This window comes from Pseudomonas sp. (assembly GCF_048269965.1).
GTDB lineage: Bacteria > Pseudomonadota > Gammaproteobacteria > Pseudomonadales > Pseudomonadaceae > Aquipseudomonas.
The window spans coordinates 1-56710 of record NZ_JBLWTV010000009.1 but is presented as its reverse complement, the minus strand read 5'-3'; the positions used below and the strand labels follow the sequence as shown (position 1 = coordinate 56710).

The window sequence follows — 56710 nt, the reverse complement described above, 5'->3', positions numbered from 1 at the left end:
GCTGCCGGTGATGACCTTCGCCAGCTGGACGCGTCCGCTGAGCGATGGCGAACTGGCGGCCTATGGCGGTCAGCTCGACTGGGGGCTGACCCCTGCCGATCACGCCGGCACCACGGTGCGCATGACCCAGGATCGCCGCCTGATCATCCGCAACACCTACAAGCACGTGCCGAAGTACGGCAAGAGCACCAGCGACGCCATGCGCGAGTCGGTGCGCGCCGACCATCGCAAGGCCTTCCTGGCGCGCTTCCCGCAGCTGGCCGATGTGCCGTTCAGCCACACCTGGGGCGGTGTTTACGCGATCTCGCGCAACTTCACCAACTTCTTCGGCGAACTGGAACCGGGCGTGTTCGCCTCGGCCTGCGACAATGGTGTTGGCGCGGCCTGGGGCACCATCTCCGGCACGCTGCTGGCGGAAATGGCGGTCGGCAGCGACTCGGCGCAGTTGCGCGATATCCAGGCCGTCACCGGCATGCCGTCGCTCAATCCGCCTGAGCCATTTCTCGGCCTGGGCGTGCGTTCGCGCATTCGCCTGGCGGCCTGGAACAGCCGGAGCGAGCTATGAGTCAGGTCGTTTCCGGGAAAGGCCCGGTGCTGTTGGTCGATCACCATGACCTGGATTTCACCCCACGCGGCGGGCCGCCCGGCGCCGCCTTCGTGGCGCGGGCGATCAGCAACGAGATCTCGCCGAACATCGGTATCGGTTTCGCCCGCTGGGAAGGCGCCGAGGTGGCCTGGACCCTGCTGTACGACGAGGTGATCTTCGTCATCGAAGGCTGCTTCGAGCTCCAGGCCAATGGTCAGCTGTATCGTGTTCAGCCGGGGCAGTTGCTGTGGATTCCCGAAGGCACCGAGCTGGTCTACGGCGGCCATGCGCTGTTCGGTTACGTGGTCCATCCGGGGGACTGGAAACAACGGCATGGTCTGGATTAGGCGGGGCGGCCTATGGTCCCGCTTTGCTGGCCGGCGCGCAGATGGAGCACTTCGGCTCCGGCGGCGTCCACTTTCATCCCTCAGGAAGTCTAGCCATGTTCGAAAACAAGAATAAGTATCTGGCCGACGAGGTCGCCACGCAGCCACTGCGCAATCCGGTCAGCGTCGAGACCCATAGGGCTGCTCGCGCCTATCGTTTGCAGCGAGTGCGTCAGCAACTCAAGGCCGCCGATTGCGCGGCCATACTGCTGTATGACCCGGTGAACATCCGCTACGCCACCGACACCTCCAACATGCAGGTGTGGACGCTGCATAACTACGCCCGCTATGCGCTGGTGTTCGCCGATGGGCCTGTGGTGCTGTTCGAGTTCCACAACTGCGAACACCTGCACCAAGGCAACGAACTGCTCGACGAGATACGTCCAGCGATCAACTGGAGCTATTTCGGTGCCGGCTCGCGCATCGGCGAGAAGGCTCTGGACTGGGCCGACGATATCCAGGCGGTGATTCGCCAGCATGCTGGAGACAAGGTTCGCCTGGCAGTGGACAAGGCCGACCTGGAAGGCTTCGACCTGCTGCGCGAGGCTGGCCTGACTCTGATAGAAGGGCACAGCCTGACGGAGCAGGCACGGCGGATCAAATCCCCCGAGGAGTTGGAATTGATGCGCTGGACCATCGCCGTGTGCGAGCGCGGCATCCAGCGTATGCACGATGCACTGCGCCCCGGCATGACCGAGAACGAGCTCTGGGCCTGGCTGCACTACGAGAACGTTCGCCACGGTGGTGAATGGATCGAAACCCGCCTGCTGGCCTCAGGGCCGCGTACCAATCCCTGGATGCAGGAGTCCAGTGACCGCGTGATGCAGGAAGGTGAGATCGTCTGCTTCGACACCGACCTGATCGGCCCGTACGGTTACTGCGCCGACATCTCTCGAGCCTGGACTGTCGGCCACGTTTCCCCCAGCGCCGAGCAGCGCAAGCTCTATCGTCTGGCCCATGAACAGGTACAGCACAACATGGCGTTGTTGCGTCCGGGCTTGAGTCACCGCGAGTTCGTCGAGCAGTCCTGGGAAATTCCGCCGGCCTATTGGCACAACCGTTATTGCTGTGTCGTGCACGGCGTCGGCCTGGTCGACGAGTACCCGGCTCTGGCGCACAAGGGGGCCGATTGGACCAGCAGCGGCTACGACGGGGAATTCGAGGAAAACATGGTGCTTTGCGTGGAGAGCTATATCGGCGAGCAGGGCGGCAAGGAGGGCATCAAGCTGGAGCAGCAGGTACTGATCACCGCCAATGGCTGCGAAGCCCTGTCGCGCTACCCGTGGCAAACGGACTGGCTGTGATTGGGGTGGGCCACAGGAAGGGGGCACCACAGTGCGCATGATTCAGGATCGCCGTCGGATCATCCATAACACCTGCAAGCACGTGCCCGCGTACGGAAAGAGCCGCAGCGGCGCCATGCGCGATTCGGTATGCACCGACCATCGCAAGGCCTTCCTGGCGCGCTGCCCGCAGTGGGCCAATGTGCCGCTCAGCTATTTCTTCGGCGAGCTGAAGCCGAGCTTGCTTGCCTCTGTCTGCGACAAGGGTGTCGGCGCGCCCTGGAACAGTCGGAGCGAGCGATGAGCCAAGTCGTTTCCGGGAAAGGCCCGGTGCAACTGGTCGATCACCATCGATCTGGCGTTCCTCCCGCACGGCGGTCCACCCGGCGCCGCTTTCGTGGCGCAGGCGATCAGCAACGAGAGCTCGCCGAACATCGGCATCGGGTTCGCCCGCTGAGAGGGTTGCCTATGGTCCCGTTTTGCTGCGCGCCCGGCTCAGGCGTGGTGGTTATTCGTGAGAAAGGGGTGAGCAATTGCTCGGACTGACCCAGGCGTTCGCTGCACTCTATCTAGCCAGTCTGCTGATGCAACTCGGCTCGACCCTGCTGATGACCTATCTGGCGCTGCGCCTGACCGCTGGCGGCGTCGCCGAATTCTGGGGCGGCGCGCTGATGGCAGCCAATGCCCTGGGCATGGTGGTTGGCGGCAAGGTCGGCCAGGTACTGATCGGCCGTGTCGGTCATATCCGTACCTACGTGGCCTGCTCCGGCATCATCTGCGCGGCGGTGCTGACGCATGCCTTCAGTGAGGCATTGCCGCTCTGGCTGTTGCTGCGATTTGTGGTCGGGGTGGCGATGATGTGCCAGCTGATGGTGGTGGAGAGCTGGCTCAACGACTGCGCGCAGAGCGACCAGCGCGGCAAGGTGCTGGGCATCTACATGGTCGCGGCCTACGTCGGCATGATGCTCGGCCAGCTGGCGTTGAGTATCGACGGCAATCTCGGCCTGCATGCGCTGCTTGGCGTGGTCATTGCCTTCGCCCTGAGCCAGGTGCCGGTGGCGCTGACCCGCAGTACCCATCCCGCCATACCGGGCTCCGAGCCGGTCGACCTGCGCCTGTTTTTGCAGCGAGTGCCGCAGTCGCTGATCACCGTGCTGATATCGGGGATGATCAACGGCGGCTTCTATGGGCTGTCGTCGATCTATGCCAGCCGACAGGGCCTGAGCACGGTCGAAGTGGGTCAGTTCATGGCCCTGGCGATCGCTGCCGGCTTGCTCGCACAACTGCCGCTTGGCTGGCTGTCGGATCGCCTGCCACGCGCCAGCCTGATACGCGGCGTGGCGGCGCTGCTGATTCTGACGTGCCTGCCGCTGGCGTTCTATCAGGAGCTGTCGTTCGCTGTGCTGCTGCTGTTCAGCGCCTGTATCGGCTTCCTGCAGTTCTGCCTGTATCCGCTGGGCGTTGCCCTGGCCAACGACAACATGGAGCCGCGCCTGCGCGTGTCACTGGCGGGCTTGTTGCTCGCCACCTTCGGTGTGGGCGCCTGTATCGGGCCGCTGCTGGCCGGTGCGCTGATGGGGTATTTCGGCGCCTCCAGTCTCTATCTGTTCTTCGCCATCAGCGCGGCCGTGCTGGCGGTTGCCGTGGGGCAGGGGCGCGTGACCGGCGAGCACCTGCAGGACGATGCGCCGCTGCAGCATCAGGCCACACCCAATGCCCTTGCCTGCACGACCCTGGCTGCGGTCATCGAGCCAGCGGTCAGCGTAGAGGCGCACGCCGAGGAAGCACCCAGCCAGAGGCTCTGAACGGTCCATCCCGATCAGCGAATGGATGCGCAAAGCTCAGCCAGAACGACGAGCCGGCAGGTGCCTGCCTGGCGGCTCGCCAGCGCCCGTTAAATATGGCTTTGACGCTTTTTAACGGTGCCCTGAATGAGCGTGCAGATTAATGATTAAAAGTCATAAGTCGCGCAGATTAAATGGTTTGTCGGTGGATTCTGGCCTGTTCGACTATTGATCATCCGCAGCGTTTACCGAGCCGCCAACTGCACCAGCAGGGCTCGGTCCGAATGCGGAGAAAACTATTACAAGAACAAAATCGAGGTGCGTGCATGAAGCCTATGGTGGCGCAAGACATGGTCGGTCGAGACTTCAATATCCGAGTGCTCGGCTTGAACTTCCATCGAGTCATATTCCCCGTTTCCTTCTCCATCATCCTGCTGCTGGTTCTCCTGGCACTTAGCAATCCCGTGGTCTTCGGCGAGACGCTGGAAGGCATCAAGGGCTGGATCCTGAAGAATTTCGACTGGTTCATCATCATCATGGGCAACCTGTCGGTGCTGTTCTGCGCCGGCCTTGCCCTGTCACCGCTGGGCAAGGTGCGCCTTGGTGGCCGTGATGCCAAACCCGAATTCAGCACCCTGTCGTGGTTCTCCATGATGTTCGCCGCCGGCATGGGCGTCGGTCTGCTGTACTGGGGCGTCGCCGAGCCGGTGGCGCAGTACACCGCGTGGTGGAAAACGCCGCTGAATGTGGCTGCCAGCACCCCGGAGGCTGCCCATGCGGCAATGGGCGCGACGCTGTATCACTGGGGCTTTCACCCCTGGGCGATCTACCTGACCAGCGCGCTGGTAGTGGGGTATTTCTCCTACAACAAGGGCCTGCCATTGTCGCTCAGCTCTGGTCTGCAGCCGCTGTTGGGACGCGGGCATCGTGGTTTGCCGGGGCAGATGGTCGACGTGTTCACTGTGGTGCTTAGCATCTTTGGCCTGGCCACTTCCCTCGGCCTGGGCGCGATGCAGGCCACGGCCGGTATTGCCCACGTGCTGGGCACACCGAACACCTTCGCCTTTCAATTGATGTTCATCGTCGCGGTCACGTGCCTTGCCGCATTCTCGCTGTGGCGCGGGCTGGATGCCGGGGTCAAGGTCCTCAGCAACATCAACATGCTGCTGGCGCTGGCGCTGTTCCTGCTGGTTGCGGTCGGTATTGGCGGCATGGCGTTCTTCTCCAACACCCTGAACGCAGCGGTCGACTACGGCCAGATGTTCCTGCCGCTGAGCAACTGGATCGATCGCCCCGATCAGGACTGGTTCCAGGGTTGGACGGTGTTCTACTGGGCCTGGTGGTGCACCTGGGGGCCGCTGGTGGGGATTTTCGTCGCTCGCGTTTCCAAGGGCCGCACCCTGCGCCAGATGGTGGGCATGGTGATGCTGGCACCGACGGTGGTGACGCTGCTGTGGTTCTCGGCCTTCGGTGGCGGCGCCATCGCCCAGGTGATCGATGGCAGCGGTGCCCTGGCGGCCGGCCTCGGCGACGTCAACATGGCCATCTTCCAGTTCCTGGAAATGCTGCCGCTGGCCAGCATCGGCTCGCTGCTGGTAGTTGCCCTGCTGGTGTTCTTCATGGTGACGTCGGTGGACTCCGGCGCGCTGGTGGTCGACAACCTGTCGGCCGGTGGCGATCCCGACACCCTGCCAGGGCAACGTGTGCTGTGGCTGGTGATGATCGCGCTGGTGACCGTCACGCTGTTCGTGATTGGCGGTGATACTGCGCTCAAGGGCATTCAGGCCGGTGCGGTTGCCATGGGGCTGCCGTTCATGGCGCTGATGCTGTTGCTGATGATTGGCCTGGTCAAAGGCCTTATCGAAGACTGCCGCAGCTAACCTCTGCCAGTTGATGCCCCGGCACCGGCCACAAGGCGGGTGTCGGGGCATTCGCGTTTCCGGGGGCACGGCTTCTTGCGACCAAAGGCGCGGTTTAACCAGCCCAAAGCAGCATTGCCTGGCGCTGGTACGTTGTCGAAGCTGGAAGGTACGCTACCCAGAGAACCCTCGATGAGCCTGCACGCTGCACCTTGTGCCCCTGTCCGGCGCCTGGCCAATGGCGCGCTGCTGTGCGCGCAGCAACAGCCCTGGGCGCAGCAGGTGGGGTTGTGTCTGCGGGTGGCCGCGGGCAGTCATGACGAGCCAGCGGTCTATCCTGGCCTGGCGCATTTTCTCGAACATTTGCTGTTTCTCGGTAGCCGCGATTACCCGAGCGACCAGGGTTTGATGGCCTTCGTTCAGCACCATGGCGGGCTGGTCAATGCCTCGACCCAGGCGCGGCATACCGATTTCGTCTGTGAGCTGCCGGGCGAGTTGCTGCAGCCGGCGCTGACGCGTCTGCTGGATATGCTCTGCCAGCCGCTGCTGGAGATCGACGCGCAACTGCGCGAGCGCGAGGTGCTGCACGCCGAATACCAGGCGCGTACTCAGGATGCCGACAGTCGCATCGATCATGCCCTGGGCCAGGCGCTCGCCGCCGGGCATCATTGCGGCGACTTTCTGGCCGGGGATCGCAGCACACTGGATGTGGAGTCGCCGCTGTTTCAGCAGGCGCTACGTGATCATCACCAGCGTCACTACCAGGCTCGGCAGATGTGCCTGACCCTGGTCGGGCCGCAACCGGCCGAGCAGTTGCTGGACATCGCCGAGGCGCTGCTCGGGGCCTTGCCGCCGGGCGAGGGCGCCGCCTGTTCCGTGCCGCCGGCCGACCTGCTGCCGCTGCGGGCGCCGTGCATGCACCTGCAACACATTCGTTCCGGGGTGTACCTGGGCGTTGCCGTTCAGCTCGATACTCGCGACCTGGACGCGTCATTGCAGTTGTTGCTGGATGCCCTGCATGATCCTGGACCCGGCGGCCTGCTGTCCGGCTTGCGTGAGCTGCAACTGTGTCGGCAGTTGCAGGCGCGGGTGCTGTATCGGCACGAGGGGCAATGCCTGCTGCGTCTGGACTTTCCGGGTGCCACAGCGGAGCAGGGCGCGACCTTGCGCGAGGTTTTACGGAGTTGGGCTGCGCAGTTGCATGGCCATGCAGACTGGCCGCTGCGGCTGCAGCACCACCAGCAGGCCGCCGCGCTCAGGTTGCTCGGGCTCAGCCCGTTGGCGCTGGCCAGGGAGCTGCAATCGCCTGCTCAGGACGATAGTCACACCTTGCGCGGCCTGAATGCCTTGCTGGCTTGCCTGGCTCGCGGTGACGGACTCATCGAATTGCAGTGCAGTGAGCAGGCGCAGCCCCAGTGGCCGGCAATCGGATTGGCGTTGCCATTGCAGGCCTTGCCGATGCAGGCAGCGGCGTCGGTACCGAAGCGCGAATGGCGGCTGCCTGGCAATGATCCGTTGCTGGCTGGTGCTGCCGTGAAGTCGGCCGTTCTGCCGCTGGCCGCGATGCGACATCATCCAGGGCAGGCCGAAGGTGGGCCGGCTTCCCTTTACTGGCGTGGCCCCTGTTCAGGCACCGGTGAGGCGGCTGTCATGGAGGCGGGTTTGCTGGCGCGCAGCGCTGATCTGCGCTGGCGCGGTGAGCGGCTTGGCATCGACAGCCAGTTGAATGTGCAAGCAACGGGCTGGACCCTTTCATTACGTGGGCCCGCGCCGCTGTTGCCAGATTTCAGCGCACGGCTGGTGGCGCTGCTGTTGGCGCCTGTCGATGAGCCGGCTGCGCCCACTTCCCAGGGCATGCTGCTACGAGCGCTGCTGCAGCGTTTGCCGCTGCTCTGCGAGCTGCCCGTGGTATCGCGGCTGGAAGGGCTGAGCATCGGGCTTGGGGCGAGTGAACAGGCGCAACTGACCGAGCTGTGCGCAGCTGTCGAGGCGCTTGCGGATCTGCCGCTCACGCCACGCATCGAGACCGGGATCGACTGGCATCAGGTCGCGCAGCCAGGCACGGATGCCGCGTTGCTGTTGTTCTGCCCGCTGCCTGCCGGCGATGCCTGTACCGAGGCCGCCTGGCGCCTGCTCGGGCAGGTACTGCAGGGGCGTTTCTACCAGCGCCTGCGTGGCGAGTTGCAATTGGGCTATGCCTTGTTCGCCGGTTTCCGCCAGGTGGAAGGCTGTCGGGGGTTGCTGTTTGCCCTGCAGTCGCCGGTGTGCGAGGCAGCTGGCATCTTCGACCATATCCGCTCTTTTCTGGGCGAGCAGCGTCAACTGCTCGCAGCGCTGGACGACGCAGCCGTGTCGCGATACCGCGATGCTCTGCAGCCCGCACTGAGCCCAGCCAAGGCTAACCTGCCGCGTGCCGAGCAGCTGTGGCAGCTGCATCTGGCCGGCTTGCCCGAGGTGCACCTGCAACGGGTGCAGCAGGCGCTGGTCGACTTGACCTCTAGCGATCTGCTGCGAGCACATGAGCAGTTGCTAAGCGCCCGCGACTGGCGTGTGCTCGCCAGCGGAGCACCGTCGCCGGCCTAACTGCACCGTTTTTCCTCCCGCTCTCCATTCCGATATGCAGGCCTGGGCGCTTTGCGTTTGCCTGCAGACGTTTGCCTATTTCCCTTTGTGCAGCGCCTTGTGTGCACGTCTACGCCCTTGGGCTGGCCCGGTACTACGACCTTTCTCCCACTACCGGTAGCAGGTCGGTCGCGAGCCGGCGGGAGCGGCCCGGTAGCGCTCGGCCAAAGCAGCAGCGAACCACTGCCAAGGCAGCGTATGGCGCGCCGGACCTGCTTTCGATAATCGCCTCCGACACGACTGCCCTGGCGGTCGCCACTCAAGCGGAGAGCGTTATGCACAACAACAAGATCGCCATCACTCGACTTCTGCCCCTGACCCTGGCCACTGCCGTCGCGCTGGCGACTGCGCAGCAGGCTGCCGCCGAGATCGTCCTGTACGACAAGGACGACACCACGTTTTCCACCGACGGCTATATCAACGCCTTCTATGTCAACAGCGACGTGGATCGTGACGGCGAGCAGTTCGACCGTCGCCAGTCGCGGGTGAAGATGGGCTTTCTGCCCAACTGGATCGGCTTCAACTTCGGCAAGCAGATCGACGATCTGAAACTGACCGGCCGCTCGTCCTTCTGGGTCACCATCAACGACAGCGAAACCAACGGCACCGATACCGCCATCGACGTACGTCAGTTCTACGGCACCGTTTCCAGCCCGGAGTGGGGCGAGGTGCTGGTGGGCAAGGACTTCGGCCTGTTCTCGCGCTCCAACATCTTCCTCGACGAGCTGCTGGCCGGTTACGGTAACGTCTCCGACACCCTGGGTCTGGTGGACGGTACCGGCGTGTCGTTCGGCAACATCGGCACCGGCTACCCGTATCCGTTCCCGACCTCGCAGATCACCTACCGCAACAACAACCTGGCCGAAGGCCTGCGCGTCGCGGTCGGCATCATGGACCCGGTCGACACCAACGACGACAGCGCCACTGGCAAGGCCTACCAGGAAAACCCGCGCTTCGAATCGGAAGTCAGCTACCAGTTCGACGTGGGTGACTCGACCATCTACACCTGGGTCAACGGCGCCTACCAGACTTCCGAGAACACCGATGACACCGTCGACAGCGTAACCTCAAAGGGCCTGGGCTATGGCGTGCAGGCCAAGCTCGGCGGCCTGTCGCTGACCGGTTCGGGCTTCCAGGCCAAGGGCATCAACCCGTTCTTCACCAACAACCTGGGCGAGCCGACCCTGCGTGATATCGACAGCGACGGTTACCTGCTGCAGGGCTCCTACACCTGGGGCAAGAACCGTGTGGCGTTGTCCTACGGCAAAACCGAGGACGACGGCAACGGCCTGGGCGTGGCGGCGGACTACGAGACCCGTGGCATCGCCTACTTCCGCACCATCAACGACAACCTCAAGCTGGTCGCCGAGTACAACCAGTACCAGATCGATGCCGCCGAAGGCAGCGGTCTGAACGAGGACACCGACACCTTCGCCGTCGGTGCGGTACTGAGCTGGTAAGCAAGGCGGCTAGCAGATGACGGGAGGCCCTGGAGCCTCCCGTTCTTTTAGGGATCGAAAGAGAAAAACCTGATGATCGGACTCTGGAGCGAATCGGCTCAAACCTACCTGCTGGTGCTGGCGATCAGCACCACATTGGTATTCGCGCTGCCCATCTTCCTCGTGCCGCTGACCTGGGCCCGCCTGATGCGTTGGCGCATTCCGCAGGACATCGACCTGGCGGTGTATTTCGGGCGTTGCCTGGGCGCCTTCATCCTCATCGTCGAGGCCCTGATGCTGCGCGCCGCGCTGACCGGCGAAGCGCTGCACACCACCTTCGAGGTGCTGGCAGCGGTGGCCCTGCTGATGGTGCTGGTGCATGTGCACGGCGCGATCAAGCGCATTCAGCCGTGGACGGAAACCCTGGAGATCGCCTTCTACGCCGGGATGTTCGTGCTGACCCTGATGTTCTGGCCGGCTCTTTAAGAACGCTGGTGATAACGAACCGGGCTGCATCAGGTGTAGGGCGGGTGCAACCCGCCATTACGTCTCTGGCGGGTTGCACCCGCCCTACCTATTGAATTGCAGCTCGCGCTCGAGCCAGGTACGGCATGATCAAGGTGGTGGCGTGCGTCGCGTACTGCTTCGCGAGTACGCCCTTCGGATCGACTACCCAGTACTCAAGTAGCATGGGGCGGCCAGCGCCGGCTTCGTAGAATTTCCCCATGATCAGCAGGTGCATTGGGGCGTGATATGGCCTTGCAACAGTCGGACGGCGTGCTCAGCGCCGTATCCAGCACGAAGGATGTGGAATTGGCCGCTCAGGAACTGGCACGCCAGCTGATCCACCCTTATCTCGGTTTCGTGTTGTTCTTCTGCTCGGCCGAGTACGACCTCGACGGCCTCGGCCAGGCGCTGGAGGCACACTTCGGTGGCGTCAGCCTGGTCGGCTGCACCAGTGCCGGCGAGATCACCCCGCAGGGCTACGGGCGTGGTTGCGTGGTGGCGCTGGGCTTCGACCTGCGCTGCTTTTCCATCGCCAGCGTGCTGATCGACGAGATGGAACGTTTCAACCTGCTCGACGCGCAGCAACTGGTCGATGGTCTGGTCAAGGCCTGTCGCAGCAACGAGCTGGCCTCGATCAAGGGTCACAGCTTCGCCCTGACCCTGCTCGACGGCCTGTCCAGCCGCGAAGAACTGGTGCTCGGCGCACTCAGTGCAGCGCTGGGCAGCATCCCGCACTTCGGCGGGTCGGCCGGCGACGACAACCACCTGACTCACACCCACGTCTACCACGGCGGCCGCTTTCACAGTGGCGCGGCGGTGGTGGTGCTGTTCAACACCTGGCTGGAGTTCGAGGTGTTCAGCACCCATCACATCCAGCCCCGAGCGGAAAAACTGGTGGTGACCCGTGCCGACAGTGCCACGCGCCGGGTGTACGAACTCAATGCCGCGCCGGCCGCGCAGGAATATGCCGACCTGATCGGCGTGCCGGTTGAGGCCCTGGATCTGCGTGCGTTCGCGGCCTATCCGCTGGCGGTGCGGATCAGCGATCACTATTACGTACGCTCGATCCAGCAGGTGCATGACGACCTCAGCCTGACCTTCTACTGCGCGGTGGAGAACGGCATCGTCCTCACCGCCATGCATCCTGGGCCGCTGCTGCCCAACCTGCAGCAGCTGTTCGCCGGGCTCGAGCAGCGCCTCGGTCCGCTGCTGCTGACCATCGGCTGCGACTGCTTCCTGCGCCGCCTGGAGATCGAGAACGATGGCGGTGTCGAGTCGGTCGCCACACTGCTGCGCCAGCAGCGGGTGATCGGCTTCAACACCTATGGAGAGCAGTTCAATGGCATGCACATCAACCAGACCTTTACCGGTGTCGCCATTGGCCGACCTGTTGGGCGTGCCGAGCGCTGAGCTGCAGGCCCACTGTGCGGCGCTGGAGCAGGAGAACGCCAAGCTCAAGCGCATCAATGCCGCGCTGATCGAACGGGTCGAGTCGATCCACTCGCGGGGCGACGATGCCTACGCGGCCTTCCGGCATTCGGTGGTGCTCTCCGAGCAGGTGCGTGAGCGCACCGACGCACTGAATCAGGCGATGGCCGAACTGAAATCCAGCAACCAGCTGCTCAGCGATGCGCGGCTGCGTGCCGAGACCGCGCACCAGCACCTGATCGACGCCATCGAGAGCATCTCCGACGCCTTCGTGCTGTTCGATGATCGGCAACGTATCGTGCTGTTCAACAGCCGCTTCAAGGCCCTGTGGGCGCGCAGCCGTGCGCGCATCGGCACCGGCACGCGGCTGGAGGAGATTCGCCGCCTGAGCCGCAGCACCGGCCTGGTGGTGGAGGCGCAACTGGGCAAGGAGGGCGAGCCGAGCCTGTTCCGCCTGCAGGACGGGCGCTGGGTGCAGGTCAGCGAACGACCGACCCGCGAAGGCGGGCTGGTGATCCTCTATACCGACATCACCGAGGTGAAGCAGAGCGAGGCGCTGCGCCGCGAGCAGGCCCTGGCGCAGAAGTCACGCCTGCTGCAGCGCGCGGTCGACAACCTGTCGCAGGGCATGGCCATGGTCAATGCCGAGGGCGCGCTGGAACTGTGGAACCACCGTTTTCTCGAACTCTGCGGCCTGGCGCCGATCAACGCCCATCGGCCGTTCGCCGAAGTCATGGCGGAAAGCGAGCTGCAGCTACTGACCCCGGACAGTCGAGATGCCGTCGGCAAACCGCTGCGCCAGGTGGAGGTGCGCCTGTTCGATGGGCGCATGCTCGAAGTGCGCACCCATCCGCTGCCTACCGGCGGCTTCGTCAACACCTTCACCGATATCACCGAGCGTCATCGCCAGGCCCAGGCGCTGAGCGATAGCGAGCGCTGGATTCGCCTGATCACCGACCACGTGCCGGCGCTGATCGCCTACCTGTCGGCCGACCTGGTCTACGAGTTCACCAACAAGGTCTACGAGCAATGGTACTGCTGGCCACGTGGCGCCATGCTCGGCCAGAGCTTGCGCGACGTGCACAGTGAGGAGCATTGCCAGCGCCTGGAGCCTTACGTCGAGCTGGCCCTGTCCGGCGAGAGCGTGACCTTCGAGTTCGCCGAAACCAACCACAACGGTCAGGAGCGCTACATGCTGCGTTCCTACGTGCCCAACCGCCAGGCCAGCGGCGAGGTGGTCGGCATCTTCGTGCTGATCCGCGACATCACCGAGCGCCGCCGCACCGCCGAGGCGCTGCACCAGGCCTACCAGCACCTGGAGCAGCGCGTGCGCGAGCGTACCGCCGAGCTGACCACAGTCAACGACCAGTTGCGCCGCGAGATCGATGAGCGCACGCAGATGGAGGCGCGCCTGCGTGAGGCCAAGGGTGAGGCCGAGCAGGCCAACCTGTCCAAGACCAAGTTCCTCGCTGCCGTCAGCCATGACCTGCTGCAGCCGCTCAATGCGGCGCGGCTGTTCACCAGTGCCTTGCTGGAGAAGAACGACCTGTCCGGCTGCGCGCCGCTGGTGCGCAACGTCAGCAACTCACTGGAAGACGTCGAGAGCCTGCTCGGCACGCTGGTGGACATTTCCAAACTCGATGCCGGGGTGATCAAGCCGGATATCGCGCCGTTTGCCGTCAGCGAGCTGCTGGAGAACCTGGCCGCCGAGTATCACCAGATCGCCGGTAGTGAGGGTTTACGTCTGGACTATCTGCCCAGCTCGGCTCTGGTGCGCAGCGATGTGCAACTGCTGGCGCGCATCCTGCGTAATTTCCTCAGCAACGCCATTCGCTACACCGCCAGCGGGCGCATCCTGCTGGGCTGCCGACGGCGCGGCAACAGCCTGTCCATCGAGGTCTGGGACACCGGCATCGGCATCGCCCAGGACAAGCTCGGCGAGATCTTCCAGGAGTTCAAACGCGGCGACAACGTGCAGCGCAAGCAGGATCGCGGCCTGGGCCTGGGTCTGGCGATCGTCGAGAAAATCGCGCGCATGCTCGGCCACCGCATCCGCGTAGCGTCGCAGCTGGGCAGAGGGTCGATGTTCGCCGTGGAAGTGCCGCTGACCCGTCGCGCCCCGCGCGCGCGTGCCGTGCAGGACAGTCCGGACCAGTTGCTCGAACGCCTCAGCGGTGCGCGGGTCTGGGTGCTGGATAACGATGCGGCGATCTGCGCGGGCATGCGCACCCTGCTCGAGGGCTGGGGCTGCCGGGTGGTCACGGCGCTGAGCGAAGAAGACCTGGCGCGCCAGGTGGACAACTACCACGCCGAGGCCGACCTGCTGATTGCCGACTACCACCTCGATGACGAGCGCAATGGCGTCGATGCCGTGGCGCAGATAAACGCCCGACGCAGCGCGCCGCTACCGGCGTTGATGATCACCGCCAACTACAGCAACGAACTCAAGCAGCAGATGCGCGAGCTCGGCCACAGCCTGCTGCACAAACCGGTGCGGCCGATGAAGCTGAAGGCGGCGATGAGTCACCTGATGGAGCGCGGAGCGGGGGCTTGAAATGGTCGTTCGCCCCGGTGCGCACGGCGCACCCTGCGATTCAGCGATACGCCAAAGATATCGACGGTTGCGATGGCCCCGTAGCCCGGATGTAATCCGGGAAGGATCAGGCCGTTCTGCCCCGGATTGCATCCGGGCTACGATACGGGCGCGCCGTCAATCATCCGCGATCAGGCGTTTGCCCAGGCTGACGGATGCATCGACCTTGTAGCCAAGCCGCTCGTAGAAGGCCAAAGCTGCCGCGTTGGTGTCGCGCACCTGCAGGCTGAGTTTGGGGCAGCCCAGGACCAGCAACTGTTCTTCGACATACGCCATCAACTGACGGGCCAGGCCCTGCTGGCGTTGCTGCGGGCACACCGCCAGGTAGTTGACCCAGCCGCGATGCCCCTCGTAACCGGCCATGGCCGAGGCCACCAGCCTGCCGTCGATCTCACCCACCAGAAACAGCTCCGGTTGCACCTGTAGCTTGCGCTGGATGTCCTTGTACGGATCGTTCCAGGGGCGGACCAGGTCGCAGCGTTGCCAGAGATCGACGACGGCGGCTTCGTCGGTGAGCCGGAAGGGGCGGATGTGCATGGTGGACTCCATCAGAACCAGTGCAAAGTCTGCTGCCTGGAATGCAGGCATTCAGGCAAAGCCGCCGTTTTAGCATGGGTTGATGACGGGCGTCAGGACAACCTCGTCCGTCACTTCCGCGAAGGTGGGAGCCCAGGCGCTTTTCGGTTTCTGGCTTGCCGCCTGCGCAGGAATCGCAGCCAAGCTATCGGGTGCTAACGCCGCAGGTAGGAGGCGAAGTCGATATCGCCGGCCGAGAGTATCGCCTGCACCCGGTTATGCACGCCGAGCTTGCGCAGAATGGCCGAGACGTGAGCTTTGACCGTGGTTTCGGCGATATCCAGGCTGTAGGCGATCTGCTTGTTCGACTCGCCCTTGGTCATGCGTTCGAGTACCAGCAGTTGCTTACGCGTCAGCGCCTGCAGCAGTTCCGGGGCGATGCTGTGGTTGTCGTGGTGCTGGCGTGAGCTGCCGCTCTTCTGCGAGCGGATGATGTCCGGCGGCAGGTAGACGTTGCCGTCGAGAATCTGCGCGATGGCGTCGGTCATCTGCGCGCGTGGCGAGGACTTGGTGATGAAGCCCACTGCGCCATAGGTGATGGCCTGCAGCACGATCTGCTTGTCCTGCTCGGCCGAGACGATCACCACCGGAATGGTCGGTGCCTCGTTGCGCAGGTTCATCAACCCGCCCAGGCCGTGCATGCCAGGCATGTTCAGGTCGAGCAGGATCAGGTCCAGGTCGTCGTGGCTCTGGGTCAGCTCCAGGGCGCTGTCCAGGTCGGCGGTTTCCATGATCTCGCTGCCGGGAAAACCGTCGGCGATGACGTTGTGGATGGCTTCACGAAACAGCGGATGATCGTCGGCAATCAGAATCTTGTACATGGCCTTGCACCTCGTTGTTGTGATTATGGGGTGGCGGTGGGCGTGAGGAAAGCGGCAGGCAATTCGGCAGGTTGGGCGGGCACCAGAGGCAGGCCGGCCTGTTCCCAGGCATCGACGCCATCACGGTACCAGTAGAGCTGGCGATAGCCCATGGCATGGGCGCGGCGCGCGGCGTTCCAGCTCAACCAGCAATCGGAGCGGCAGTAGAACACGAAGGGTTGGCGCGTATCGCCACGGCTCTGCTGGTGCAGGTAGTAGGTGAAGTAGCGATGCCATTGCGGAGCCAGGTTGCCGTCGCCGGCATTGGCCAGCCACAGACTGCCGGGCAGGTTGGCGTGGGGCGCGTCCTCGATGAAGCGTCCTTGCACCCAGGGGCGACGGTAGACATCGATCAGGCGGGTATCCGGGCGCTCGGCGAGCAGCTTCTGCAGGGCGGGAGTATCGACGATCTGCACGCCTTCCAGGCTGGCTGGCGTGGGGCTGCGGTACTGGTTGCTGCGATAGCCATCGGTATCGAACAGCTCTTCGGCACGCACGATGCAGACCAGCAGCAGGGAGGCGAGCATCAGGCCCGCTTGCACGGGCAGACGGTACTTCATGGCAAGGTCTCTACTTATTGTTGTGCCGGTATTACAGGCCATGGTCGCAGGCTTGGGAATTCTACGTTGGAGAGGAAAAGCAGTACCAAAGTAGTAGAAGGGGCTGCTGGAACATGATTGCTCCCACGCTCTGCGTGGGAGCAGATGGAATGGCGCTCTGCGCCGGTGCTGACTGACCGGCAGGTTCGACGCCGGACGCGGAGCGTCCTGGGATGCGTTCCCACGCGGAGCGTGGGAACGATCATGATCAGCCCACCTTGCGCAGCGCCGCATGCTGCGGGTTGAAGCTGGCCACGGCGAGCAGCGTCAGCAGCGCGCTGAGGCCGGCGCAGATCAGCAGCGCATCGAGGTGCAGGCGCAGGTAGAGCGCGTTGCGCACCAGCTCCACGGCGTGGGTGAAGGGGTTGACCGCGCACAGCCAGTACAGCCACTCGCTGGACTCGCGCATCTTCCACAGCGGGTACAGCGCAGACGACAGAAAGAACAGCGGGAATATGACGAAATTCATCACCCCGGCAAAGTTCTCCAGTTGTCGTATACCGTTGGACAACAGCAGCCCCAGCGCGCTGAGTAGCAGCGCCACCAGCAGCAGCGCCGGCAGCGCGGCGAGCAGGCCCCAGACCGGTGGTTGCACGCCGTAGACCCAGGCGATGGCGAGGAAGGCATAGACCTGTAGCAGCGAGATCAGCGCCGTGGCCAGTAGCTTGGCCGCCAGCAGAAAGGCCCGTGGCAGGGGGCTGGTGAGCAGCACGCGCATGCTGCCCATCTCGCGGTCGTAGACCATCGACAGCGAGCCCTGCATGCCGTTGAACAGCAGGATCATGCAGGCCAGGCCCGGCACGATGTAGGTGTCGTAAGTGATGTAGGTGTCGTAAGGCTCGATGATGGCGATGCCCAGCGCGGCACGAAAGCCTGCGGCGAACACCAGCAGCCACAATAGCGGGCGTACCAGGGCGCTGAGAAAGCGCGAGCGTTGCAGCACGAAGCGCAGCCATTCGCGCAGGACGATGCCGCGCAGGCATTCCCAGTAAGCGGTCATGGGTGCTGCTCCTTTGCGCAATCTGTGGGGGTGGCCGGGCGGCGTTCCGCTTTAGCCGCGAGTTCTTCGATATTGTGGATCTCGCGGCTGAAGCCCCTCCCACAACTGGGCCGCAGCGCCTCGCGCACATGGCCACGGCCCAGCGCTTCGTCGCCGGTCAGGCGGGCGAAGCTGATGGCCAGGTCATCGCCGAACTGGCTGGCCTTGCCCCAGGCCACGCGCTCGCCACGGTGCAGGATCAGCAGGTCGTCGCTGGACTCGATCTCGTCCAGCAGATGGGTGGTCCACAGCACGCACAGGCCCTGCTCGCGGCACAGGTTGCGCACGTGCCGGCCCAGCGCCAGGCGGCTTGCCGGGTCGAGCCCGGAGCTGGCCTCGTCGAGCAGCAGCAGGCGCGGCTGGTGGAGCAGGGCGCGGGCGATCTCCACGCGACGCCGGTGGCCGCCATTGAGCGTGCGCACCTTGTCGTGGCGACGTTCGGCGAGATCCTGGCGCAGCAACTCCTCGTCGATGCGCACCTGCGCCTCTCGGCGCGGCATGCCGTGCAGCGCGGCGTGATAGGCGAGGTTCTGCTGCACCGACAGGTCCAGATCCAGCGTGCTCTGCTGGAACACCACGCCAAGCTGGCGCAGCGCCTGGCGCGGTTCGTCGCGCAGGCTGTGGCCGAAGATGCGGATATCGCCCTGCTGCAGGTCATACAGACGGGTGAGCAGGGCGATCAGGGTGGATTTGCCGGCGCCGTTGGGCCCGAGCAGGGCGCCGAAGCGCCCCGGCGCCAGCTCGAAGGCCAGGTCGCTGAGCGCCTGGCGCGCGCCATAGGCGAAACCGACGCCGCTCACCTCCAGGGCGTTCATGGCGTTACCACCACGCCCCAGGGGTAGCGACCGACCTTGATCGACTTGGTCACCTTGAGACTGTCGACGTCGATCACCGACACATCACCGCTGACGCCGTTGGTGGTCAGCAGGCGCTTCTGATCCGGGGTGAACGCCATGTGCCAGACGCGCCGGCCCACCAGCAGGTAGTCGAGAATCTCGAAGGTCCTGGCATCCACCACCGCCACATGGTTGGCCGGGCCGAGGGCGACGAAGGCGTATTTGCCATCGTCCGAAAGCTTCACGCCCACCGGCTGCACCTTGTCCGGGTGCACGCCCTTGATGGCGAAGTTGAGCACCTTGAGCACCTGGCGCGAGTCCACATCCAGCACCGTCACCGTGCCGCCAATCTCGGCCGAGGCCCACAGGCGTTTGCCGTCCTTCTCGAACTCGACGTGACGCGGGCGCTGGTCGACCAGGGTGTTGTCCACCAGTTGCTGGGTGCGGGTGTCGATCCAGTGCAGCATGTTGGTGGTTTCGCTGGTGTTGACCGCCCACTTGCCGTCCGGGCTCACCGCCATGCCTTCGGGCTCCACGCCCACTTCGATCTGTGCCAGCACCTCGTCGCTCTGCGCGTCGACCACCGTGACAAGGGCATCGTCCTCGTTGGAGATGTACAGCCAGCGGTCGTTGGGGTGCAGGGCGAACTGCTCGGGGTCGGCGCCGGAGGGCAGCTCCTTGATGATGGTGCGCGTGGCCAGGTCCATCACCTGCACGCGGTCCGAGTCGCTGGCGCAGATGTACAAGAGCGTGTTGTCGGAAGACAGCAGCAGCCCGCGAGGGCGCATGCCGACATCGAGGGTGGCGGTGACTTCGAGGCTGTCGAGGTCGATGACGCTGATGCTGTCATCCTTCTCGTTGGACACGTAGGCAGTGGCGGCGAAGGCCGAGTGGCAGGCCAGGCCGAAGGCGACGGCGCAGGCGAGACGGGTCAGACGCATGGGGTTGATCCTCTTGTTGTTGTCTTTGGCGGCGCGTTGTGTAGGAGGTGCGCGCGGCGCACCCTAGGGTTCGGTGTAGGTAGGGTGCGCCGTGCGCACCATCAGTTGGTGGTACTCGCCAGATCGCAGCTCACTTCAGGCCGGTCGTAGCCGAGGCTGTCCATTTCGTTGTGCGGGTGCAGAAAACCGTCCTGCGGCGAGGTGCTGACCAGGGCGCGTGGATGCACCAGCGCAATGGGCTGGCGCAGCTCACCGTTCCACGGGCGGAAGCTCAGCTTGCGACCCTTGAAGCCGTCCAGCGGTAGTTGTTCGTTCAGCAGCAGGTGGCGAATGCCCTGCGGCGCGGCAGCGCGCAGCTTGGTCACGCCGGTGGCGATGCTGCGCACGGCCATCCAGGCGGCGAAGTCGCGGTCGTTCATCCAGCGCCCGGCCAGTGCCTCGAAGCGTTTCTGCAATTGCGCAGCGCCGAAGGTTTCCACCGTCTTGTGCCAGGCGGTCGGGGTCAGTCCCTGGGTGCCGGCTACCGGGCGCGGATACCAGGTGTTGTAGGGCAGGTACTCGCCGAAGTCGCCACGTTCGTCGGCCACCAGCACCACGTCGTACTCGCTGGACTGGGTAAACAGCGGCATTTCCGCCTGGGCGCTGCGCCGTTGGTCGTTGTCGAAACTCCACGGCTTTTCGGCGACGATCCTGTGGCCAAAGCGTTTGGCGGCGCGCTTGAGCGCGTCGGCATAGGCGATGTCGTCCGCGGTGGTGCCGGTCACCAGCAGCCAGCGCGTCCATTTGCGCACGGCGAGAAATTGCGCCAGGGCGTCGGCCAGCATCGCGCGGCTGGGCAGGGTGTGCAGCACGTTGCCCAGGCATTGCTCGCGGCGCAGGCCGTCGTCGGCGCTGCCGGCATTGAGCAGCAGGCTGTCCGGCAGGCGCTCGCTGAGCTGGCGCAGGGTGGCGGCGGGGGCATTGACCACGAACAGGCGGATGCCGGCCTGGTGCAAGCGTTCGGCAGCGGCGAGCACGTCACTCGTCTCCGCGCTTTCGGCGCTCTGCAACTCGAACTGCTGCTTGAGAAAACGCCCGGTGCTGTTGCTGTCGATGATCGCCAGTTCGGCGCCACGACGGCCGGCGTCGGTGGGTTCGGGAATGACGTTGGAGAGCAAAGGGCCGCGTGGCGGTAGATGCGCCAGGTAGCCGATACGTACCTGCAAGTCGTTCGCGCTGGCGCCGGCCGCCACGCCAAAGGCGGCGGCGAGGCAGAACAACAGGCGGCAACTGATGCGGTGCATGGGGCGACTCCTGCAGAGGGTGTCGCCAGCATAGGAAGCGCCATCGGCTCGGGAAATATGCCCAAGGTAGCGCCGGGCACGTACGAAGGTAGTAGTTCGCGCGGTCGCAAGGGCTGGGGTGGAGCGGCGGCGGGCTGGGAAATATGCCCAAAGTACCAGTGCGTCAGTACCAAGGTAGTACCCCGGCGCAGGCCGTTACTTCCTAGCATGGCAGGCAATGTCCAATAACAAGAACAGGTGAACGCCATGCGTATTTTCAAGGCCCTGCTATTGCCGCTGCTGTTGATCATCAGCCTGCTCGGTGTCGACCAGTTGCACGCTGCCGGTGACATGACCCGACGCCCGCTGACGTTGCCCGATCTGGTGCTGGGCAGCGACGACAGCGACTACTCCATGTCGCAGACTGAATACCAGCTGGAAACCGGCCAGGCCTATCAGCTCAAGATCATCTCCAACGGGCAAAAGGAATACGCCTTCCAGGCGCCGGAGTTCGCCACTTCCATCTACCTGCGCAAGGTCGAGGCCGGCGGCGTGGAGGTGAAGGCCGTCACCCTTACCGAACTGGAGTTCGAGGACGCCGGCGAGGCGGAGATCTTCTTCCTGCCGGTCAAGCCGGGCAAATACCGCTTCTACGCCAAGGGTCTGGAGGGCAAGGGCATGCTCGGCTACTTCGTGGTCAAGTAGCGGGGGCAAGTAGATGACTGCCCTGGGCCGCATCAACCTCGGCGTCAGCCTGCTGTTCGTGCTGGTGACCCTGGCCGGGTTGGCGCTGCTGCTGCGCCAGGCCAGTCATGATGTGCAGCGCGAGTTGCAGGCCGCCGAAGCGGTGGTGCAATACCTCGGTGAGGTGGCGCGCAGCAACCCCGGCAGCCTGCGCCCTGAGCTGACCAGGAACCTGCGGCATATCCGTGTGAGCTGGCTGCGCCCGGGCGATCAACCCAAGGCGCAGAGTGAGAGCGCCGTCGAACGCTGGATCGCCGAGCGCTTGCTGGGCTCCTCGTCGCTGGTGACTCACGTCTGGCCGCTGGCCGATGACCGCGAGCTGCACATCGCCCTCGATCCTTATGACGAGATCGAGGAAATCCAGGACTCGCTGTTGCAACTGCTGCTGCTCAGTGCCTTCGCCCTGATCCTCAGCCTGCTGACCATCCGCTTTGCCGTATGCCGTGCCCGGCGTGTGCTGGACGAGTTGCTCGCCGGCTTGCGCGAAGTCGGTGCTGGCCACTTTGACGCCCGCCTGCGCGATCACGGCCTGGCCGAGGCCAGGCATCTGGCGGCGCACTTCAACGACATGGCCGTTACCCTGCAACAGGTGCAGGCGGACAACGCTGAACTGACTCAGGCGCTGCTGGAACTGCAGGAGCGTGAGCGCAAGCGTCTCGGTCAGACCCTGCATGACGACCTGGGCCAATACCTCAGCGGCATTCGTGCCCAGGCCTGCCTGCTCAAGGTGATCGCCGATCAACCACAACAGGTACAGGACACCGCGCGCCTGCTGGACGACAACTGCGAGCGCTTGCAGCAGGGCTTTCGCAGCCTGATTCGCGATCTCTACCCGGTGGTGCTGGAACGTCTTGAATTAGGCCCGGCGCTGCAGCAACTGGCCGCCGATTGGCAGCAGGCGCAAGGCATTCGCTGCCAGCTGCAACTGGGCGAGCGATTGCCCAGTCTGCCGCTGGCGAGCAAGGCCCATCTCTATCGACTGGTGCAGGAGGCGCTGACCAACGTCGCCCGCCATGCCGATGCCAGTGAGGTACGCATTCGCCTGCAACGCCGGGGTCATGGGCTGCGCTTGCTGGTGCGTGATAACGGCCAGGGTACCGCACTGCCGCTGCGCCCCGGCATCGGCCTGCGCTCGATGCGTGAACGCAGCCGCAGCCTCGGTGGCGAGCTGCGCCTGCACAGTCGCCCGCAAGCCGGTTGGGCGCTGTGCCTGAACATTCCTCTGGAGGCGATGCGATGAAGGTTTTGTTGGTGGACGATCACGCCGTGGTGCGCCAGGGCTATGCCAGCTTGCTGCGCGCGCTGTTGCCGGATGTGCAGTTGCGTGAGGCCTGCGACGGCGAACAGGCCCTGCAGCGAGTGCAGGAAGAGATACCCAATCTGGTGGTCATGGACATCGGCCTGCCCGGCATCAGCGGCCTGGAAACCACCCGCCGCCTGCGCCAGCGCCTGCCGCAGCTGCGTATCCTGTTCTTCAGCATGCACGACGAACTGCCGTTGGTGCGTCAGGCACTGGACGTCGGCGCCATCGGCTACCTGACCAAGAACTCGTCACCGGAAGTGCTGGTGGAAGCGGTCAAACGCACCGCCGCCGGCCACGCCTATATCGAACAGCAACTGGCCACCCAGCTGGCCTGCAACCCCACCAGCAGCGACGGCCTCGACCCACGGCTGCGCGAACTGACCCAACGCGAATTCGAAATCTTCGTCATGCTCGCCCGCGGCCTGCCACCGAGGCAGATCGCCGAGAAGCTGTGCATCAGCGGCAAGACCCTGTCCAACTACCAGACTCTGGTGAAGAACAAACTGCAGATCGCTTCGCAGGCGGAGCTGGTGCACCTGGCCATCGACAGTGGGGTGGTACGGGTGGGGTTGGAGAGTGCTTGATCGGCGAGGGCAGGCTGCAATGGCCTGCTCGCAGAGCCAACGAACATGATCGAAGCGGGTGACCAATTTGATCGTTCCCACGCTCTGCGTGGGAATGCAGTTCGGACGCTCCGCGTCCGCTTGTAGGCCGCAGCGCAGCTGAGTCCGCTGGCGACGCAGAGCGTCGCGGGCTAGCTCCCACGCGGAGCGTGGGAGCCATGTCAAGGGCGAGGTTTTTGATGCTAGGCGTCCCGCCTGGTGCTCGTATGGATCGTAGGAGCGGCTTTAGCCGCGAAGCGCTCTTGAGCATCGCGGCTAAAGCCGCTCCTACGGTGGGAGTGTTGAACGCCGTAGGGCGGGTGCAACCCGCCAGAACACGGATTGGTGTTTATCGTGCTCTCTTTGGGTGGGCTGAAGCGGATCGCCGTCCGGCCCACCCTACGTGGTTTCCGGGGAATCAGTCCCAACCCTTTGGGCATTGCACGCAGCCGGGCATGTTGGCGTCCTGAAAGTTGCCGAAGCGGGTACGGGCGCCGCTGAGGTTGGCGTTTTCCAGGTTGGAGCCGCCGAGCTTGACTTCCTGCAGATTGGCGTCTTCCAGGTGCGCGCCCTTGAGGTCGGCCTTGCTCAGCCAGGTCATTTCCAGATTGGCCGCCTGCAGTTGGACGTTGTGCAGCTTGGCCCCGGAGAGGCGGGCGAACTCCAGGTTGGCGGCGCGCATGTCGGCGCCTTCGAATTGCGCAGCCTGGGCGAACAGGGCCCAGCCGCTGATGGCCACCAGGCTGGCGCCCGAGAGGTCGGCCAGGCGCAGGTTGCTCTGTTGCAGGCTGGCGCGGGTGAGGTTGGCGCCGCGCAGCTTGGCCTTTTCCAGATTGGCCAGGTCGAGATTGACGTGGCGCAGGTCGGCGCCGGAGAGATCGGCGCCGGACAGGTCCATGCGGCGCATGTCCATATTGCGCAGGTCGGCACCGCGCAGGTTGGCGTTGGGACATTTGCTGTCGGGTTCGATGCGGCAGCCATTGATCTGCAGGACGCCGTCGCTCTCGGTTTCGGCGCCGATGGCGTGGCTGCCGATTACCAGCAGCAGGACCGGGATAAGCAGGGGCAGGTAGTTCATGGCGAGTCCTCGGATGAATTGATGGGGGAGGCGGTCGCGGCTGAAGCCCCTCCCACAGGCAGCGCGTATGGCGCACCCAGGTGCGCCATGCGTTCAGCCACTAGCGTTTGGCGGTGGTCTTGTCCCAGCTCGGCAGCTTGAACACCCAGAAGGAACCACCCTGGGCGACCGGCTTGGTCAGGTCGGCCATGTCGCCGCCCCACAGCGGCACGGCGCCGCCGTAACCGGCGGTCACGCCGATGTACTGCTCACCGTCCTGTTCCCAGGTGACGGGCGGGGAGATGATCCCGGTGCCGACCTGGAACTTCCACAGCTCCTCGCCGTTCTTGGCGTCGAAGGCCTTGAAGTAGCCGTCGCCGGTGCCGGTGAACACCAGGTTGCCCTTGGTGGCGAGTACGCCGGCCCACAGCGGCAGGCGCTCCTTGTGTTCCCAGGCGACCTTGCCGGTGGTCGGGTTCATCGCGCGCAGGATGCCGACGTGGTCGTCGAACAGGCGCTTGATGCGAAAGCCCATGCCCAGGTACGCGGAGCCTTTCTTGTAGTGCGCCTCTTCGGCCCAGTAGTCCTCTTTCCAGTGGTTGGCCGGTACGTAGAACAGGCCGGTGTCCTGGCTGTAGGCCATGGGGTTCCAGTTCTTGCCGCCGAGGAAGGGTGGGGAGACCTCGACCACTTCACCCTTGCTTTCGCCTGGCTTCGGCTTCTGCGGGCGCTGGCCCTCGTTCTCGACCGGACGACCGGTTTCCAGGTCGATGTGGCTGGCCCAGGTGATCTTGTCGACGAAGGGGAAGGCGTTCTTCAATTTGCCGTTGGCGCGGTCGACCACATAGAAGAAGCCGTTGCGGTCGGCGTGGGCGGTGGCCTTGGTGACCTTGCCGTCCTTGTCCTTGTAGTCGAACAGCACCAGCTCGTTGTTGCCGGAGAAGTCCCAGGCATCGTTCGGGGTGTGCTGGTAGAACCACTTCACTTCACCGGTGGTGGGGTCGACACCGACCTGGCCGGAGGTGTACAGGCTGTCGTAGTCCTTGGGGTCGCCGCCGTCGCTGGTGCGCGCCCAGCCGTTCCAGGGTGCCGGGTTGCCAGCGCCGATGATGATGGTGTTGGTTTCGGCATCGAAACTGGCGCTTTGCCACGGCGCACCGCCGCCCTGGCTCCAGGCTTCCTTCTTGCCGGTCGGGTGGTTGGGATCATCCGGCCAGCTCGGCGCCTTGACGTCACCGGTCGGGGTGCTGTCCTTGCCGTTCAGGCGGCCCATGTGGCCTTCGACGAACGGACGCATCCAGACTTCCTCGCCGGTATCCGGGTCGCGGGCGAACAGGCGGCCGACCACGCCGAATTCGTCACCGGAGCTGCCGTGGATCAGCAGCACCTTGCCGCTCTTGCCATCTTTGACGATGGTCGGGGCGCCGGTCATGGTGTAGCCGGCAGAGTGATCACCGAACTTCTTGTTCCAGACCACCTTGCCGGTGTCCTTGTTCAGCGCCACGACGCGGGCGTCGAGGGTGCCGAAGTAGATCTTGTCGCCATAGATGGCGGCGCCACGGTTGACCACGTCGCAGCACGGGCGGATGTCGTCGGGCAGGCGATGGCTGTAGGTCCACAGGCGCTTGCCGGTCTTGGCATCCAGGGCGAAGACCCGCGAGTAGGAGCCGGTCACGTAGACCACGCCGTCGTGGATGATGGCCTGGGATTCCTGGCCGCGCTGTTTCTCGTCACCGAAGGAGTAGCTCCAGGCCGGCGTCAGCTTGAACACGTTTTCGGCGTTCACCTGAGCCAGCGGGCTCCAGCGCTGGGCATTGGTGCCCAAGCCGTACTGCAGCACGTTGCTGGTGGTGGTGTGGTCGTTGGCGATGTCGTCCCAGGTCACCGGCTTGGCGATCGCGCCCTGGCTCAGCGCCAGGCCGCCGGCCAGCATCAGGGCAAGCGCCAGGGGACGTGGGGTGCTGGGTAGGTTTCTTGTTGTCATCGTTGTGCTTCCCATTGGAGGTGGTAGGTCGCTGCAGTGGCACCGTGAGAACGCGGTGCTGGAGAGGTTCTGCAGTGGCAAGCCGATGGTGGTACCCGGCCACCTTTGCGCCTACGGAAAAACTCCCGCCCTTGCCGGGAGGATTTCCCGGCCGGCACATGACTTGGCCTTGCTGCCAAGGCATCACGCACACCCCCACCCAAGCCCTACTACCAAGGGACTAGAGCGCGACCACCAAAGCAGCATTCGGTGCGTTGCGCGGCCTTTCTAAGATGGTCGTCACGAGCTCTGAACGGGCTGTCTTACGTGTATTCGATGAGGTCCTGGCCATGAACAACAAGAAGATCAAAACCACCCTGGCGTTGCTGCTGCTCGCTGCGTCGACCACCCTCTGGGCACACGGCGACGTGGTGCCGCAGGCGGTGAACACCGATGGGCTGGAACCCCTGGGTGAAGAGTGGCTGGACGAGAACCCCTACCGCGACAACCCGCGCGCCATCGAGATCGGCTCCTCGGCGTACAACCAGAACTGCGCCGCCTGCCACGGCCTGGAGGCCAAATCCGGTGGTATCGCCCCGGACCTGCGCCTGTTGGAGCTGGGGGCCAGCGGTGACGAATGGTTCAAGGAGCGCGTGATCAATGGCGCGGTGCGCGATGGCCGCGTGTACATGCCGAAGATGGCTGACTTCCTCAGTCAGGAAGCGCTGTGGGCGGTGCGCAGCTATCTGGAGAGTGTGCACGTCGAGGAGTAAGCGCTTGATGATAAATCTGCTGCGCTCGGCATCTCGCGTTTCGGCGGTGCTCGCAATGCTCATGTATTTCAATACATTCCGCTTGCTGTGCGCAGGCCCTGCGCGACCTGCCATCGCTCGCGACGATTTCTTCATAAGCGCTCGCGCAATGCGCCGGCTGATCGCTTTTTGGGCTCTGCTGCTGTGCCTGGGCACTGCTCAGGCACAGGTGCGCGATTTTGACCGCATCACCGAGTCGGGCACCCTGCGCGTGGCGCTGTACCAGAGCTTCCCGCCTTACAGCTACGAGCAGGATGGCCAGCCGCGCGGCGTCGACTACGAGCTGGCCAAGGCACTGGCCGAAGGGCTCGGCCTGAAGCTGGAGCTCATGTGGGCGCCGCCGGGTGAAAAGCTCGACGACGACCTGCGTGACTACATCTGGCGTGGCCGGGTGACTGCGCAGGGTCAGTTGGCCGATCTGATGCTGCGCGTGCCGTACGACCGTGACTACGCGCAGATGCGCAATGAACTGGGTGAGTTGGTCAACGAGCGCGTGGTGATGTTCGGTCCCTACCAGCGCGAGCGCTGGCAGTTGGCCTTCGATCGTCGGCGTCTACCCGAAGTGCCGAGCATCGTTGCGTTGCGCCAGCATCCGGTGGGCGTCGAAGTCGAGAGTGTGCCCTCGTTCTACCTGAGTTCGGTGCAGGGCGGCATGCTCAGCCAGGAAACCCGGCATTACCCGACGCCGAGCCTGGCCTTTGCTGCCATGCGCGGCGGTGAGGTGGATGCGGTGATGGCGCTGCGTGGTGAGGTCGACTGGTTGGTGCACGAGGCCAATGACCCGCAACTGGCGCTGGCGGAAAACGCCTACCCGGACATGGGCCGGCAGGTCTGGGAAATCGGCATGGCGGTACACGAAACCAATCGCCAACTGGCCTATGCCCTGGAAGAACAGCTGGAAAACCTGATTCTCGATGGCTCGCTGGAGCGCCTGTACGCGCGCTACGGGCTGCGTTACGAGAAGCCAGAACAATACCAATAAGAGTCGAGCCGGAGGTGGGCGATGGATTGGCGTAGCCTGATGTTGCTGGCCCTGTTCGCCTGGGCCTGGGAGGCGCGGGCGGCCGCGCCAGATCCGGTCACCTCGGTGATGTGGGATTACTACCACCAGCGTCTACTGAACGGTGAGGCCTTCGTCTTCGACGACAAGGTTCGCCTCGAGGTGCCGCCATTCGCCGAGGATGCGCGCCAGGTGCCGATCCAGATCGACGCCAGCGCCTACCGCGGCAAGGTCAAGCGCATTCTCGCCTGGGCCGAGCTCAATCCTATCCCGCGTATTCTCGATTTCGCCCCTGGCGAGCACCTGGAGCCGAGCCTGGCCATTCGCATTCGGGTCGAGCAGGCCACGCCGATTCGCGCGGCGGTGCTCACCGACGATGGCGTCTGGCATATCGGCTCGGCTCGCGTCGAGGCAGCAGGCGGTGGGTGCACAGCGCCCAGCGTGGTTCGTGCGGAGGCCGGCTGGGAGGAGCGTCTGGGCCAGGTGCTGGGCAAACGCTTCGTGCGCGGTGAGGACAGCCGCCTGCGCCTGCAGGTCTCGCACCCGATGGATAACGGCCTGGTTGGCGGCATCCCCGAGTTCTACATCGAACAGGCCGAACTGCGTGATCCGAACGGCCAGGTGCTGGGACGCCTCGAACTGTTCCCGGCGGTTAGCGAGAACCCGACGCTTACCTTCGACCTGCGCGGCGATCAGCAGGCCGAACTGTGGCTGCGCGACAACAACGGCAACGAATTTCAGGCCGCGTTCTGAACGCTGCAGCCTGTAGGGTGCGCCGTGCGCACCAACCCCACCCAGGAGGCTTCCATGCGCTGGATGCTATTGATGATGTGCCTGTTTGCCAGCCTGGCCCAGGCACTCGACTACCACCTGCAACCCCGACAAATCGCCGATGGCGTCTGGCTGCTGGAAGGCAGTACCGATAATTTCGCTGTGGAAAACGGCGGCAATATCGTCAATATCGGCTTCATCGAAACTGCGGACGGGGTGGTGGTGATCGATACCGGCCCGTCGCGTCGTTTCGGTGAAGCGTTGCGCCAGAGCATCGAGAAAACCACTGGCAAGCCCGTGGTACGTGTGTTGCTGACCCATCACCACCCGGATCATGTGCTGGGCAACCAGGCTTTCGCTGACGCGCCCATCGCGGCGCTACCCGAGACCACCCGGTTGCTGGCCGAGCAGGGCGATGCGATGGCGGAGAACATGTACCGCCTGGTCGGCGACTGGATGCGTGGCACCGAGGTGGTGCTGCCCACCGAAGAGATACAGGAAGGCGTACTTGCGATCGGCGACAGGCGCCTGCAACTGCTGGCGCTGCGCGGGCATACTGGCGCCGACCTGGCGATTCTCGACGAGCGCACGGGCGTGTTGTTCGCCGGCGATGTCCTGTTCTATCAGCGCGCACTGACCACGCCGAACAGTCCGGGACTGGATGTATGGCTGGCCGACCTGGATCGGCTCGAAGCGTTGCCCTGGAAGCAGATCGTGCCCGGCCACGGGCCAGTGACCACGGATGCGGCGCCGTTCGTGCAGATGCGTGATTACCTGGACTGGCTCGATGGTTTGCTGCGTGAGGGGGCGGAGCAGGGCGCGGAGATGAACGAGCTGATCCGCGCCCCCATCCCCGAGCGCTTCGCCCAGGTCAGTCTGAGTCGTTACGAGCTGATCCGCAGCGTCAGCCATCTCTACCCGCGCTACGAGCGCAACGCCATGGCGCGGGTGGATACCAACCCGTAGGAGCCCGCTTGCGGGCGATGGTGTTTTATCGCCGGCAAGCCGGCTCCTACAGGAGCACCAGCTTCGTAGCCCGGATGAAATCCGGGAGAAATATGCTCGCTACCCCCGGATTTCATCCGGTCTACAGGCTGCTCTTGTGGGAGGGGCTTTAGCCGCGACTTGCGTATAAGGGCGTCGCCGCTGAAGCGCCTCCCACGGTATGCCGGGAGCTAAAGCTCTTCGTCGTCACGAATCAGCACGTAGTGTCGGCCGTGCTCGGTCTCTTCGTGGTCGTAGACGTAATACATCACCACGTCGCCCAGGCCGGACTGCACGGCCACGTAGTCACCGCTGTCGGGCATGAAGAATTCCCGGGTGGCGGGCTTGGCCACGCATTCGATGTGGGCCGTGACGAAGTGCGTGGGGTCTTCTTCGCCGTAGTAGTCCTCGCGCTGGTTCGCATCCCAGTCCTGCGGCGGCTCGAAGGCGCCGGTGATGAGGACTTTGGCGTCGCCCAGATCCTGCTCTTCGGCATCCGGGTCCTGCTCGTCGGGGCGATAGACCGTGCAGTCCAGTGCATCGGGATGGTTGAGGATTTCCTGGCGAGGATGGGGCACGGGCGTCTCCGGTCAGAATGTGCGGGCGGCCAAGTGTCAGGCAAAGCCGTGGCCGCCGCAATCTCCATGATTGCAGCCTGTGGAGCAGGTATTGCTACCAAGGAACGAGGAAAATCGGCTAGGGGTGCAATTGTTGGGTGGCCTGTGCGAGCCAAGAATTTGCGGCAGACCGGGAAAAATTCCCGGCAATAACAATGAACCCGCAGAGGTAGCCGCAATGAAACACGCCGGTCTTCGCCAGCCCTTCCTCCTCACCGCACTTTGTGCCGCCATGCTGTTGCCGTCCGCCGCCGCGCTGGCGGTCACCGACGCCGAGATTCTCAAGGACGCCACCACCACCGACGAGATCGTCACCAACGGCCTGGGCTTGCAGGGCCAGCGCTACAGCCCGCTGAACATCCTCAACGATCAGAACGTCAAGGAACTGCGCCCGGTGTGGACCATGTCCTTCGGCGGCGAGAAGCAGCGCGGCCAACAGGCCCAGCCGCTGATCAAGGACGGCGTGATGTACGTCACCGCCTCCTACTCGCGGGTGTTCGCCGTCGACGCGCGTACCGGCAAGGAACTGTGGCAGTACGAGGCGCGCCTGCCGGACGACATCCGCCCCTGCTGCGACGTGATCAACCGTGGCGTTGCCCTGTACGACGATCTGGTGATCTTCGGCACCCTCGACGCCAAGCTGGTGGCGCTGAACAAGGACACCGGCAAGGTGGTGTGGCGCAAGAACGTCGCCGACCACAAGGCCGGCTACTCCATCACGGCGGCACCGCTGGTGGTGGGTGGCAAGCTGATCACCGGCGTGTCTGGTGGTGAGTTCGGCGTGGTCGGCAAGATCGAGGCTTACGACCCGAAGAACGGCGAGCTGCTGTGGAGCCGCCCGACCGTCGAAGGCCACATGGGCTACGTCTACAAGGACGGCAAGGCGGTCGAGAACGGCATCAGCGGTGGCGAGGCCGGCAAGACCTGGCCGGGCGACCTGTGGAAGACCGGCGGTGCCGCGCCCTGGCTGGGCGGCTACTACGATGCCGACACCAATCTGCTGTTCTTCGGTACCGGTAACCCGGCGCCGTGGAACTCGCACCTGCGTCCCGGCGACAACCTCTATTCGTCCTCGCGCCTGGCGCTGAACCCGGACGACGGCAGCATCAAGTGGCACTTCCAGACCACGCCGCACGACGGTTGGGACTTCGACGGCGTCAACGAACTGATCTCCTTCGATTACCAGGAAGGCGGCAAGACCGTGAAGGCCGCGGCGACCGCCGACCGCAACGGCTTCTTCTATGTGCTCGACCGCACCAACGGCAAGTTCATCCGTGGCTTCCCCTTCGTCGACAAGATCACCTGGGCCAAGGGCCTGGACGAGAATGGCCGGCCGATCTACGACGACAGCAACCGTCCCGGCTCGCCGAGCGCGAAGGAGAAGGGCCAGAGCGTGTTCTCCGCACCGGCCTTCCTCGGCGCGAAGAACTGGATGCCCATGGCCTACAGCCAGGACACCGGCCTGTTCTACGTGCCGTCCAACGAGTGGGGCATGGATATCTGGAACGAGGATATCGCCTACAAGAAGGGCGCGGCCTACCTGGGCGCCGGCTTCACCATCAAACCGCTCAACGAGGACTACATCGGCGTGCTGCGTGCCATCGACCCGAAAACCGGCAAGGAAGTCTGGCGTCACAAGAACTACGCGCCGCTGTGGGGTGGGGTGCTGACCACCAAGGGCAACCTGGTGTTCACCGGCAACCCGGAAGGCTACCTGCAGGCGTTCAACGCCAAGACCGGCGAGAAAGTCTGGGAATTCCAGACCGGCTCGGGCGTGATCGGCTCGCCCGTGACCTGGGAAATGGACGGCGAGCAGTACGTCTCGGTGCTGTCCGGCTGGGGTGGCGCGGTACCGCTGTGGGGCGGCGAGGTGGCCAAGCGCGTCAAGCACCTGAACCAGGGCGGCATGCTCTGGACCTTCAAGCTGCCGAAGGAGCTGGTGGCCAAGCGCTGATTGCTTGAGGTGTCAGACGATGGCCGGACTCTGTCCGGCCATCGTCGTTTCCGGCGCCTGCCTGCCCGCGCCGAGTCGCTGTGAAATACCACGGCGGATTTTCGCGTTCGGCAACGCAAGACCAGGCGAACGGGTCTAGCCTATAGCTTCCACAGCCTCGTGCCTCGCTGCCAAAAGCCCGTGCCAGAGCGCTCTTGCCGCTCTACTACCAAATGACTAGGCGATCTGTGCCATGGGCGCATACCGAGGTTTCCGGGGGCTTCCTAAGATCGAACCATGACTCGCTTCCCCGATTGGCAGCGGGCTCCGACAACAAGAGAGGTCATCATCATGATTTACGCGAAACCGGGTTCCGCAGGCGCCGTCGTCACCCTCAAGCCGCGCTACGGCAACTACATCGGCGGTGAATTCGTCGCGCCGCTCAGTGGCCAGTACTTCAGCAACACCAGCCCGGTCGATGGCTCGGTGATCGCCGAATTCCCCCGTTCCAATGCTGCCGATATCGACAAGGCGCTGGACGCCGCGCATGCCGCCGCCGATGCCTGGGGCCGCACCAGCGTGCAGGAGCGTTCGCACATCCTGCTGAAGATCGCCGACCGCATCGAAGCCAACCTCGAACTGCTGGCCGTGGCCGAGACCTGGGACAACGGCAAGGCCGTGCGTGAGACGCTGAATGCCGACGTACCGCTGGCGGCCGACCACTTCCGCTACTTCGCCGGCTGCATCCGTGCTCAGGAAGGCAGCACCGCCGAGATCAACGAAGGCACCGTGGCCTATCACTTCCACGAGCCGCTGGGCGTGGTCGGGCAGATCATCCCGTGGAACTTCCCGCTGCTGATGGCGGCCTGGAAACTGGCGCCGGCCCTGGCTGCCGGCAACGCCATCGTGCTCAAGCCGGCCGAGCAGACGCCGCTGTCGATCACCCTGTTCGTCGAGTTGATCGGCGACCTACTGCCGCCGGGCGTGCTCAACATCGTCCAGGGCTTCGGTCGCGAAGCCGGTGAAGCGCTGGCCACCAGCAAACGCATCGCCAAGATCGCCTTCACCGGCTCCACCCCGGTCGGCTCGCACATCCTCAAGTGCGCCGCCGAGAACATCATCCCATCCACCGTCGAGCTGGGCGGCAAGTCGCCGAACATCTTCTTTGCCGACATCATGAACGCCGAGCCGGCCTTCATCGAGAAGGCTGCCGAGGGGCTGGTGCTGGGCTTCTTCAACCAGGGCGAGGTGTGCACCTGCCCGTCGCGCGCGCTGGTGCAGGAGTCGATCTACGACGCCTTCATGGTCGAGGTGATGAAGAAGGTCAAGCAGATCAAGCGCGGCAACCCGCTGGACACCGAGACCATGGTCGGCGCCCAGGCCTCGCAGCAGCAGTTCGACAAAATCTTGAGCTACCTGGAGATCGCCCAGCAGGAAGGCGCGCAGGTGCTTACCGGTGGCGCCGCCGAGCGCCTGGATGGCGACCTGGCCAGCGGTTACTACATCCAGCCGACCCTGCTCAAGGGCACCAACCAGATGCGCGTGTTCCAGGAAGAGATCTTCGGGCCAGTGATCGGTGTGACCACCTTCAAGGACGAAGCCGAAGCCCTGGCGATTGCCAACGACACCGAGTTCGGCCTCGGTGCCGGCGTGTGGAGCCGCGACATGAACGTCGCCTACCGCATGGGCCGGGCGATCAAGGCCGGCCGCGTGTGGACCAACTGCTACCACCTGTACCCGGCGCATGCCGCCTTCGGTGGCTACAAGAAGTCCGGCGTCGGCCGTGAAACCCACAAGATGATGCTCGACCACTACCAGCAGACCAAGAACCTGCTGGTCAGCTACGACATCAACCCGCTGGGCTTCTTCTAAGACCCACCAGGCCGCATGCTCGCTCCGGTGTGCGGCCTTCTTGAGAGCGTGGGGTGCGCTGTGCGCACCGCTTGCCGGTGCCCGACCTCGTTGCGCGCAGCGCACCCTGGCGGATGGGCCGGCAGATGTTTATCGCGACGCGGCTTCGGCCGCGTTTTTTATTGGCGCCTGCAAAGAAAGCGCGCTGATGCAGCACGCGTCTGACTGGTAGGAGCGGATTGATCCGCGATAGGGCCGGCCCCGCGCCCCGTTTCGTAGCCCGGATGCAATCCGGGGATGACCTCGATACTTCCCGGATTTCATCCGGGCTACCCGCAGCTTGCATGCGCGTCTGGCAAAGCCCTGCCGCCTACCTACCAATGCCAGCCAAATCTCCTCCCAAAGTACCATTTGGCCTCTTGCCTGGCGGGGGCTTAATGGGGTTGCCGGAATGCCCCGGCTCAATAACAAGAGGACCGCATCATGTGGACTAAACCCGCCTACACCGATCTGCGTATTGGCTTCGAAGTGACGATGTATTTCGCCAACCGCTGATCGCTCCTGGCCCCGGCTCGTCCGGGGCATCCCCGCTGGTGACTTCCATGCATATCCAGATTCTCGGCTCCGCCGCTGGCGGTGGCTTCCCCCAGTGGAACTGCAACTGCCGCAATTGCCGTGGCCTGCGCACCGGTACGCTGCGGGCGCAACCGCGCACCCAGTCGTCCATCGCCATTTCCGATGACGCTCAGCAGTGGATCCTGTGCAATGCCTCGCCGGACATCCGCGCGCAGATCGAAGCCTTTCCGGCGCTGCAACCGGCGCGCAAGCTGCGTGACACGGCCATCGCCGGCATCGTCTTGCTCGACAGCCAGATCGACCACTGCACGGGCCTGTTGACCCTGCGCGAAGGTTGTCCGCATGAGGTCTGGTGTACGGAGATGGTGCATCAGGACCTGACCAGCGGCTTTCCATTGTTCAACATGCTCAGCCACTGGAACGGTGGCCTGCAGCATCGCCTGATCGAGCTGGACGCCAAGCCCTTCAGCATTCCCGCGTGCCCGGCGCTGAGCATCACTGCCATCGCCCTGCGCAGCAGCGCACCGCCGTATTCGCCGCATCGTGGCAATCCGCACCCGGGCGATAACATCGGCCTGTTCATCGAGGACCGGCGCAGCGGCCGCAGCCTGTTCTACGCCCCCGGTCTCGGCCAGGTGGACGAGCACTTGCTGAGCTGGATGCGCCGCGCCGACTGCCTGTTGGTGGACGGCACCCTGTGGCGCGACGACGAGATGCGCCTGTGCGAGGTCGGCGACAAGCTCGGCAGCGAGATGGGCCATCTCTGCCAGAGCGGCCCGGGCGGGATGATCGAGGTGCTCGACGGCCTGCCGAGCGCACGCAAGATCCTCATTCATATCAACAACACCAACCCGATTCTCGACCTGGATTCGCCCGAGCGTGCCGAGCTGGATGCGCACGGCATCGAGGTCGCGTTCGATGGCATGAGCATCGTTTTGTAGGGTGTGCGGGGCCGCCCAGGCTGTGCGTACCAGCAATTCAGATGGCTAGCATTGGTGCGCACGGCGCACCCTACGGCAATGCGTACCGGAGTGTCTTGATGAGCCAACCTGCCATGACACCTGCCGAATTCGAGCAGGCGCGGCGCGCCAAGGGCGCGCTGTACCACATTCATCATCCGTTCCATCGTGCGATGTACGAAGGACGCGCCACCCGCGAGCAGATCCAGGGCTGGGTGGCCAACCGTTTCTACTACCAGGTCAACATCCCGCTGAAGGATGCGGCGATCCTCGCCAACTGCCCGGATCGCGAGACGCGGCGCGAGTGGATTCAGCGCATCCTCGATCACGATGGGGCGCCGGGCGAGGAGGGCGGCATCGAGGCCTGGCTGCGCCTGGCCGAGTCGGTCGGTCTCGAGCGCGAGCAGGTGCTGTCGCAGGCGCTGGTATTGCCCGGCGTGCGTTTTGCCGTCGATGCCTACGTCAACTTCGCTCGCCGCGCCAGCTGGCAGGAGGCGGCCAGTAGTTCGCTGACCGAACTGTTCGCCCCGCAGATTCATCAGTCGCGTCTGGATGCCTGGCCGCAGCACTACCCGTGGATCGACGCCACCGGCTACGACTACTTTCGCAAGCGCCTGAAAGAGGCGCGCCGTGATGTCGAGCATGGCCTGCGCATCACCCTCGAGCACTACCGTACCCGTGAAGCGCAGGAACGCATGCTGCAGATCCTGCAATTCAAGCTCGACGTGCTGTGGAGCATGCTCGATGCCATGAGCATGGCCTACGAGCTGCAACGCCCGCCGTATCACACGGTGACGGCCGAGCGCGCCTGGCATCGGGGTATAGCCTTATGAGTTTCGAGCAAGTGGTGCGCACGGCGCACCCTACGGTCGCATTTCCGTTCGACGCGCCCTTTGTAGGGTGCGCCGCGCGCACCAGCCTGGAGTCAGAAGCATGACCGCCGCCATCCTGCCCACTATCCCTGCCATCCGCCGCGGCTTTCGCCTGCAGTTCGAGCCGGCCCAGGGCTGCCACGTACTGCTCTATCCGGAAGGCATGATCAAGCTCAACGACAGTGCCAGCGAGATTCTCCAGCAGGTCGACGGCAAGCGTTCGGTGGCCGAGATCATCGGCAACCTGCATCAGCGCTTCCCCGATGTGCCGGGCATCGACGAAGACATTCTTGCCTTCATGGAGGTGGCCCATGCTCAGTTCTGGATCGAGCTTCGCTAAGCCGGGCGTGCAGGTCGGCCCGCCGCTGTGGCTGCTGGCCGAGCTGACCTATCGCTGCCCGCTACAGTGCCCGTACTGCTCCAACCCGCTGGATTTCGCCCAGCAGGGCGCCGAGCTGAGCACCGCCGAGTGGATCGAGGTATTCCGCCAGGCCCGTGAGCTGGGCGCAGCGCAGTTGGGCTTTTCCGGCGGCGAGCCGCTGGTGCGCCAGGATCTGGCCGAGCTGATCGCGGCGGCGCGGGGGCTGGGCTACTACACCAACCTGATCACCTCCGGCATCGGCCTCACCGAGGCGCGTATCGCCGAGTTCGCCGACGCCGGGCTCGATCATATCCAGATCAGCTTCCAGGCTGCCGACGAAGAGGTGAACAACCTGCTGGCCGGCTCGAAGAAGGCCTTCGCGCAGAAACTGGCGATGGCCCGTGCGGTCAAGGCGCACGGCTACCCGATGGTGCTCAACTTCGTCACCCACCGGCACAACATCGACAACATCGAGCGCATCATCGAGCTGTGCCTGGAGCTGGAGGCGGATTTCGTCGAGCTCGCTACCTGTCAGTTCTACGGCTGGGCCGAGCTCAACCGTGCAGGGCTCCTGCCGACCCGCGCCCAGCTGGAGCGCGCCGAGCGCATCACCCAGCAGTGGCGCGACAAGCTGGCAGCCGAGAATCACCCATGCAAGCTGATCTTCGTCACCCCGGATTACTACGAAGAGCGCCCCAAGGGCTGCATGAATGGCTGGGGTAACCTGTTCCTCGATATCACCCCGGACGGTACGGCACTGCCTTGCCACAGCGCGCGGCAGTTGCCAGTGCAGTTTCCCAATGTGCGCGAGCACAGCCTCTCGCACATCTGGCGCGAGTCGTTTGGCTTCAACCGCTTCCGTGGTGACGACTGGATGCCCGAGCCGTGCCGTTCGTGCGACGAGAAGCACAAGGATTTCGGAGGCTGTCGCTGCCAGGCCTTCATGCTCACCGGCGATGCCAGCAACGCCGACCCGGTGTGCAGCAAGTCGGCGCACCATGGCGTGATTCTCGCCGCACGCCAGCAGGCCGACGAGGCGCCGCTGGGGCTGCAAGCGCTGCAGTACCGCAACGACAAGGCCTCGCGAATCATATGCAAAGCCTAGGGTGCGCCGTGCGCACCGGTTCTGACGCGATATGGAGTGCCGAACAGGCCGCAGCCGCCAGTGCTGACTTCGCCGAACTGCACGCTGCCCACGGCGGTTTGCTGTGGGTGGCGTTCGATCCTCAGCTGGCGCGTTGCGGGCTGTTCTTCTGCTGCGACGGTGTGGTGTGTGAACTGACGCCGCCAGGGTTTTCCGTGCGCAGCCGCGTCTATGAATACGGCGGTGGCGCCTGCTGTGCCACGGAGCAGGGCGTAGCCTTCGTCAACGAGCGTGATCAGCAGGTCTATCGCATCGATATTGGCCTGGACGGCGGTGCGCACGGCGCACCCTACCTGATAACTGATCAGCCTCACTGCCGTTATGGCGACCTGTCCTTCGTGCCCGCCTGGCAGGCGCTGTTGGCTGTAGAGGAAAGCCATGAAGGCGGCGCAGTGGTGCATCGCCTGGTACGCATCGGTCTTGGTGGCAAGCGCGAAGTATTGGTCGAGGGCGCCGATTTCTACGCTGCGCCGGTGGCCGACCCTGGTGGCCAGCGTCTGGGCTGGATCGAGTGGGATCGACCACATCAGCCCTGGGTCGTCACGCGCCTGTGCCAGCGTGAGTCCGGCGAGCGCATTCGGGTGCTGTCTGGTGAGGCAGGGGATCGATCCCTGCAGCAGCCGCGTTTCGATATGCAGGGCCGATTGTGGGCGTTGAGCGACCGTGCCGGTTGGTGGCAGCCCGAGTGTATCGATGCCGATATGAAGTGGGATGCTGCGCCCTGCGATCACGCCCCGGCGCCCTGGCAACTGGGCGGCCGAACCTATCTGCCGCTGGAAAACGGTGAGCTGCTGCTGACCCGTTTCGAGGAGGGCGTCGGTGTTCTCGTAGGGTGCGCTGCGCGCACCGATTCTCTTGCCGCCGAGACCGCTGGTGCGCATGGCGCACCCTACGGTGGGCCAAGCACAGAGCGGCGACTGGCTGAAGGCTTTACCCGTTTCCGTAGCCTGGCCGCGGATGCCGAGCACTTCTACTGCATCGCTGGCGCCCCGGATCGTCTGTCGGCGGTGCTTGCCATTCGCCGCAGCGATGGAACCGTGCGGATACTCGCCGGTGGTGAGCAGCCCTTGACTGAAGAACAGCTGTCACGGCCTCAGCCATTCAGCTGCGCGGTGGGTGAGGGCGAACATAGCCACGGTTTTTTCTACTCGCCCGTATCAACCTGCGAGTGCCCACCGCTGGTGATCTTCCTGCACGGTGGCCCGACCTCGGCCTGCTACCCGGTGTTCGATCCACGCATCGCCTTCTGGACGCTACGCGGCTACGCCGTGCTCGACCTCAACTACCGCGGCAGCAGCGGCTACGGTCGTGACTATCGCCTACGTCTGGCTGGCCAGTGGGGCGAGCTGGAGGTGCAGGATGTTCGCGCCGCCATCGAGGCACTGGCCGAAGCGGGCCGTATCGATCCGCAGCGCGTATTCGTGCGTGGCGGCAGTGCGGGTGGTTTCAGTGCGCTGCGTGCACTGGTCGAGTTGCCGCTGCTACGCGGCGGCGCAAGCCTCTACGGAGTCAGCGACCCGCTGGCCCTGCGCAGGCTGACCCACAAGTTCGAGGCGGACTATCTGGACTGGCTGATCGGTGATCCCGAGCAGGATGGCGAGCGCTACCGTGATCGCACACCCCTGTTGCAGGCTGAACGGATCAAGGCACCGGTGATTTTCTTCCAGGGCGCGATGGATGCCGTGGTGGTGCCGAGTCAGACCGAAAGCATGGTCGAGGCGCTGCGCCAACGCGGTTTACCGGTGCAATATCACCTGTTCGCCGAAGAACGCCATGGTTTCCGTCAGGCCACGAATCTGGCCGAGGCGCTGCGCGCCGAACATGCCTTCTATCAGCACCTGAGCTGATCGCAGCTCGCATTGCATAAACCGAGCAATGCAGTAGGCTGATCGCCACTCCATAACAAGAAATTTCAGGCCGTTGCATGAGCCACGATTTGAGTCAGCTACGAAAATTCGTTTCCCCCGAGATCATCTTCGGCGCCGGTTCTCGGCATAACGTCGGCAACTACGCCAAGACCTTCGGTGCGCGCAAGGTACTGGTCGTTTCCGATCCCGGCGTGGTCGCGGCCGGTTGGGCCGGCGATATCGAAGCCAGTCTGCAGGCTCAGGGCATCGCCTACTGCCTGTACACCCGGGTCTCGCCCAACCCGCGCGTGGAGGAGGTGATGGAAGGCGCCGAGCTGTATCGCAGCGAGGGCTGCAACGTCATCGTCGCCGTCGGTGGCGGCAGCCCGATGGACTGCGCCAAGGGCATCGGCATCGTCGTCGCCCATGGCCGCAGCATTCTCGAATTCGAGGGCGTGGATACCATCCGCGTGCCGAGCCCGCCGCTGATCCTGATTCCGACCACCGCCGGCACTTCGGCCGACGTGTCCCAGTTCGTGATCATCTCCAACCAGCAGGAGCGGATGAAGTTCTCCATCGTCAGCAAGGCGGTGGTGCCGGATGTGTCCCTGATCGACCCGGAAACCACGCTGAGCATGGACCCGTTCCTCAGTGCCTGTACCGGCATCGATGCCCTGGTGCATGCCATCGAGGCATTCGTCTCTACCGGTAATGGCCCGCTCACCGACCCGCACGCGCTGGAAGCGATGCGCCTGATCAACGGCAACCTGGTGCAGATGATCGCCAACCCGGCCGATATCGCTCTGCGCGAGAAGATCATGCTCGGCAGCATGCAGGCCGGCCTGGCCTTCTCCAACGCGATCCTTGGCGCGGTGCACGCCATGAGCCACAGCCTGGGCGGCTTCCTCGACCTGCCACACGGCCTGTGCAACGCGGTACTGGTCGAGCATGTGGTGGCCTTCAACTACAGCGCCGCGCCGGAGCGCTTCAAGGTAATTGCCGAGACCCTCGGTATCGATTGCCGTGGTCTGAACCACGCGCAGATTCGCCAGCGTCTGGTCGAGCACCTGATCGCCTTCAAGCACGCCATGGGGTTCCGCGAGACGCTCGGTCTGCACGGTGTCAGCACCTCGGATATTCCGTTTTTGTCCAGCCATGCCATGGACGATCCGTGCATCCTCACCAACCCGCGCGAGTCGACCCAGCGTGATGTCGAGGTGGTCTATGGCGAGGCGCTCTGACGATGCGCTGGCCGGGTTGTTGGGCCTTGGCAGCCAGTCGGCGCGCAAGAGTCACTACCCTGAGCTGCTGGCGCGCCTTGAAGAGCTGGAAACCGAGCGCAACCGCTACAAGTGGCTGTTCGAGCACGCCGTGCACGGCATCATCCAGGCGAGCCTGCAGGACGGCGTACTGGCGGCGAATCCGGCAATGGCGCGCATGCTTGGGTATGACGATCCGCAGGAGGTGCTGTGGTCGTTGGGCGATCTGGCCCGGCATCTGTTCGTTGGCGGTTTCGACGAGCTGGACCTGATTCGCCAGCGGCTGAGCCAGGGCCAGGCCCTGCTCGGCTACGAAACGCGTCTGCGTCGGCGCGACGGCAGTACCATCGACGTGCTGATGAATCTGCTGCTCAAGCCCGAAGGCGAGGGCGTCTTCGAGGGTTTCGTTGCCGATATCACCGAGCGCAAGCAGGCGCAGCAGCGTCTGCAACAACTCAACGACGAACTGGAGCGTCGCGTTGCGGCGCGCACCTATGAACTGCTCGAATCCAACCGCAACCTGCAGCGGCAGATCGAGGAGCGTGAGCGCATAGAGTTGGCCCTGCGCGAGGCACGCGACGCCGCCGAAGCCGCCAACCGCAGCAAGGACAAGTACCTGGCCGCCGCCAGTCATGACCTGCTACAGCCACTCAATGCCGCGCGCCTGCTGATCTCCACGCTGCGTGAGCGTGAGCTGCCGAGTGCCGAGCGTAATCTGGTCGAGCGCAGCCATCTGGCGCTCGAGGGCGCTGAGGATCTGCTGGCCGACCTGCTGGATATCTCCAAACTGGATCAGGCGGCGATCAAACCGGATGTCGATGTCTATCGCCTCGAAGAGCTGTTGGCGCCGTTGGCCTCGGAATTCGACAGCGTCGCCAGCGCCCATGGTTTGCGTCTGCGCGTACGCATCGCCGACTACGCGGTAAGCACCGATTTCCGACTGTTGACGCGCATCCTGCGCAACTTCCTCAGCAACGCCTGCCGCTACACCGAGCGCGGCGGCGTACTGCTCGGTGCGCGGCGCCGTGGCGCATTCGTCGAGCTGCAAGTGTGGGACAGCGGTCGCGGTATCGCGGCCGATCAACTGGACAAGATCTTCCTCGAATTCAATCAGCTCGAAGTCGGGCGCGCCGCGCAGCGCAAGGGCGTTGGTCTGGGTCTGGCCATCGTCGAGCGCATCGCGCGCATGCTGGGCTATCCGGTGCAGGTTCGCTCACAGCCCGGGCTCGGTTCGGTGTTCAGCATTCGTGTGCCGCTGGCGCAGACGCGGCCACAGCGCCAGGTACCGTCGATCGCGCAGCCCGTGCTCGGCAATCCGTTGCCGGGCCGGCGTTTGCTGGTGATCGACAACGAGGTCGACATCCTCCACAGCATGGCCGCGCTGCTTGGGCAGTGGGGCTGCGAGGTGGTCACGGCAGTGGATCTGTCTGAGGCCTTGCAGCGATTGCAGGGACGGGCGCCGGAGGTGATCCTGGCCGATTTTCACCTCGATCACGGTGTGCTCGGCTGCCAGGTGATACAGCAATTGCGTGACGAATTTTCCAGACCGATCCCGGCGCTGATCATCAGTGCCGATCGCAGCGATGACTGCCGGCGCGAGTTGCAGGCGCTGGGCGCGCCGCTGCTGAACAAACCGGTCAAGCCAGGCAAGCTGCGTGCGGTGCTCAGCCAGCTTCTGATGGAAACGTGAACGAGCGCAGACTGGTGGAGTGAACCTGGGCGATTTGCATGCTGTCTATTGGCTACCTCGTCCCTCAGGAGATAACCACAATGACAATTTCCATGAACCCCGTCATGCGCCGCCTGGCCGCGATTACCGCGCTGTTTCACCTGCTGCTGGTGGTGCAGATTCCTGCCGCGAATGCGGCGATGGTCGGCACCCACGAGGTGATCGCCGAGCAGCAGCACAAGGTGGATCAGGAGCAGTTGATGGCCATGCTCGATGACGAGCAGGTGAAGGAGAAACTGGTGTCGATGGGCGTCGAGCGTGATCAGGTCGAGTCGCGCATCGCCAGCCTGACCCCGGCCGAGCTGGCGCAGTTCAACCAGCAACTGGACCAGGCGCCTGCCGGTGCGGGCGTGGTCGGCATCATCGTGTTGTTTCTGGTGATCTTCATCATCACTGATATGCTGTGCGCCACCAACATCTTCAGTTTCGTTAAATGCATAAATCGCTGATTCGCCTCTGCTGTATCGCATCGATCGTTTTACTCACAGCCTGCGCTCGCTCCCCGGTGTTATCACCGGTGGGCGAGCGTTTGCCTGAGCGGGTGGAGCTCACCGACGTTCCCTTCTTCCCTCAGGACGCCTACCAGTGCGGGCCGGCTGCCTTGGCTACCATGCTCAACCAGCGTGGCGTACTGACCACGCCCGGCGCGCTCAAGGACAAGGTCTACATCCCCAGCCGTGAAGGCAGTCTGCAGGTCGAGATGGTCGCTGCCGCGCGCAATCACGAAATGCTGGTGTATCCGCTGCAGCCGCGCCTGGAGGCCGTGTTGGCCGAAGTGGCCGCTGGCAATCCGGTGCTGGTGCTGCAGAACCTGGCGTTCGACTTCTACCCGCAGTGGCATTTCGCAGTGGTGGTCGGTTACGACCGTCGTGAGCGCACGCTGATTCTGCGTTCTGCCACCACGCGCCGGCTCGAAGACAGCTTCGCCAGTTTCGACAGAACCTGGGAGCGCGGCGGGCGTTGGGCGGTCGTGACCCTGCCGCCCGAGCGCCTGCCGGCGCAAGCCGATATGCAGGTCTGGATGAAGGCTGCCAACGACCTCGAGCAAACCGGCAATGCCCAGACTGCGCGGCGTGCCTATCGCCGTGCCAGCGAAGCCTGGCCGGAGCAGGCGCTGCCCTGGTTCGCCCTGAGCAACAGCCACTATGCCGAGGGTGATCGCAAGGGCGCCGAGCAGGCATTGCGTGAGAGCCTGGAGCGCGAGCCGGATTTCGCTGCCGGTTGGTTCAACCTGTCGCAGGTGCTGGGCGAGCAGGGTTGTGCCTCTGAGGCGCAGAAGGCACAGGCCTGTGCGCAGCGGCTGGCACCGGATGATGCACGCTTCGCTGCACCGCCGAAGGCCAGTGATTCCGGTGGACAGTGTCAGGCCTTGTCGGTCTGCCCATGATGCACATGAAAACGGCGCCCGAGGGCGCCGTTTTCATCGATGTGCAGGCTGATCACACGCCGAGCTTGTCGCGCAGCGTGTAGTACCAGGCGCCGATGGCGCTGAAGGGTACCTGGAACATCCGGCCGCCCGGGAAGGGGTAGTGCGGCAACCCGGCGAAGGCATCGAAACGCTCGGCCTGGCCGCGCAGCGCTTCGGCGAGGACCTTGCCCGCCAGGTGCGTGTAGGTCACGCCATGGCCACTGCAGCCTTGCGAGTAATAGATGTTGTCGCCGATTCGGCCCACTTGCGGCAGTCGCGAAAGCGTCAGCAGGAAGTTGCCGGTCCAGGCGAAGTCGATCTTCACGTCCTTCAGCTGCGGGAAGGTCTTGAGCATCTTCGGCCGGATGATCGCCTCGATGTTGGCCGGGTCGCGCGCGCCGTAGACCACGCCGCCGCCGTAGATCAGGCGCTTGTCGCCGGTCAGGCGGTAGTAGTCGAGCAGGTAGTTGCAGTCTTCCACGCAATAGTCCTGCGGCAGCAGGCTGGCAGCGACTTCATCGGACAGTGGCTCGGTGGTGATCACCTGCGTGCCACACGGCATCGACTTGGAAGCCAGTTCCGGCACCAGATTGCCCAGGTAGGCGTTACCGGCGACCACCACGAACTTGGCCTTGATGCGGCCTTCCGGGGTGTGCACCACCGGGCTGGCGCCGCGCTCGATACGGGTAGCAGGCGACTGTTCATAGATCACGCCGCCCAGCGATTCCAACGCAGCGGCTTCGCCCAGCGCCAGGTTCAGCGGATGAATGTGACCGCCGCTCATGTCCAGCATGCCGCCGATATAGTTCTCGGTGGCGACGACTTCGCGAATGCGCTTGGCGTCCATCAGCTCCAGCTGGGTGTGGCCGTAGCGCTCCCACAGCTTCTTCTGCGATTCCAGATGGCCCATCTGCTTGCTGGTCAGCGCGGCGAATACACCACCGTCCTTCAGGTCGCACTGGATGTCGTACTTGGCGATGCGCTCACGGATGATGCGGCCACCTTCGAACGCCATCTGCCCGAGCAGTTGTGCCTGCTTGGGGCCGACCGTGCGTTCGATGACGTCGATATCACGGCTGTAGCTGTTGACGATTTGTCCGCCATTACGACCCGATGCGCCGAAGCCGACCTTGGCCGCTTCGACAATGCTCACCTTGAAACCGTTTTCCAGCAGAAACAGTGCAGTGGACAGGCCGGTGTAACCCGCGCCGATGATGCACACATCGGTTTCCACCTCGCCTTGCAGGGCAGGGCGTTGCGGGACGGGGTTGGCTGAAGCGGCGTAATAGGATTGTGGATATGCCGTGTGCGCCATCTTGAACCTCTGTTCTTTATTTTTTACGAATAATCCGATGCTACCTGAGTTGAAAATAGCCGGCTAGTGCCCGTGCAAAATATTCAACGATCCGGTTTCGATAAAAAATTGGCCTATTTCAGTGAGTTAGCGAAAAAATCTATTGACGGCTAAAAAGATCTGCGTAGAATGCGCATCCATCGAAGGCACATAGCTCAGTTGGTTAGAGCACCACCTTGACATGGTGGGGGTCGTTGGTTCGAGTCCAATTGTGCCTACCAAATCGATAAAGAGGGGTCGCTAAGCGGCCCCTTTTTTATTGCTCGAATTTTTCGGGTGACGCCTCAGGTTTTTACGTGTTTGTTTCGGGCGGCAGCTTGTCAGGGCTCAGGCTTTCTGAAAGCATCCGCACTCTTTACTTCCAGTGACTCTGGTTCGGTCTGGTTGGCCTTCGGGCTCCTGCCATCGTTAGGTGGGTACACCGCTGAATCGCTTCCTGGCTCATCCCAACCCACGTGACCTTTGGTAGGGGTCACCACTAGGAGAGGAGGCGCCATGCCCATCATTACTCTTCCCGACGGCAGTCAGCGTTCGTTCGATCATCCGGTATCCGTGCTGGAGGTCGCTCAATCCATTGGCGCAGGCCTGGCCAAGGCCACCCTGGCTGGCAAGGTAAACGGCAAGCAGGTCGATGCCTGTGATGTGATCGATAGCGATGCCACTTTGCAGATCATCACGCCGAAAGACGAAGAGGGGCTGGAAATCATCCGCCACTCCTGTGCTCACCTGGTTGGGCATGCAGTCAAGCAGCTGTACCCGAACGCCAAGATGGTGATCGGCCCGGTCATTGACGAAGGCTTCTATTACGACATTGCCATCGATCGTCCCTTCACGCCGGAAGACATGGCGGCCATCGAGAAGCGCATGGCCGAGTTGATCGAGAAGGACTACGACGTCATCAAGAAGATGACGCCGCGTGCCGAGGTCATCGAGCTGTTCAAGTCGCGTGGCGAGGAATACAAGCTGCGTCTGATCGACGACATGCCGGACGAAACGGCCATGGGTCTGTATTTCCATGAAGAGTACGTCGACATGTGCCGCGGCCCGCACGTGCCGAACACGCGCTTTCTCAAGGCGTTCAAGCTGACCCGTATTTCCGGTGCCTACTGGCGCGGCGACTCGAAGAACGAGCAGTTGCAGCGCGTTTACGGCACTGCCTGGGCGGACAAGAAGCAGCTGGCTGCCTATATCCAGCGCATCGAAGAGGCCGAGAAGCGCGATCACCGTCGCATCGGCAAGCAGCTGGACCTGTTCCACCTGCAGGAAGAAGCGCCGGGCATGGTGTTCTGGCACCCCAATGGCTGGACCGTGTATCAGGTGCTGGAACAGCACATGCGCCAGGTGCAGCGTGAGAACGGCTACGTCGAGGTGCGCACGCCGCAGGTGGTCGATCGCATCCTCTGGGAGCGTTCCGGGCACTGGTCCAACTACGCCGAGAACATGTTCACCACGGCTTCGGAAAACCGCGACTATGCGGTCAAGCCGATGAACTGCCCGTGCCATGTGCAGATCTTCAACCAGGGTCTGAAGTCCTACCGCGACTTGCCGCTGCGTCTCGCCGAGTTCGGCGCCTGCCACCGCAACGAGCCGTCCGGTGCGCTGCACGGCATCATGCGCGTGCGTGGCTTCGTGCAGGACGATGCGCACATCTTCTGCACCGAAGATCAGGTGAAGAAGGAAGCGGCCGACTTCATCAAGCTGACCCTGCAGGTCTATGCCGACTTCGGTTTCAGTGATATCGCCATGAAGCTTTCGACTCGTCCCGCCAAGCGCGTGGGCTCCGACGAGCTGTGGGATCGTGCCGAGGGCGCGCTGGCCGAAGCGCTGAACGAGTCCGGTCTGGCCTGGGAATATCAACCGGGCGAGGGCGCCTTCTACGGCCCGAAGATCGAATTCACCCTGCGTGATTGCCTGGGGCGTAACTGGCAGTGCGGTACGCTGCAGTACGATCCGAACCTGCCTGAGCGTCTGGACGCCAGCTACATCGCCGAAGACAACAACCGCAAGCGCCCGGTGATGCTGCACCGCGCGATCCTTGGTTCGTTCGAGCGTTTCATCGGTATGCTGATCGAGCACTACGCTGGTTCTTTCCCTGCCTGGCTCGCTCCGACCCAGGCGGTGATCATGAATATCACCGACAAACAGGCCGATTTTGCCCGTGAAGTCGAGAAAACTCTCAATCAAAGCGGTTTTCGTGCCAAGGTTGACTTGAGAAACGAAAAGATCGGCTTTAAAATCCGCGAGCATACCTTGCTCAAGGTTCCCTATCTCTTGGTTATTGGAGATCGGGAAGTCGAGACTCGATCCGTTGCTGTCCGTACCCGTGAAGGCGTCGATCTGGGCTCTCTGCCCATCGAGCAGTTCGCCGCACAGTTGCAGCAAGCGGTTTCCCGGCGTGGTCGCCAAGATTTGGAGTAATAACTATTAAGCGTGAAATGAGACAGGACAAGCGGGCCGCCCCCAAGGCGCCGATCAACGAAAACATCACCGCTCGTGAAGTGCGCCTGATTGGCGCAGACGGCGAGCAGGTCGGTATTGTTTCGATCGATGAGGCATTGCGCGTGGCTGAAGAAGCCAAGCTGGATCTGGTAGAGATCTCTGCTGACGCACTGCCGCCGGTTTGCCGCATCATGGACTACGGCAAGCACCTGTTCGAGAAGAAGAAGCAGGCTGCTATCGCCAAGAAGAACCAGCACCAGCAACAGATCAAAGAAATCAAGTTTCGTCCAGGGACGGAAGATGGGGATTACCAGGTAAAACTACGCAACCTGGTACGTTTCCTTGAAGACGGGGACAAGGCCAAGGTATCTCTGAGATTCCGCGGTCGTGAGATGGCTCACCAGGAACTGGGTATGGAGCTGTTGAAGCGGGTCGAAGCCGACCTCGCTGAAATCGGCACCGTAGAACAGCATCCTAAGCTGGAAGGACGCCAGCTGATGATGGTCATCGCACCCAAGAAGCGTAAATAATCTACCGGGCACTGGCAGGCCTGATGGTTATCAGTTGTTAATGAATGCGGAGTACAAAACATGCCAAAAATGAAAACCAAGAGCGGCGCTGCGAAGCGCTTCCTGAAGACTGCTACAGGCTTCAAGCACAAGCACGCTTTCAAGAGCCACATCCTGACCAAGATGTCCACGAAACGTAAGCGCCAGCTGCGTGGCAGCTCGCTGATCGGTCCGTCGGACAAAGCTAAAGTCGAGCGCATGCTGCGCGTTCGTTAATCGGTCAAGATACTTAGAGGTAATTACTCATGGCTCGTGTTAAGCGTGGCGTTATCGCTCGTGCTCGTCACAAAAAGATTCTGAAACTGGCTAAAGGCTACTACGGCGCTCGTTCGCGTGTGTTCCGTGTTGCCAAGCAGGCTGTCATCAAGGCTGGTCAATATGCCTACCGTGACCGTCGTCAGAAAAAACGTCAGTTCCGCGCACTGTGGATCGCTCGTATCAACGCTGGTGCTCGCGTCAACGGTCTGTCCTACAGCCGTCTGATCGCTGGCCTGAAGAAAGCGTCGATCGAAATCGACCGTAAGGTTCTGGCTGATCTGGCAGTGAACGAAAAAGCGGCGTTTGCTGCGATTGTCGAGAAGGCCAAGGCCGTTCTGGCTTAAGTCCCCCGACAATCACCGGGTTCGCCCGGTGGCAACGTCAAAGATAGGGGAAGAGCCTTAACAGCTCTTCCCCTATTTCGTATCTGGAGTCTGTAAATGGAAAATCTGGATGCATTGGTCTCGCAAGCGCTCGAGGCCGTGCAACGAAGTGAAGATATCAATGCCCTGGAACAGCTCCGGGTTCAGTACCTTGGCAAGAAAGGCGAACTGACCGCCCTGATGCAGACTCTGGGCAAGCTGTCGGCCGAAGAGCGCCCGCAGGCTGGCGCCCTGATCAACACTGCCAAGAATCAGGTGCAAGACGCCCTGAATGCCCGCAAATCCGTGCTTGAGCAGGCCATGCTCGCCGAAAAGCTGGCGTCCGAGCGTATCGACGTGACCCTGCCTGGCCGTGGTCAGGCCTCTGGCGGTCTGCACCCAGTCACCCGCACGCTCGAGCGTGTCGAGCAGTTCTTCACCCATATCGGCTACAACGTGGCCGAGGGCCCGGAAGTCGAAGACGACTACCACAACTTCGAGGCGCTCAACATCCCCGGCCACCACCCGGCACGGGCGATGCATGACACCTTTTATTTCAATGCGAACATGCTGCTGCGCACCCACACCTCGCCGGTTCAGGTGCGCACCATGGAATCGCAGCAGCCGCCGATCCGCATCGTCTGTCCCGGCCGCGTCTATCGCTGCGACTCCGATATCACCCACTCGCCGATGTTCCATCAGGTCGAAGGCCTGCTGGTCGACGAGGACATCAGCTTCGCCGACCTCAAGGGCACCATCGAGGAGTTCCTCCGGGTGTTCTTCGAGAAGCCGCTGGGCGTGCGTTTCCGTCCGTCCTTCTTCCCCTTCACCGAGCCGTCGGCCGAAGTCGACATGCAGTGCGTGATGTGCTCCGGCAAGGGCTGCCGCGTGTGCAAGCAGACCGGCTGGCTGGAAGTGATGGGTTGCGGCATGGTGCACCCTAACGTGCTGCGCATGAGCGGCATCGACCCGGAAAAATACTCCGGTTTCGCCTTCGGTATGGGCGTCGAACGTCTGGCCATGCTGCGATATGGCGTCAACGACCTGCGCCTGTTCTTCGATAACGACCTGCGGTTCCTGGCGCAATTTCGCTAGCAGCTGCCCCTCGTGATCGAATTCATTTAGCGTGACAGTCGCGTAGCGACGCTTCCCTCAAGCCCTGCTCCCACGGGAGAAGGTGGCGCAAAGCGCCGGATGAGGGGGGTATGCCGCGCAGGCTTGCATGATGTGGGTGCCTACGCGGCATGCCCGTCAAGGAGAACGGACAACATGAAATTCAGTGAACAGTGGCTGCGCAGTTGGGTGAATCCCGACGTATCCCGCGAAGATCTGGTCGCGCGCCTGTCCATGGTCGGCCTCGAAGTCGACGCGGTACAGCCGGTGGCCGGCGCCTTCAGTGGCATCGTGGTCGGTGAAATCCTCAGTGCCGAACAGCACCCGGACGCCGACAAGCTGCGCGTATGCCAGGTGAGCAATGGCGCCGAGACCTTCCAGGTCGTTTGCGGCGCGCCCAATGCCCGTGCCGGCATCAGGATTCCGTTCGCCATGATCGGCGCCGAACTGCCGGGTGACTTCAAGATCAAGAAGGCCAAGCTGCGCGGCGTGGAATCTCAGGGCATGCTGTGCTCGGCTTCCGAGCTGCAGATCAGCGAAGACAACAGCGGCCTGATGGAGCTGGCGGCCGATGCGCCGGTTGGCAGCGATATTCGCACCTACCTGCAATTGGACGATGCCAGCATCGAGATCGGCCTGACCCCCAACCGTGGTGACTGCTTGTCGCTCGCTGGCCTGGCCCGCGAAGTGGGTGCCATGTACAGCGCCGTCGTTTCGCCAGTGGTTATCGAGGCCGTTGCGCCCGCGCACGACGAGGTGCGTCCGGTCGAGGTACTGGCGCCCAAGGCCTGTCCGCGTTACCTGGGCCGCGTTGTACGTAACGTCGATCTGTCTCGTCCGACGCCGCTGTGGATGGTCGAGCGTCTGCGTCGTTCCGATATTCGCAGCATCGATGCGGCGGTGGATATCACCAACTATGTGATGCTCGAGCTGGGCCAGCCGATGCACGCCTTCGATCTCGCGGAGATCAACGGCGGCATTCGCGTGCGCATGGCGGAAGAGGGCGAGAAGCTGGTGCTGCTCGACGGCCAGGAAGTCAGCCTGCGTGCCGACACGCTGGTCATCGCTGATCATGGCCGCGCGCTGGCCATCGCCGGCGTGATGGGCGGTGAGCACAGCGGCGTGAGCGACAAGACCCGCGACCTGTTCCTGGAAAGCGCCTTCTTCGACAACATCGCCGTTGCCGGCAAGGCCCGTTCCTATGGCCTGCACACCGACTCCTCGCACCGTTTCGAGCGCGGCGTCGATTCGCAACTGGCGCGCCAGGCGATGGAGCGCGCGACTGCGTTGCTGCTGGAAATCGTCGGCGGCGAAGTCGGTCCGATCATCGAAGTCAGCAGTGAAAGCGATCTGCCGAACGTGGCACCTATCACTCTGCGTGCCGAGCGCATCAGCCAGATGCTGGGCATGGACATGGATGGCGCCGAGGTCGAGCGTCTGCTCACTGCGCTTGGCCTCGGTGTCAGTGCTCAGGGTGCCGGCCAGTGGCTGGTCAGCGTGCCGAGTCATCGCTTCGATATCAGCCTGGAAGTGGATCTGATCGAAGAGCTGGGTCGCCTGTATGGCTACAACCGTCTGCCAGTGCGTTACCCGCAAGCTCGCCTGGCGCCGCAGACCAAGGGCGAGGCGCGTGCCGAACTGCCGGCGCTGCGCCGTCTGCTGGTCGCCCGTGGTTATCAGGAAGCGATCACCTACAGCTTCATCGATCCCAAGCTGTTCGAGCTGTTCACCCCTGGCGTAGAACCGCTGCAGTTGGCCAACCCGATTTCTGCCGATATGGCCGCCATGCGTTCCTCGCTATGGCCAGGGCTGGTCAAGGCGCTGCAGCACAACCTCAATCGCCAACAGTCGCGCGTGCGCCTGTTCGAGAGCGGCTTGCGTTTTGTCGGTCAGCTGGAAGGTCTGCAGCAGGAAGCGATGCTCGCTGGCGTGATCTCTGGCAGTCGCCTGCCCGAAGGCTGGGCCAACAGCCGTGATAACGTCGACTTCTATGATCTGAAGGCCGATGTCGAGGCGCTGCTGGGTTATGCCGGTGCGGCCGATGCCTTCAGCTTCGTGCCTGGCGAGCATCCTGCTCTGCATCCGGGCCAGACTGCCCGCATCGAGCGGGAAGGGCGCCTGGTCGGTTTCATCGGTGCCTTGCATCCAGAGCTTGCCAAGACCTTGGGCCTGGATCAGTCCGTGTTCCTCTTCGAGCTGGTGCTGGCCGAAGTGGCTGCTGGCCGCATGCCTGTATTCAGCGAGTTGTCGCGCTTCCCAGAAGTGCGTCGTGACCTGGCGTTGCTGGTTGACCGCGAGCAGCCGGCCGAGGCTGTACTGGGCGCAATCCGTGAAACGGCGGGAGAATGGCTGACGGACCTCAAGCTATTTGACGTCTATCACGGTAAAGGCATTGATCCGCTTAGAAAAAGCCTTGCCGTCGGCTTGACCTGGCAACATCCATCGCGCACTCTTAATGACGATGAGGTGAGTACTACTACGCAAAATATCCTCACCTGCCTCGAACAAAGGTTCAACGCCACGTTAAGGAAGTAGCGTATGGGGGCTCTGACGAAAGCTGAAATGGCGGAACGTCTGTATGAAGAGCTCGGCCTGAACAAACGGGAAGCCAAGGAACTGGTGGAGCTGTTTTTTGAAGAGATCCGCCAGGCTCTTGAGCTGAACGAACAGGTCAAGCTGTCCGGGTTCGGCAACTTCGACTTGCGCGACAAGCGCCAGCGACCCGGCCGTAACCCGAAAACAGGGGAAGAGATTCCAATCACGGCTCGCCGTGTGGTCACTTTTCGTCCAGGGCAAAAATTGAAAGCCAGGGTCGAGGCCTATGCTGGAACCAAGTCATAACGACGAACTACCGGCAATTCCCGGCAAACGCTACTTCACCATTGGTGAGGTCAGTGAACTCTGCGCGGTCAAGCCCCACGTTCTACGTTACTGGGAACAGGAATTCCCGCAGCTGAACCCGGTAAAGCGGCGGGGCAACCGTCGCTATTACCAGCGTCAGGACGTGCTGATGATTCGGCAGATTCGTGCGCTGCTGTACGATCAAGGCTTCACCATCGGTGGCGCACGTCAGCGCCTTTCTGGTGATGAAGCCAAAGACGACACCACCCAGTATCGTCAACTGATCAAGCAGATGATCGTCGAGCTCGAAGATGTCTTGCACGTGCTGAAGAAGTAACGCCAAGAAAAAGTTGCCTTATTTCAAAAGCTTAATGTATAGTTCATCCCGCTTTCGGTCACCCGGAAGCATCGTCGGGGCGTAGCGCAGCCCGGTAGCGCACTTGCATGGGGTGCAAGGGGTCGAGTGTTCGAATCACTCCGTCCCGACCAAAAAACCCTAGAAAATCCAGCCACTTAACGGTGACTGGATTTTTTTATGCCTGTAGGTTTTTGATGCTAGTGCTATTTTTATCTTTCTGGTTGCCAATTGAGATTGGCTAGGCTGTGAGGGCTTCCGGCAACCTGACGTGCTTGGCGCTACTGGAGCGGGGGACGCCATCCGAGCATTGGTTTGGCTTGGCGAGGCAAGCGCGGGGGATGCAGTTTCCAAACTTCATGAGCTGCTACCCGAGAGCGAATGGGGTGCTCTTGTGTCAGCTCACCGCTCGTTACCTATCTGGATGGCGAATGCAATCTGCGCTCAGTCGAGTTGCACCTGCACCCACCCTGTCAAGTTGGGCTAGCGGTTAGCTGTAGCCTACTTACCGCCAGACCGGCATTATCTGGGATGGGGCAATTCGATGTGAAAGCCCGTGAGGCTAGCCGCTGAGGTGCACCAGATGCGGCCTTTGTGAGCCTCAATGATGGATCGGGTGATTGCAAGCCCGAGCCCGGCGTTGCTCGGGCTGCCCTCCCGCCGAGCGGGGTCAACCCGGTAAAAGCGGTCGAAGAGCTTCTCTAGATGCTCTGAGCTGATTGTGTCCCCTGGGTTCTCGATACTGAAGGTAGTGGAGTCCTCTGTCTCGCGGATCAGAACCGAAATTGTCTCTCCCGCCGGCGTGTAGCGCAGCGCATTGGACAGCAAGTTGGATAGCGCGCGATCAAGCATCAGCCGATCTCCCAGCACTTGGCCTTTGCCTGTGAGCGATAGCTCAATGCCGCGCTCTTCGGCCAGAAGGTGGTAGTAGTCAAACAGCTTGAAGACTACGTCAGCCAGTTCGATCCTGGCCTGCTCGGGGATGATCAGGCCATTATCAGCCTTGGCCAAGAACAGCATGTCATCAATCATCCGAGACATGCGCTTCAAGTCCTCCAGGTTGGAGTACAGATTCTCCTCATAGGCATTGATATCGCGTTTTTTACTCAGCACGACCTCGGTGTGGGTCATCAGATTGCTGACTGGAGTTCGTAGCTCGTGGGCAATGTCGGCCGAAAAATTGGAGAGCCTAACGAAGGCATCCTCTAGCCGAGCCAACATCGCATTGAAGGAGAGAACCAGTTGCTGAAGTTCCCGCGGCACTGGTTCGAGAGGGATTCGCTCCTGTAACGAGCGAGCGGACATCCCGGAGGCCACATGAGTGACTTGCCGCAGAGGCCTAAGGCCGCTGCGAGCAACCACCCAGCCGAGTGCGGCACTGAACAGGGCGCTGATGACCAATCCAATCCAAAACCATCGTTGCAGCGTGTCGAAAAAGTGTGTGTGATTGGTGACGTCAAGAATCAGCAACGCAGTGAGCGGCTCAGCCTGATCGGCTACCGAGATTTGCTCCGTCATGCCACGGTACATGTGTTGGCCGTTCTGCCACTCCCACATGCTCTGCTCATTTGCACGTCTGAAACGCTCAGGTACTTCGACTGCTCTGGGGTCGGAAAACAGTACAGAACCGTCACTGGCCAGGATAGTGGCGGCCAGATCCTGATGGGCTCCCAGCAAAGCTCGCAACTGCGGTAATTCTTCCGAAAGGCTCGCTTCACCGCGAGCATTGTTGAGGATATGTTTGGCGGATTCGAGTTTCTCCACCAGGGCCTGCCGATCCAGCATCTTGAAGTGGTGCTGGCTGAGCATATTGAAACTCAGCCCTGCTACCGTCAGGACTGCAATTACCGCGGACATGAACATCAGGCTCATGCGTGCGGTCAGCGAAAGGTGCTTCATATTCACTCCGGAGCATCCATCATGTATCCCATGCCGCGGGCGGTATGAATCAGCTTGAGATCGAAATCGTCATCGATTTTTGCGCGTAGCCGGCGTACCGCAACCTCAATGACATTGGTGTCGCTGTCGAAATTCATGTCCCAAACCTGAGAGGCAATCAGCGACTTCGGGAGCACCTCGCCGCGCCGGCGCAGTAGCAGTTCCAGCAGTGAAAACTCCTTCGCGGTCAGGTCAATTCGTTTACCGCCGCGGATGGCGCGACGCTTCATCAGATCGACTTCCAAATCGGCAATTTTCATCGTTGTTTGCGTGGGTGAGCCATTGCCTCTACGCAGCAGCGTTCTGACCCTGGCCAGAAGTTCTGAGAAAGCAAATGGCTTGATCAGGTAGTCGTCCGCGCCCAGCTCCAACCCTTTAACGCGGTCCTCCACACCATCGCGTGCCGTCAAGAACAATACGGGGACGTCTTTTCCTGCGGCGCGCACCATGCGCAGCACTTCCCACCCGTCCAGCCCAGGCATCATCACATCCAGGATCAGGAGGTCATAGGACTCACTCAGAGCGTGCTGTAGAGCATCTGTACCGGTCATAACCCGGTCGACATTGAAGCCCGCTTCACTGAGGCCTTGCTGCAGGTATGCACCGGTTTTGGGTTCATCTTCAGCTACCAGTAGTTTCATGCGAGCAGACTCCAAATATCGGGTGGCCTGAGTTTGCAGGCAAACCGCGGCCCCAACCAGAAGCTTACGAAAATGTAATTCTGACTTCAGGTCACTGACAGGGTGTCTTGTCTAGGGTGCAAGCATGAGCACTAGGTTGTGCTCTCGGCCCTCGACAGACCAAAAGCAGAGGTGCCGGCCATAGTTTGCACTGATGGAGACTGCCCCATGAAATCGCTGAAACCTTTGCTCCTGGTTGGTTCGCTACTGCTGTCTTCTATGGCTTGGGCCGAAGGGGGCAGCGACCGTGTATTCGAGCGCATCCAGCAGATGCGCGACAAAGCAGAAGCCGTGCTGATCCAGGCGGAGAAGGCCCCGGTCGGCGAGCGGCATGTGCACATGAAGGAGCATATGAACATGCTCGAAGACATCATGAGCCAGCTGCACAATGAACATCCCGCGCCAGACA

52 protein-coding genes, 2 tRNA genes and 1 pseudogene (1 of these 55 cut by a window edge) are annotated in these 56710 nt (G+C 63.1%); 42 read left to right on the top strand and 13 right to left on the bottom strand.

Going from position 1 to position 56710, the window contains the following annotated elements:
* From ACN0X6_RS12545 to nahK, 12 genes and pseudogenes are all read left to right on the top strand, one after another.
* Positions 1-565, top strand: partial view of an NAD(P)/FAD-dependent oxidoreductase gene (locus ACN0X6_RS12545; RefSeq protein WP_417704316.1) — the final stretch only. Its footprint begins 764 nt before the window's first position; 565 of the gene's 1329 nt are visible here — the last part of the coding sequence; its start codon lies off the left edge, out of view; its stop codon occupies positions 563-565.
* Positions 562-933 (top strand): ethanolamine utilization protein EutQ, encoded by a 372-nt coding sequence (locus ACN0X6_RS12540; protein WP_106735309.1) that lies wholly within the window; start codon positions 562-564, stop codon positions 931-933. Before ACN0X6_RS12545 ends, ACN0X6_RS12540 begins: the two co-directional genes overlap by 4 nt.
* A 95-nt stretch (positions 934-1028) precedes the next feature.
* Positions 1029-2276: a M24 family metallopeptidase gene (locus ACN0X6_RS12535; protein WP_417704314.1), complete on the top strand. Its 1248-nt coding sequence runs from the start codon at positions 1029-1031 to the stop codon at positions 2274-2276.
* Between the two features lie 31 nt (positions 2277-2307).
* Complete coding sequence (locus ACN0X6_RS12530) at positions 2308-2559, top strand: hypothetical protein (protein WP_417704312.1); 252 nt, start codon at positions 2308-2310, stop codon at positions 2557-2559.
* Positions 2556-2709, top strand: a pseudogene (locus ACN0X6_RS12525) (ethanolamine utilization protein EutQ); the annotation flags it as partial. The gene ACN0X6_RS12530 and the pseudogene ACN0X6_RS12525, both read left to right, overlap by 4 nt.
* An 88-nt stretch (positions 2710-2797) precedes the next feature.
* Positions 2798-4060, top strand: coding sequence for an MFS transporter (locus ACN0X6_RS12520; RefSeq protein WP_417704502.1), 1263 nt, complete (start codon positions 2798-2800; stop codon positions 4058-4060).
* Between the two features lie 305 nt (positions 4061-4365).
* A complete protein-coding gene (locus ACN0X6_RS12515) occupies positions 4366-5919 on the top strand; it encodes a BCCT family transporter (protein WP_417704310.1) in 1554 nt (517 codons plus the stop codon).
* A 171-nt stretch (positions 5920-6090) separates the two neighbouring features.
* Entirely contained in the window at positions 6091-8481 is a 2391-nt protein-coding gene (pqqF, locus tag ACN0X6_RS12510) for a pyrroloquinoline quinone biosynthesis protein PqqF (protein ID WP_417704308.1), read from the top strand.
* Positions 8482-8795: 314 nt separating this feature from the next.
* Positions 8796-9980, top strand: coding sequence for a porin (locus tag ACN0X6_RS12505; RefSeq protein ID WP_417704306.1), 1185 nt, complete (start codon positions 8796-8798; stop codon positions 9978-9980).
* A 72-nt stretch (positions 9981-10052) separates the two neighbouring features.
* On the top strand, positions 10053-10445 hold the full coding sequence (locus ACN0X6_RS12500; RefSeq protein WP_417704304.1) for a hypothetical protein: 393 nt from the start codon (positions 10053-10055) through the stop codon (positions 10443-10445).
* Positions 10446-10712: 267 nt separating this feature from the next.
* The gene (gene nosP / locus ACN0X6_RS12495) at positions 10713-11876 is read left to right on the top strand and encodes a nitric oxide-sensing protein NosP (protein ID WP_417704302.1); all 1164 of its coding nucleotides are present in this window, start codon (positions 10713-10715) and stop codon (positions 11874-11876) included.
* Complete coding sequence (nahK, locus tag ACN0X6_RS12490) at positions 11806-14448, top strand: hybrid sensor histidine kinase/response regulator NahK/ErcS' (RefSeq protein ID WP_417704300.1); 2643 nt, start codon at positions 11806-11808, stop codon at positions 14446-14448. The genes nosP and nahK overlap by 71 nt, the downstream gene beginning before the upstream one ends.
* A gap of 156 nt (positions 14449-14604) precedes the next feature.
* Here the strand turns inward: nahK and ACN0X6_RS12485 are convergent, their stop codons facing one another.
* The 7 genes from ACN0X6_RS12485 to ACN0X6_RS12455 all read right to left on the bottom strand — a co-directional run bounded on the left by ACN0X6_RS12485 (position 14605) and on the right by ACN0X6_RS12455 (position 20621).
* Positions 14605-15024, bottom strand: coding sequence for a GNAT family acetyltransferase (locus ACN0X6_RS12485; RefSeq protein WP_417704298.1), 420 nt, complete (start codon positions 15022-15024; stop codon positions 14605-14607).
* A gap of 194 nt (positions 15025-15218) precedes the next feature.
* The gene (locus ACN0X6_RS12480; RefSeq protein WP_017363255.1) at positions 15219-15884 is read right to left on the bottom strand and encodes a response regulator transcription factor; all 666 of its coding nucleotides are present in this window, start codon (positions 15882-15884) and stop codon (positions 15219-15221) included.
* A gap of 23 nt (positions 15885-15907) precedes the next feature.
* The gene (locus tag ACN0X6_RS12475) at positions 15908-16483 is read right to left on the bottom strand and encodes a PQQ-dependent catabolism-associated CXXCW motif protein (protein ID WP_417704297.1); all 576 of its coding nucleotides are present in this window, start codon (positions 16481-16483) and stop codon (positions 15908-15910) included.
* A gap of 247 nt (positions 16484-16730) precedes the next feature.
* The gene (locus ACN0X6_RS12470; protein WP_196475011.1) at positions 16731-17522 is read right to left on the bottom strand and encodes an ABC transporter permease; all 792 of its coding nucleotides are present in this window, start codon (positions 17520-17522) and stop codon (positions 16731-16733) included.
* Entirely contained in the window at positions 17519-18376 is an 858-nt protein-coding gene (locus ACN0X6_RS12465; protein ID WP_417704295.1) for an ABC transporter ATP-binding protein, read from the bottom strand. The genes ACN0X6_RS12470 and ACN0X6_RS12465 overlap by 4 nt, the downstream gene beginning before the upstream one ends.
* Positions 18373-19338 carry a YVTN family beta-propeller repeat protein gene (locus ACN0X6_RS12460; RefSeq protein ID WP_417704293.1) on the bottom strand — a complete coding sequence of 322 codons (966 nt, stop codon included), beginning with the start codon at positions 19336-19338 and terminating at the stop codon, positions 18373-18375. Before ACN0X6_RS12460 ends, ACN0X6_RS12465 begins: the two co-directional genes overlap by 4 nt.
* Before the next feature lie 101 nt (positions 19339-19439).
* The gene (locus tag ACN0X6_RS12455) at positions 19440-20621 is read right to left on the bottom strand and encodes an ABC transporter substrate-binding protein (RefSeq protein WP_417704291.1); all 1182 of its coding nucleotides are present in this window, start codon (positions 20619-20621) and stop codon (positions 19440-19442) included.
* A 246-nt stretch (positions 20622-20867) separates the two neighbouring features.
* On the opposite strand from ACN0X6_RS12455, the gene ACN0X6_RS12450 reads away from it, so the two are divergent.
* From ACN0X6_RS12450 to ACN0X6_RS12440, 3 genes are read left to right on the top strand one after another with little or no spacing between them, the layout of a single operon-like run.
* Positions 20868-21305 (top strand): copper-binding protein, encoded by a 438-nt coding sequence (locus ACN0X6_RS12450; RefSeq protein WP_417704290.1) that lies wholly within the window; start codon positions 20868-20870, stop codon positions 21303-21305.
* A 13-nt stretch (positions 21306-21318) separates the two neighbouring features.
* On the top strand, positions 21319-22584 hold the full coding sequence (locus ACN0X6_RS12445) for a histidine kinase (RefSeq protein WP_417704288.1): 1266 nt from the start codon (positions 21319-21321) through the stop codon (positions 22582-22584).
* The gene (locus ACN0X6_RS12440) at positions 22581-23231 is read left to right on the top strand and encodes a response regulator transcription factor (protein WP_417704286.1); all 651 of its coding nucleotides are present in this window, start codon (positions 22581-22583) and stop codon (positions 23229-23231) included. Before ACN0X6_RS12445 ends, ACN0X6_RS12440 begins: the two co-directional genes overlap by 4 nt.
* A gap of 436 nt (positions 23232-23667) precedes the next feature.
* Here the strand turns inward: ACN0X6_RS12440 and ACN0X6_RS12435 are convergent, their stop codons facing one another.
* Both ACN0X6_RS12435 and exaA read right to left on the bottom strand, forming a co-directional pair.
* Complete coding sequence (locus tag ACN0X6_RS12435) at positions 23668-24327, bottom strand: pentapeptide repeat-containing protein (protein WP_417704284.1); 660 nt, start codon at positions 24325-24327, stop codon at positions 23668-23670.
* Between the two features lie 100 nt (positions 24328-24427).
* Positions 24428-26290 carry a quinoprotein ethanol dehydrogenase gene (exaA, locus tag ACN0X6_RS12430; RefSeq protein ID WP_417704282.1) on the bottom strand — a complete coding sequence of 621 codons (1863 nt, stop codon included), beginning with the start codon at positions 26288-26290 and terminating at the stop codon, positions 24428-24430.
* 329 nt (positions 26291-26619) lie between these two features.
* On the opposite strand from exaA, the gene pedF reads away from it, so the two are divergent.
* The 4 genes from pedF to ACN0X6_RS12410 all read left to right on the top strand — a co-directional run bounded on the left by pedF (position 26620) and on the right by ACN0X6_RS12410 (position 29818).
* Positions 26620-27042 carry a cytochrome c-550 PedF gene (gene pedF / locus ACN0X6_RS12425; protein ID WP_160017754.1) on the top strand — a complete coding sequence of 141 codons (423 nt, stop codon included), beginning with the start codon at positions 26620-26622 and terminating at the stop codon, positions 27040-27042.
* Positions 27043-27190: 148 nt separating this feature from the next.
* Positions 27191-28063 carry a substrate-binding periplasmic protein gene (locus ACN0X6_RS12420; RefSeq protein ID WP_417704281.1) on the top strand — a complete coding sequence of 291 codons (873 nt, stop codon included), beginning with the start codon at positions 27191-27193 and terminating at the stop codon, positions 28061-28063.
* A gap of 21 nt (positions 28064-28084) precedes the next feature.
* Positions 28085-28834 (top strand): quinoprotein dehydrogenase-associated SoxYZ-like carrier, encoded by a 750-nt coding sequence (locus ACN0X6_RS12415; protein WP_417704279.1) that lies wholly within the window; start codon positions 28085-28087, stop codon positions 28832-28834.
* 54 nt (positions 28835-28888) lie between these two features.
* Complete coding sequence (locus tag ACN0X6_RS12410) at positions 28889-29818, top strand: quinoprotein relay system zinc metallohydrolase 1 (RefSeq protein WP_417704278.1); 930 nt, start codon at positions 28889-28891, stop codon at positions 29816-29818.
* Positions 29819-30027: 209 nt separating this feature from the next.
* Here the strand turns inward: ACN0X6_RS12410 and ACN0X6_RS12405 are convergent, their stop codons facing one another.
* Positions 30028-30414, bottom strand: coding sequence for a hypothetical protein (locus ACN0X6_RS12405; protein ID WP_417704276.1), 387 nt, complete (start codon positions 30412-30414; stop codon positions 30028-30030).
* 217 nt (positions 30415-30631) lie between these two features.
* Here ACN0X6_RS12405 and ACN0X6_RS12400 point away from each other — a divergent pair, with 217 nt between their 5' ends.
* The 12 genes from ACN0X6_RS12400 to ACN0X6_RS12345 all read left to right on the top strand — a co-directional run bounded on the left by ACN0X6_RS12400 (position 30632) and on the right by ACN0X6_RS12345 (position 44371).
* Entirely contained in the window at positions 30632-32407 is a 1776-nt protein-coding gene (locus ACN0X6_RS12400) for a methanol/ethanol family PQQ-dependent dehydrogenase (RefSeq protein WP_417704274.1), read from the top strand.
* A gap of 330 nt (positions 32408-32737) precedes the next feature.
* Positions 32738-34258, top strand: coding sequence for an aldehyde dehydrogenase family protein (locus ACN0X6_RS12395; RefSeq protein WP_417704272.1), 1521 nt, complete (start codon positions 32738-32740; stop codon positions 34256-34258).
* A 462-nt stretch (positions 34259-34720) separates the two neighbouring features.
* On the top strand, positions 34721-34792 hold the full coding sequence (pqqA, locus tag ACN0X6_RS12390) for a pyrroloquinoline quinone precursor peptide PqqA (protein WP_003243383.1): 72 nt from the start codon (positions 34721-34723) through the stop codon (positions 34790-34792).
* 47 nt (positions 34793-34839) lie between these two features.
* The gene (gene pqqB, locus ACN0X6_RS12385; protein WP_417704271.1) at positions 34840-35754 is read left to right on the top strand and encodes a pyrroloquinoline quinone biosynthesis protein PqqB; all 915 of its coding nucleotides are present in this window, start codon (positions 34840-34842) and stop codon (positions 35752-35754) included.
* Positions 35755-35852: 98 nt separating this feature from the next.
* Entirely contained in the window at positions 35853-36605 is a 753-nt protein-coding gene (pqqC, locus tag ACN0X6_RS12380) for a pyrroloquinoline-quinone synthase PqqC (RefSeq protein WP_417704269.1), read from the top strand.
* 100 nt (positions 36606-36705) lie between these two features.
* Positions 36706-36984 carry a pyrroloquinoline quinone biosynthesis peptide chaperone PqqD gene (gene pqqD, locus ACN0X6_RS12375; RefSeq protein WP_417704267.1) on the top strand — a complete coding sequence of 93 codons (279 nt, stop codon included), beginning with the start codon at positions 36706-36708 and terminating at the stop codon, positions 36982-36984.
* Positions 36956-38110 carry a pyrroloquinoline quinone biosynthesis protein PqqE gene (gene pqqE / locus ACN0X6_RS12370; RefSeq protein WP_417704266.1) on the top strand — a complete coding sequence of 385 codons (1155 nt, stop codon included), beginning with the start codon at positions 36956-36958 and terminating at the stop codon, positions 38108-38110. The genes pqqD and pqqE overlap by 29 nt, the downstream gene beginning before the upstream one ends.
* Complete coding sequence (locus tag ACN0X6_RS12365) at positions 38098-39996, top strand: alpha/beta hydrolase family protein (RefSeq protein WP_417704264.1); 1899 nt, start codon at positions 38098-38100, stop codon at positions 39994-39996. Before pqqE ends, ACN0X6_RS12365 begins: the two co-directional genes overlap by 13 nt.
* Positions 39997-40073: 77 nt before the next feature.
* The gene (gene ercA, locus ACN0X6_RS12360) at positions 40074-41237 is read left to right on the top strand and encodes an alcohol dehydrogenase-like regulatory protein ErcA (protein WP_160017765.1); all 1164 of its coding nucleotides are present in this window, start codon (positions 40074-40076) and stop codon (positions 41235-41237) included.
* Complete coding sequence (locus ACN0X6_RS12355) at positions 41221-42945, top strand: NahK/ErcS family hybrid sensor histidine kinase/response regulator (RefSeq protein ID WP_417704262.1); 1725 nt, start codon at positions 41221-41223, stop codon at positions 42943-42945. The genes ercA and ACN0X6_RS12355 overlap by 17 nt, the downstream gene beginning before the upstream one ends.
* Positions 42946-43025: 80 nt before the next feature.
* Positions 43026-43433 (top strand): PA2779 family protein, encoded by a 408-nt coding sequence (locus tag ACN0X6_RS12350; protein ID WP_417704261.1) that lies wholly within the window; start codon positions 43026-43028, stop codon positions 43431-43433.
* On the top strand, positions 43418-44371 hold the full coding sequence (locus tag ACN0X6_RS12345) for a PA2778 family cysteine peptidase (protein WP_417704259.1): 954 nt from the start codon (positions 43418-43420) through the stop codon (positions 44369-44371). The genes ACN0X6_RS12350 and ACN0X6_RS12345 overlap by 16 nt, the downstream gene beginning before the upstream one ends.
* 52 nt (positions 44372-44423) lie before the next feature.
* Here the strand turns inward: ACN0X6_RS12345 and ACN0X6_RS12340 are convergent, their stop codons facing one another.
* Positions 44424-45707 (bottom strand): NAD(P)/FAD-dependent oxidoreductase, encoded by a 1284-nt coding sequence (locus ACN0X6_RS12340; protein WP_417704258.1) that lies wholly within the window; start codon positions 45705-45707, stop codon positions 44424-44426.
* 183 nt (positions 45708-45890) lie between these two features.
* On the opposite strand from ACN0X6_RS12340, the gene ACN0X6_RS12335 reads away from it, so the two are divergent.
* From ACN0X6_RS12335 to ACN0X6_RS12290, 10 genes are all read left to right on the top strand, one after another.
* Positions 45891-45967 (top strand) — tRNA-Val (locus ACN0X6_RS12335).
* A 274-nt stretch (positions 45968-46241) separates the two neighbouring features.
* The gene (thrS, locus tag ACN0X6_RS12330; RefSeq protein WP_417704256.1) at positions 46242-48164 is read left to right on the top strand and encodes a threonine--tRNA ligase; all 1923 of its coding nucleotides are present in this window, start codon (positions 46242-46244) and stop codon (positions 48162-48164) included.
* Positions 48164-48715 (top strand): translation initiation factor IF-3, encoded by a 552-nt coding sequence (gene infC / locus ACN0X6_RS12325; protein ID WP_169886860.1) that lies wholly within the window; start codon positions 48164-48166, stop codon positions 48713-48715. The genes thrS and infC overlap by 1 nt, the downstream gene beginning before the upstream one ends.
* A gap of 60 nt (positions 48716-48775) precedes the next feature.
* Complete coding sequence (rpmI, locus tag ACN0X6_RS12320; protein ID WP_003461222.1) at positions 48776-48970, top strand: 50S ribosomal protein L35; 195 nt, start codon at positions 48776-48778, stop codon at positions 48968-48970.
* A 29-nt stretch (positions 48971-48999) separates the two neighbouring features.
* Positions 49000-49356 (top strand): 50S ribosomal protein L20, encoded by a 357-nt coding sequence (gene rplT / locus ACN0X6_RS12315; protein WP_003461224.1) that lies wholly within the window; start codon positions 49000-49002, stop codon positions 49354-49356.
* A 96-nt stretch (positions 49357-49452) separates the two neighbouring features.
* Positions 49453-50469 carry a phenylalanine--tRNA ligase subunit alpha gene (gene pheS, locus ACN0X6_RS12310; protein WP_417704253.1) on the top strand — a complete coding sequence of 339 codons (1017 nt, stop codon included), beginning with the start codon at positions 49453-49455 and terminating at the stop codon, positions 50467-50469.
* Between the two features lie 174 nt (positions 50470-50643).
* Positions 50644-53022, top strand: coding sequence for a phenylalanine--tRNA ligase subunit beta (gene pheT / locus ACN0X6_RS12305; protein WP_417704251.1), 2379 nt, complete (start codon positions 50644-50646; stop codon positions 53020-53022).
* A 3-nt stretch (positions 53023-53025) separates the two neighbouring features.
* On the top strand, positions 53026-53328 hold the full coding sequence (ihfA, locus tag ACN0X6_RS12300; protein WP_003243414.1) for an integration host factor subunit alpha: 303 nt from the start codon (positions 53026-53028) through the stop codon (positions 53326-53328).
* Positions 53309-53665 (top strand): MerR family transcriptional regulator, encoded by a 357-nt coding sequence (locus ACN0X6_RS12295; protein ID WP_003243416.1) that lies wholly within the window; start codon positions 53309-53311, stop codon positions 53663-53665. The genes ihfA and ACN0X6_RS12295 overlap by 20 nt, the downstream gene beginning before the upstream one ends.
* A 75-nt stretch (positions 53666-53740) precedes the next feature.
* A tRNA-Pro gene (locus tag ACN0X6_RS12290) sits at positions 53741-53817 on the top strand.
* Positions 53818-54205: 388 nt separating this feature from the next.
* Here ACN0X6_RS12290 and ACN0X6_RS12285 read toward each other — a convergent pair.
* Together ACN0X6_RS12285 and ACN0X6_RS12280 are read right to left on the bottom strand one after the other, a co-directional pair.
* Complete coding sequence (locus ACN0X6_RS12285) at positions 54206-55582, bottom strand: heavy metal sensor histidine kinase (protein WP_417704249.1); 1377 nt, start codon at positions 55580-55582, stop codon at positions 54206-54208.
* 2 nt (positions 55583-55584) lie between these two features.
* On the bottom strand, positions 55585-56262 hold the full coding sequence (locus tag ACN0X6_RS12280) for a heavy metal response regulator transcription factor (protein ID WP_004577572.1): 678 nt from the start codon (positions 56260-56262) through the stop codon (positions 55585-55587).
* A 207-nt stretch (positions 56263-56469) separates the two neighbouring features.
* On the opposite strand from ACN0X6_RS12280, the gene ACN0X6_RS12275 reads away from it, so the two are divergent.
* On the top strand, positions 56470-56710 hold a 241-nt coding region (locus tag ACN0X6_RS12275), incomplete at its 3' end, for a co-regulatory protein PtrA N-terminal domain-containing protein (RefSeq protein WP_417704247.1).

Bases quoted from the DNA above. Each gene is read 5' to 3' on its own strand.
- ACN0X6_RS12540 (WP_106735309.1), top strand. From the start codon at position 562: ATGAGTCAGGTCGTTTCCGGGAAAGGCCCGGTGCTGTTGGTCGATCAC.
- ACN0X6_RS12535 (WP_417704314.1), top strand. From the start codon at position 1,029: ATGTTCGAAAACAAGAATAAGTATCTGGCCGACGAGGTCGCCACGCAG.
- ACN0X6_RS12515 (WP_417704310.1), top strand. From the start codon at position 4,366: ATGAAGCCTATGGTGGCGCAAGACATGGTCGGTCGAGACTTCAATATC.
- pqqF (WP_417704308.1), top strand. From the start codon at position 6,091: ATGAGCCTGCACGCTGCACCTTGTGCCCCTGTCCGGCGCCTGGCCAAT.
- ACN0X6_RS12505 (WP_417704306.1), top strand. From the start codon at position 8,796: ATGCACAACAACAAGATCGCCATCACTCGACTTCTGCCCCTGACCCTG.
- ACN0X6_RS12500 (WP_417704304.1), top strand. From the start codon at position 10,053: ATGATCGGACTCTGGAGCGAATCGGCTCAAACCTACCTGCTGGTGCTG.
- nosP (WP_417704302.1), top strand. From the start codon at position 10,713: ATGGCCTTGCAACAGTCGGACGGCGTGCTCAGCGCCGTATCCAGCACG.
- nahK (WP_417704300.1), top strand. From the start codon at position 11,806: ATGGCATGCACATCAACCAGACCTTTACCGGTGTCGCCATTGGCCGAC.
- ACN0X6_RS12485 (WP_417704298.1), bottom strand. From the start codon at position 15,024: ATGCACATCCGCCCCTTCCGGCTCACCGACGAAGCCGCCGTCGTCGAT.
- ACN0X6_RS12480 (WP_017363255.1), bottom strand. From the start codon at position 15,884: ATGTACAAGATTCTGATTGCCGACGATCATCCGCTGTTTCGTGAAGCC.
- ACN0X6_RS12475 (WP_417704297.1), bottom strand. From the start codon at position 16,483: ATGAAGTACCGTCTGCCCGTGCAAGCGGGCCTGATGCTCGCCTCCCTG.
- ACN0X6_RS12470 (WP_196475011.1), bottom strand. From the start codon at position 17,522: ATGACCGCTTACTGGGAATGCCTGCGCGGCATCGTCCTGCGCGAATGG.
- ACN0X6_RS12465 (WP_417704295.1), bottom strand. From the start codon at position 18,376: ATGAACGCCCTGGAGGTGAGCGGCGTCGGTTTCGCCTATGGCGCGCGC.
- ACN0X6_RS12460 (WP_417704293.1), bottom strand. From the start codon at position 19,338: ATGCGTCTGACCCGTCTCGCCTGCGCCGTCGCCTTCGGCCTGGCCTGC.
- ACN0X6_RS12455 (WP_417704291.1), bottom strand. From the start codon at position 20,621: ATGCACCGCATCAGTTGCCGCCTGTTGTTCTGCCTCGCCGCCGCCTTT.
- ACN0X6_RS12450 (WP_417704290.1), top strand. From the start codon at position 20,868: ATGCGTATTTTCAAGGCCCTGCTATTGCCGCTGCTGTTGATCATCAGC.
- ACN0X6_RS12445 (WP_417704288.1), top strand. From the start codon at position 21,319: ATGACTGCCCTGGGCCGCATCAACCTCGGCGTCAGCCTGCTGTTCGTG.
- ACN0X6_RS12440 (WP_417704286.1), top strand. From the start codon at position 22,581: ATGAAGGTTTTGTTGGTGGACGATCACGCCGTGGTGCGCCAGGGCTAT.
- ACN0X6_RS12435 (WP_417704284.1), bottom strand. From the start codon at position 24,327: ATGAACTACCTGCCCCTGCTTATCCCGGTCCTGCTGCTGGTAATCGGC.
- exaA (WP_417704282.1), bottom strand. From the start codon at position 26,290: ATGACAACAAGAAACCTACCCAGCACCCCACGTCCCCTGGCGCTTGCC.
- pedF (WP_160017754.1), top strand. From the start codon at position 26,620: ATGAACAACAAGAAGATCAAAACCACCCTGGCGTTGCTGCTGCTCGCT.
- ACN0X6_RS12420 (WP_417704281.1), top strand. From the start codon at position 27,191: ATGCGCCGGCTGATCGCTTTTTGGGCTCTGCTGCTGTGCCTGGGCACT.
- ACN0X6_RS12415 (WP_417704279.1), top strand. From the start codon at position 28,085: ATGGATTGGCGTAGCCTGATGTTGCTGGCCCTGTTCGCCTGGGCCTGG.
- ACN0X6_RS12410 (WP_417704278.1), top strand. From the start codon at position 28,889: ATGCGCTGGATGCTATTGATGATGTGCCTGTTTGCCAGCCTGGCCCAG.
- ACN0X6_RS12400 (WP_417704274.1), top strand. From the start codon at position 30,632: ATGAAACACGCCGGTCTTCGCCAGCCCTTCCTCCTCACCGCACTTTGT.
- ACN0X6_RS12395 (WP_417704272.1), top strand. From the start codon at position 32,738: ATGATTTACGCGAAACCGGGTTCCGCAGGCGCCGTCGTCACCCTCAAG.
- pqqB (WP_417704271.1), top strand. From the start codon at position 34,840: ATGCATATCCAGATTCTCGGCTCCGCCGCTGGCGGTGGCTTCCCCCAG.
- pqqC (WP_417704269.1), top strand. From the start codon at position 35,853: ATGAGCCAACCTGCCATGACACCTGCCGAATTCGAGCAGGCGCGGCGC.
- pqqD (WP_417704267.1), top strand. From the start codon at position 36,706: ATGACCGCCGCCATCCTGCCCACTATCCCTGCCATCCGCCGCGGCTTT.
- pqqE (WP_417704266.1), top strand. From the start codon at position 36,956: ATGCTCAGTTCTGGATCGAGCTTCGCTAAGCCGGGCGTGCAGGTCGGC.
- ACN0X6_RS12365 (WP_417704264.1), top strand. From the start codon at position 38,098: ATGCAAAGCCTAGGGTGCGCCGTGCGCACCGGTTCTGACGCGATATGG.
- ercA (WP_160017765.1), top strand. From the start codon at position 40,074: ATGAGCCACGATTTGAGTCAGCTACGAAAATTCGTTTCCCCCGAGATC.
- ACN0X6_RS12355 (WP_417704262.1), top strand. From the start codon at position 41,221: ATGGCGAGGCGCTCTGACGATGCGCTGGCCGGGTTGTTGGGCCTTGGC.
- ACN0X6_RS12350 (WP_417704261.1), top strand. From the start codon at position 43,026: ATGACAATTTCCATGAACCCCGTCATGCGCCGCCTGGCCGCGATTACC.
- ACN0X6_RS12345 (WP_417704259.1), top strand. From the start codon at position 43,418: ATGCATAAATCGCTGATTCGCCTCTGCTGTATCGCATCGATCGTTTTA.
- ACN0X6_RS12340 (WP_417704258.1), bottom strand. From the start codon at position 45,707: ATGGCGCACACGGCATATCCACAATCCTATTACGCCGCTTCAGCCAAC.
- thrS (WP_417704256.1), top strand. From the start codon at position 46,242: ATGCCCATCATTACTCTTCCCGACGGCAGTCAGCGTTCGTTCGATCAT.
- rpmI (WP_003461222.1), top strand. From the start codon at position 48,776: ATGCCAAAAATGAAAACCAAGAGCGGCGCTGCGAAGCGCTTCCTGAAG.
- rplT (WP_003461224.1), top strand. From the start codon at position 49,000: ATGGCTCGTGTTAAGCGTGGCGTTATCGCTCGTGCTCGTCACAAAAAG.
- pheS (WP_417704253.1), top strand. From the start codon at position 49,453: ATGGAAAATCTGGATGCATTGGTCTCGCAAGCGCTCGAGGCCGTGCAA.
- pheT (WP_417704251.1), top strand. From the start codon at position 50,644: ATGAAATTCAGTGAACAGTGGCTGCGCAGTTGGGTGAATCCCGACGTA.
- ihfA (WP_003243414.1), top strand. From the start codon at position 53,026: ATGGGGGCTCTGACGAAAGCTGAAATGGCGGAACGTCTGTATGAAGAG.
- ACN0X6_RS12295 (WP_003243416.1), top strand. From the start codon at position 53,309: ATGCTGGAACCAAGTCATAACGACGAACTACCGGCAATTCCCGGCAAA.
- ACN0X6_RS12285 (WP_417704249.1), bottom strand. From the start codon at position 55,582: ATGAAGCACCTTTCGCTGACCGCACGCATGAGCCTGATGTTCATGTCC.
- ACN0X6_RS12280 (WP_004577572.1), bottom strand. From the start codon at position 56,262: ATGAAACTACTGGTAGCTGAAGATGAACCCAAAACCGGTGCATACCTG.